The organism is Mariniflexile sp. (assembly GCF_041583155.1).
In the GTDB taxonomy this organism is placed as follows: Bacteria; Bacteroidota; Bacteroidia; order Flavobacteriales; family Flavobacteriaceae; genus Mariniflexile.
In genome coordinates this window covers 1-57671 of record NZ_JBFHGK010000011.1, presented here as the reverse complement: position 1 = coordinate 57671, position 57671 = coordinate 1, and the positions used below count along the sequence as shown (strand labels likewise).

The 57671-nt window shown below is 32.3% G+C and carries 59 protein-coding genes and 2 tRNA genes (1 of these 61 running past the window's edge); 15 read left to right on the top strand and 46 right to left on the bottom strand.

What is annotated here, in order from left to right:
- The 5 genes from ABYI63_RS06025 to bshB1 form a co-directional block, all read right to left on the bottom strand.
- A protein-coding gene (locus tag ABYI63_RS06025) for a heme NO-binding domain-containing protein (RefSeq protein WP_372754480.1) crosses the window boundary here: on the bottom strand, positions 1-259 show its 5' end (the start). 281 nt of this gene lie to the left of the window's left edge; only the first 259 of its 540 coding nucleotides appear in the window; the start codon lies at positions 257-259; its stop codon lies beyond the left edge, outside the window.
- Entirely contained in the window at positions 259-672 is a 414-nt protein-coding gene (locus ABYI63_RS06020) for a response regulator (protein WP_372754532.1), read from the bottom strand. The genes ABYI63_RS06025 and ABYI63_RS06020 overlap by 1 nt, the downstream gene beginning before the upstream one ends.
- A 169-nt stretch (positions 673-841) precedes the next feature.
- Positions 842-3430 carry a glycoside hydrolase family 2 protein gene (locus ABYI63_RS06015; protein WP_372754478.1) on the bottom strand — a complete coding sequence of 863 codons (2589 nt, stop codon included), beginning with the start codon at positions 3428-3430 and terminating at the stop codon, positions 842-844.
- A gap of 162 nt (positions 3431-3592) precedes the next feature.
- Positions 3593-3668: transfer RNA gene (locus tag ABYI63_RS06010), tRNA-His, on the bottom strand.
- 115 nt (positions 3669-3783) lie between these two features.
- Positions 3784-4500, bottom strand: a complete 717-nt coding sequence (gene bshB1 / locus ABYI63_RS06005; protein WP_372754476.1) for a bacillithiol biosynthesis deacetylase BshB1 — start codon at positions 4498-4500, stop codon at positions 3784-3786.
- Positions 4501-4970: 470 nt separating this feature from the next.
- Between bshB1 and pckA the strand changes: the two genes are divergently transcribed.
- Positions 4971-6602: a phosphoenolpyruvate carboxykinase (ATP) gene (pckA, locus tag ABYI63_RS06000; protein WP_372754474.1), complete on the top strand. Its 1632-nt coding sequence runs from the start codon at positions 4971-4973 to the stop codon at positions 6600-6602.
- 140 nt (positions 6603-6742) lie between these two features.
- Here pckA and ABYI63_RS05995 read toward each other — a convergent pair whose 3' ends face one another.
- From ABYI63_RS05995 to ABYI63_RS05900, 20 genes are all read right to left on the bottom strand, one after another.
- Positions 6743-7687, bottom strand: coding sequence for a TIGR01212 family radical SAM protein (locus ABYI63_RS05995; protein WP_372754472.1), 945 nt, complete (start codon positions 7685-7687; stop codon positions 6743-6745).
- Positions 7688-7760: 73 nt separating this feature from the next.
- Entirely contained in the window at positions 7761-9065 is a 1305-nt protein-coding gene (locus ABYI63_RS05990) for a deoxyribodipyrimidine photo-lyase (protein ID WP_372754470.1), read from the bottom strand.
- A 49-nt stretch (positions 9066-9114) separates the two neighbouring features.
- On the bottom strand, positions 9115-9573 hold the full coding sequence (locus ABYI63_RS05985; RefSeq protein WP_372754468.1) for a cell division inhibitor: 459 nt from the start codon (positions 9571-9573) through the stop codon (positions 9115-9117).
- Between the two features lies 1 nt (position 9574).
- Entirely contained in the window at positions 9575-10036 is a 462-nt protein-coding gene (locus ABYI63_RS05980) for a TspO/MBR family protein (protein ID WP_372754466.1), read from the bottom strand.
- Entirely contained in the window at positions 10033-10209 is a 177-nt protein-coding gene (locus tag ABYI63_RS05975) for a Lacal_2735 family protein (protein WP_372754464.1), read from the bottom strand. Before ABYI63_RS05975 ends, ABYI63_RS05980 begins: the two co-directional genes overlap by 4 nt.
- A gap of 5 nt (positions 10210-10214) precedes the next feature.
- The gene (locus tag ABYI63_RS05970) at positions 10215-10727 is read right to left on the bottom strand and encodes a glutathione peroxidase (RefSeq protein WP_372754530.1); all 513 of its coding nucleotides are present in this window, start codon (positions 10725-10727) and stop codon (positions 10215-10217) included.
- A gap of 32 nt (positions 10728-10759) precedes the next feature.
- The gene (locus ABYI63_RS05965; RefSeq protein ID WP_372754462.1) at positions 10760-11443 is read right to left on the bottom strand and encodes an SDR family NAD(P)-dependent oxidoreductase; all 684 of its coding nucleotides are present in this window, start codon (positions 11441-11443) and stop codon (positions 10760-10762) included.
- A gap of 5 nt (positions 11444-11448) precedes the next feature.
- Positions 11449-11679, bottom strand: a complete 231-nt coding sequence (locus ABYI63_RS05960; protein ID WP_372754460.1) for a hypothetical protein — start codon at positions 11677-11679, stop codon at positions 11449-11451.
- Between the two features lie 3 nt (positions 11680-11682).
- Positions 11683-12378, bottom strand: a complete 696-nt coding sequence (gene folE / locus ABYI63_RS05955; protein WP_372754458.1) for a GTP cyclohydrolase I FolE — start codon at positions 12376-12378, stop codon at positions 11683-11685.
- A gap of 54 nt (positions 12379-12432) precedes the next feature.
- Complete coding sequence (locus tag ABYI63_RS05950; RefSeq protein WP_372754456.1) at positions 12433-12708, bottom strand: TIGR03643 family protein; 276 nt, start codon at positions 12706-12708, stop codon at positions 12433-12435.
- The gene (locus tag ABYI63_RS05945; protein ID WP_372754454.1) at positions 12705-13133 is read right to left on the bottom strand and encodes a hypothetical protein; all 429 of its coding nucleotides are present in this window, start codon (positions 13131-13133) and stop codon (positions 12705-12707) included. Before ABYI63_RS05945 ends, ABYI63_RS05950 begins: the two co-directional genes overlap by 4 nt.
- A gap of 96 nt (positions 13134-13229) precedes the next feature.
- Positions 13230-14711: a deoxyribodipyrimidine photo-lyase/cryptochrome family protein gene (locus tag ABYI63_RS05940; RefSeq protein ID WP_372754452.1), complete on the bottom strand. Its 1482-nt coding sequence runs from the start codon at positions 14709-14711 to the stop codon at positions 13230-13232.
- Positions 14701-16233: a cryptochrome/photolyase family protein gene (locus tag ABYI63_RS05935; protein ID WP_372754450.1), complete on the bottom strand. Its 1533-nt coding sequence runs from the start codon at positions 16231-16233 to the stop codon at positions 14701-14703. Before ABYI63_RS05935 ends, ABYI63_RS05940 begins: the two co-directional genes overlap by 11 nt.
- Complete coding sequence (locus ABYI63_RS05930; protein WP_372754448.1) at positions 16230-17543, bottom strand: DASH family cryptochrome; 1314 nt, start codon at positions 17541-17543, stop codon at positions 16230-16232. Before ABYI63_RS05930 ends, ABYI63_RS05935 begins: the two co-directional genes overlap by 4 nt.
- On the bottom strand, positions 17513-17608 hold the full coding sequence (locus ABYI63_RS05925) for a DUF2256 domain-containing protein (protein ID WP_372754528.1): 96 nt from the start codon (positions 17606-17608) through the stop codon (positions 17513-17515). Before ABYI63_RS05925 ends, ABYI63_RS05930 begins: the two co-directional genes overlap by 31 nt.
- 41 nt (positions 17609-17649) lie before the next feature.
- Positions 17650-19074: an SDR family oxidoreductase gene (locus ABYI63_RS05920; RefSeq protein ID WP_372754446.1), complete on the bottom strand. Its 1425-nt coding sequence runs from the start codon at positions 19072-19074 to the stop codon at positions 17650-17652.
- 86 nt (positions 19075-19160) lie between these two features.
- Positions 19161-19796: a flavin reductase family protein gene (locus tag ABYI63_RS05915; protein ID WP_372754444.1), complete on the bottom strand. Its 636-nt coding sequence runs from the start codon at positions 19794-19796 to the stop codon at positions 19161-19163.
- On the bottom strand, positions 19796-21106 hold the full coding sequence (locus ABYI63_RS05910) for an ABC1 kinase family protein (RefSeq protein ID WP_372754442.1): 1311 nt from the start codon (positions 21104-21106) through the stop codon (positions 19796-19798). The genes ABYI63_RS05915 and ABYI63_RS05910 overlap by 1 nt, the downstream gene beginning before the upstream one ends.
- A gap of 6 nt (positions 21107-21112) precedes the next feature.
- Complete coding sequence (locus ABYI63_RS05905) at positions 21113-21769, bottom strand: TetR family transcriptional regulator C-terminal domain-containing protein (RefSeq protein WP_372754440.1); 657 nt, start codon at positions 21767-21769, stop codon at positions 21113-21115.
- A gap of 123 nt (positions 21770-21892) precedes the next feature.
- On the bottom strand, positions 21893-22792 hold the full coding sequence (locus tag ABYI63_RS05900) for an alpha/beta hydrolase (protein WP_372754438.1): 900 nt from the start codon (positions 22790-22792) through the stop codon (positions 21893-21895).
- 173 nt (positions 22793-22965) lie between these two features.
- On the opposite strand from ABYI63_RS05900, the gene ABYI63_RS05895 reads away from it, so the two are divergent.
- Entirely contained in the window at positions 22966-23817 is an 852-nt protein-coding gene (locus ABYI63_RS05895) for a DUF2911 domain-containing protein (RefSeq protein ID WP_372754436.1), read from the top strand.
- Positions 23818-23878: 61 nt separating this feature from the next.
- On the opposite strand, the gene ABYI63_RS05890 is transcribed toward ABYI63_RS05895, so the two are convergent.
- Both ABYI63_RS05890 and ABYI63_RS05885 read right to left on the bottom strand, forming a co-directional pair.
- A complete protein-coding gene (locus tag ABYI63_RS05890) occupies positions 23879-24079 on the bottom strand; it encodes a helix-turn-helix transcriptional regulator (RefSeq protein WP_372754434.1) in 201 nt (66 codons plus the stop codon).
- A complete protein-coding gene (locus tag ABYI63_RS05885; RefSeq protein ID WP_372754432.1) occupies positions 24069-24494 on the bottom strand; it encodes a hypothetical protein in 426 nt (141 codons plus the stop codon). Before ABYI63_RS05885 ends, ABYI63_RS05890 begins: the two co-directional genes overlap by 11 nt.
- A 226-nt stretch (positions 24495-24720) precedes the next feature.
- Between ABYI63_RS05885 and ABYI63_RS05880 the strand changes: the two genes are divergently transcribed.
- Both ABYI63_RS05880 and ABYI63_RS05875 read left to right on the top strand, forming a co-directional pair.
- Positions 24721-26652 carry a helix-turn-helix domain-containing protein gene (locus ABYI63_RS05880; RefSeq protein WP_372754430.1) on the top strand — a complete coding sequence of 644 codons (1932 nt, stop codon included), beginning with the start codon at positions 24721-24723 and terminating at the stop codon, positions 26650-26652.
- A 207-nt stretch (positions 26653-26859) separates the two neighbouring features.
- Positions 26860-27444, top strand: coding sequence for a hypothetical protein (locus ABYI63_RS05875; protein WP_372754428.1), 585 nt, complete (start codon positions 26860-26862; stop codon positions 27442-27444).
- 75 nt (positions 27445-27519) lie between these two features.
- Here the strand turns inward: ABYI63_RS05875 and ABYI63_RS05870 are convergent, their stop codons facing one another.
- From ABYI63_RS05870 to ABYI63_RS05825, 10 genes are all read right to left on the bottom strand, one after another.
- Positions 27520-28503 (bottom strand): Gfo/Idh/MocA family protein, encoded by a 984-nt coding sequence (locus tag ABYI63_RS05870; RefSeq protein ID WP_372754426.1) that lies wholly within the window; start codon positions 28501-28503, stop codon positions 27520-27522.
- On the bottom strand, positions 28484-30190 hold the full coding sequence (locus tag ABYI63_RS05865; protein WP_372754424.1) for a sodium:solute symporter: 1707 nt from the start codon (positions 30188-30190) through the stop codon (positions 28484-28486). The genes ABYI63_RS05870 and ABYI63_RS05865 overlap by 20 nt, the downstream gene beginning before the upstream one ends.
- A gap of 114 nt (positions 30191-30304) precedes the next feature.
- Positions 30305-32827 (bottom strand): PIG-L family deacetylase, encoded by a 2523-nt coding sequence (locus tag ABYI63_RS05860; protein WP_372754422.1) that lies wholly within the window; start codon positions 32825-32827, stop codon positions 30305-30307.
- 92 nt (positions 32828-32919) lie between these two features.
- A complete protein-coding gene (locus ABYI63_RS05855; protein ID WP_372754420.1) occupies positions 32920-33387 on the bottom strand; it encodes a hypothetical protein in 468 nt (155 codons plus the stop codon).
- A 114-nt stretch (positions 33388-33501) separates the two neighbouring features.
- Positions 33502-34569: a magnesium/cobalt transporter CorA gene (gene corA, locus ABYI63_RS05850; RefSeq protein ID WP_372754418.1), complete on the bottom strand. Its 1068-nt coding sequence runs from the start codon at positions 34567-34569 to the stop codon at positions 33502-33504.
- A gap of 20 nt (positions 34570-34589) precedes the next feature.
- Entirely contained in the window at positions 34590-35117 is a 528-nt protein-coding gene (locus ABYI63_RS05845; protein WP_372754416.1) for a mechanosensitive ion channel domain-containing protein, read from the bottom strand.
- 49 nt (positions 35118-35166) lie between these two features.
- Positions 35167-35772 carry a Maf-like protein gene (locus ABYI63_RS05840; RefSeq protein WP_372754414.1) on the bottom strand — a complete coding sequence of 202 codons (606 nt, stop codon included), beginning with the start codon at positions 35770-35772 and terminating at the stop codon, positions 35167-35169.
- Positions 35772-36683 carry a geranylgeranylglycerol-phosphate geranylgeranyltransferase gene (locus ABYI63_RS05835; protein WP_372754412.1) on the bottom strand — a complete coding sequence of 304 codons (912 nt, stop codon included), beginning with the start codon at positions 36681-36683 and terminating at the stop codon, positions 35772-35774. The genes ABYI63_RS05840 and ABYI63_RS05835 overlap by 1 nt, the downstream gene beginning before the upstream one ends.
- Positions 36684-36759: 76 nt before the next feature.
- Positions 36760-37269, bottom strand: a complete 510-nt coding sequence (locus ABYI63_RS05830) for a KdsC family phosphatase (RefSeq protein WP_372754410.1) — start codon at positions 37267-37269, stop codon at positions 36760-36762.
- Positions 37250-38017 (bottom strand): Rossmann-like and DUF2520 domain-containing protein, encoded by a 768-nt coding sequence (locus ABYI63_RS05825; protein ID WP_372754408.1) that lies wholly within the window; start codon positions 38015-38017, stop codon positions 37250-37252. Before ABYI63_RS05825 ends, ABYI63_RS05830 begins: the two co-directional genes overlap by 20 nt.
- Positions 38018-38178: 161 nt before the next feature.
- Between ABYI63_RS05825 and ABYI63_RS05820 the strand changes: the two genes are divergently transcribed.
- The 3 genes from ABYI63_RS05820 to ABYI63_RS05810 all read left to right on the top strand — a co-directional run bounded on the left by ABYI63_RS05820 (position 38179) and on the right by ABYI63_RS05810 (position 42137).
- The gene (locus tag ABYI63_RS05820; RefSeq protein WP_372754406.1) at positions 38179-38562 is read left to right on the top strand and encodes a group III truncated hemoglobin; all 384 of its coding nucleotides are present in this window, start codon (positions 38179-38181) and stop codon (positions 38560-38562) included.
- A 219-nt stretch (positions 38563-38781) separates the two neighbouring features.
- Positions 38782-41970, top strand: a complete 3189-nt coding sequence (ccsA, locus tag ABYI63_RS05815) for a cytochrome c biogenesis protein CcsA (protein WP_372754404.1) — start codon at positions 38782-38784, stop codon at positions 41968-41970.
- 8 nt (positions 41971-41978) lie between these two features.
- Positions 41979-42137, top strand: coding sequence for a hypothetical protein (locus ABYI63_RS05810; protein WP_372754402.1), 159 nt, complete (start codon positions 41979-41981; stop codon positions 42135-42137).
- A 90-nt stretch (positions 42138-42227) separates the two neighbouring features.
- Here ABYI63_RS05810 and ABYI63_RS05805 read toward each other — a convergent pair whose 3' ends face one another.
- Together ABYI63_RS05805 and ABYI63_RS05800 are read right to left on the bottom strand one after the other, a co-directional pair.
- Complete coding sequence (locus ABYI63_RS05805; protein WP_372754400.1) at positions 42228-42773, bottom strand: hypothetical protein; 546 nt, start codon at positions 42771-42773, stop codon at positions 42228-42230.
- Between the two features lie 205 nt (positions 42774-42978).
- On the bottom strand, positions 42979-43566 hold the full coding sequence (locus ABYI63_RS05800) for a hypothetical protein (RefSeq protein WP_372754398.1): 588 nt from the start codon (positions 43564-43566) through the stop codon (positions 42979-42981).
- Positions 43567-44064: 498 nt separating this feature from the next.
- Here ABYI63_RS05800 and ABYI63_RS05795 point away from each other — a divergent pair, with 498 nt between their 5' ends.
- Positions 44065-46140, top strand: a complete 2076-nt coding sequence (locus ABYI63_RS05795; protein WP_372754396.1) for a tetratricopeptide repeat protein — start codon at positions 44065-44067, stop codon at positions 46138-46140.
- Between the two features lies 1 nt (position 46141).
- Positions 46142-46879 (top strand): LytR/AlgR family response regulator transcription factor, encoded by a 738-nt coding sequence (locus ABYI63_RS05790; RefSeq protein ID WP_372754394.1) that lies wholly within the window; start codon positions 46142-46144, stop codon positions 46877-46879.
- On the opposite strand, the gene ABYI63_RS05785 is transcribed toward ABYI63_RS05790, so the two are convergent.
- The 4 genes from ABYI63_RS05785 to ABYI63_RS05770 form a co-directional block, all read right to left on the bottom strand.
- Entirely contained in the window at positions 46876-47538 is a 663-nt protein-coding gene (locus ABYI63_RS05785; RefSeq protein WP_372754392.1) for an HAD family hydrolase, read from the bottom strand. The genes ABYI63_RS05790 and ABYI63_RS05785 overlap by 4 nt on opposite strands.
- A gap of 163 nt (positions 47539-47701) precedes the next feature.
- Positions 47702-49012 carry a UDP-N-acetylglucosamine 1-carboxyvinyltransferase gene (gene murA / locus ABYI63_RS05780; protein ID WP_372754390.1) on the bottom strand — a complete coding sequence of 437 codons (1311 nt, stop codon included), beginning with the start codon at positions 49010-49012 and terminating at the stop codon, positions 47702-47704.
- Between the two features lie 6 nt (positions 49013-49018).
- A complete protein-coding gene (locus ABYI63_RS05775) occupies positions 49019-49678 on the bottom strand; it encodes a DUF4290 domain-containing protein (RefSeq protein ID WP_372754388.1) in 660 nt (219 codons plus the stop codon).
- Between the two features lie 64 nt (positions 49679-49742).
- The gene (locus ABYI63_RS05770; protein WP_372754386.1) at positions 49743-50036 is read right to left on the bottom strand and encodes a DUF493 domain-containing protein; all 294 of its coding nucleotides are present in this window, start codon (positions 50034-50036) and stop codon (positions 49743-49745) included.
- 388 nt (positions 50037-50424) lie between these two features.
- On the opposite strand from ABYI63_RS05770, the gene ABYI63_RS05765 reads away from it, so the two are divergent.
- From ABYI63_RS05765 to ABYI63_RS05745, 5 genes are all read left to right on the top strand, one after another.
- Complete coding sequence (locus ABYI63_RS05765; RefSeq protein ID WP_372754384.1) at positions 50425-50964, top strand: AAA family ATPase; 540 nt, start codon at positions 50425-50427, stop codon at positions 50962-50964.
- On the top strand, positions 50965-52869 hold the full coding sequence (locus ABYI63_RS05760; RefSeq protein WP_372754382.1) for an ATP-dependent DNA helicase RecQ: 1905 nt from the start codon (positions 50965-50967) through the stop codon (positions 52867-52869). It begins immediately after the preceding gene.
- Between the two features lie 56 nt (positions 52870-52925).
- Positions 52926-53873 (top strand): methionyl-tRNA formyltransferase, encoded by a 948-nt coding sequence (gene fmt, locus ABYI63_RS05755; protein WP_372754380.1) that lies wholly within the window; start codon positions 52926-52928, stop codon positions 53871-53873.
- Between the two features lie 187 nt (positions 53874-54060).
- Positions 54061-54333, top strand: a complete 273-nt coding sequence (locus ABYI63_RS05750) for an HU family DNA-binding protein (RefSeq protein ID WP_372754378.1) — start codon at positions 54061-54063, stop codon at positions 54331-54333.
- A 121-nt stretch (positions 54334-54454) separates the two neighbouring features.
- Positions 54455-55015 carry a YqgE/AlgH family protein gene (locus ABYI63_RS05745; RefSeq protein WP_372754376.1) on the top strand — a complete coding sequence of 187 codons (561 nt, stop codon included), beginning with the start codon at positions 54455-54457 and terminating at the stop codon, positions 55013-55015.
- Here the strand turns inward: ABYI63_RS05745 and ABYI63_RS05740 are convergent.
- Together ABYI63_RS05740 and ABYI63_RS05735 are read right to left on the bottom strand one after the other, a co-directional pair.
- Complete coding sequence (locus ABYI63_RS05740) at positions 55012-55854, bottom strand: aminotransferase class IV (protein ID WP_372754374.1); 843 nt, start codon at positions 55852-55854, stop codon at positions 55012-55014. The genes ABYI63_RS05745 and ABYI63_RS05740 overlap by 4 nt on opposite strands.
- 65 nt (positions 55855-55919) lie before the next feature.
- Positions 55920-56309 (bottom strand): START-like domain-containing protein, encoded by a 390-nt coding sequence (locus ABYI63_RS05735; protein WP_372754372.1) that lies wholly within the window; start codon positions 56307-56309, stop codon positions 55920-55922.
- Positions 56310-56440: 131 nt separating this feature from the next.
- On the opposite strand from ABYI63_RS05735, the gene ABYI63_RS05730 reads away from it, so the two are divergent.
- Positions 56441-56514 (top strand) — tRNA-Met (locus ABYI63_RS05730).
- Positions 56515-56659: 145 nt separating this feature from the next.
- On the opposite strand, the gene ABYI63_RS05725 is transcribed toward ABYI63_RS05730, so the two are convergent.
- A complete protein-coding gene (locus ABYI63_RS05725; RefSeq protein ID WP_372754370.1) occupies positions 56660-57637 on the bottom strand; it encodes a D-cysteine desulfhydrase family protein in 978 nt (325 codons plus the stop codon).
- Positions 57638-57671 lie beyond the last annotated feature (34 nt).

The window sequence follows — 57671 nt, the reverse complement described above, 5'->3', positions numbered from 1 at the left end:
CAAATAGCCCTGGATAGCTAGTTTCTAAAACATTAAAAAAATGTTCAGCGTAAACTAATAAAAGTTCATCTATTGATATATTTGTGTTTTCACTAAGATGTTGAAGTAGCTGAAGCATTTCTGAAAATTTATAAGTGCCAACAGACGTATAAATACCTTCCGATTCTAAATTGGATTCATTAATGATTTTGTCAACCATTTCTAACCCAAATTTATCTTCAACTAAATCCAAAAATTCAGTAAAAACTATACCTTTCATTATATTTTTTTTAATTCGTTTATACTCCAATATGCCAAAAGTGTTTCAATTTTTGAAACATAGTCTTCATATTTTAATGGTTTTAATACGTAACCAGCAATTCCTATTTTATAACATTCTAATAAATCCTTTTGATTACTAGATGTTGTTAAAATGATGGTTGGTATGTATCTTAAAACTTCATCCTTTTTAAGAATAGTTAAAAATTCGATACCATTAATTTTTGGCATATTTAAATCTAATAAAATTATGTCAGGTAAATCATCTTTTTTTTCTAAAATTTTTAGGGCTTCTTCACCATTATTAGCTTCTACAATTTTATGATTGAGTTTAAGAGATGAAACTGCTCTATTTAATTTCATAATTTCAATCATATCATCCTCTATAAGCAATATTTTCAAAACGTTTGTCATCATACCCTAATTTTAAGTGAATCACAAAAATAGTTATACTTTATACTCATTTTGATTCACAATCGCCAACAAGGTACTTAGTGTAGATGAATGGTAGATAAGTGTAGTTTAATGGTTTTTTTAATTATTTCACGCTTAAACCAAGTTGAAAGTATAAGTTTACAACGATTTAGTAAGAATCAAAAAGCGACATGATTTCTATAGTTTCCAGAATGTTGTTTTCATATTTATTCCCTTCCAAATCAAAATAAATTCGATATTTTTTGAAGGGTAACATATTAAAATAATTATTAGAAAACTTGCCATGAACAGACGTACTTATCCGAACATCTTTGGCAAACACATTAGAAGATAGCTCGATAATAAACCTGCCTTCTTCTTCTTTTGAAATACTGTACTTGAAGGTTGGTTTTGTTAATTCTAACAGTTTTTCGGTTTCGAAAAGATAAATATTTTCATCAATAACCTCATTATTTTCACCAATTAATTCAGAGACGATTAAGGCGTTTGATCTTTTGTTTTTGGGAATAATTTTATCCCATTCTGTACTAAAATAAACCGTACTTGAATTTAATTTTATATCTATTTCCTTTTCGAATGAGTTTAATAATTCACCGTTAAAATTCAATAATTTCAATTTTAAATTAGCTTTTCGGTCTGCCAATTCATCTGAAACAATATGAAGTTCCAACTGGTTTTTACTTACATAAAACATGGATTTAATTGCTTTATAAAATTCCTTCACTTTAAAATGTGAGGCTTTCCAGTTTCCAAAATAATCGATGGTAGACCAAGATGCTACGGGCCAACAATCATTAATTTGCCAATACAAAGACCCCATACAATAAGGCATATTTCTTCGGTGGGCTTCAATAGCTGTTTGCATGCCTTTGGCCTGTAATAACTGACTTACGTATAAAAATGACTGAAAATCTTTTGGTTTACGGTACATGGAATCCATATAATATTCAATATTTATATTCCCAATAATGGATCGCTGATGCGATTGCATAACCTCAGAATAAATATCCCAATCCGATTCAATAGTATATTTTTTAACCGATTCAAATTCTGGAAAAGATTGGAACCCGTATTCAGACATAAATCTTGGAATGTATTCGTTAAAGGTTGAAAAAGCTTCCTTTTGCCCCCAAACTCTCCAATAATGATAATCGCCCGATGTTAAAGTGGCATCTTCCCCTAATTTAGACATTGGTGATGAAGCCCAATAAAACGTATCTGCATCTAACTCTTTAACTATATCTGGTAAAATTTCATGAAATACATCTGTATAAGCTTTCCAAACTTTAGCTACAATTTCCGGACCTTGGTTATTATACAGATCATTTATCCAACCCCAATTTTTCCAACCTACTAAATTCTCGTTATTGCCGCACCAAAGGGCTAAACTAGTATGATTTCGCAATCTTTTAATATTATATACGGCCTCTTGTTTAACGTTTTCTAAAAACGCTTCGTCTCCGGGATACATGGCACATGAAAACATAAAATCCTGCCAAACTAAAATGCCGTTTTTATCACATAAATCATAAAAAATTTCCTTTTCATAAATTCCGCCTCCCCAAACTCTTATCATATTAAAGTTGGCATCCACCATATCTTTTACAATCTGCTCATAATCAGCAATAGTAACCCTATTTAAAAATACGTCTTGTGGAATGTAATTGGCACCCTTCATAAAAACTGGAAACCCATTTAATTTAAAATAGAAACTTTCTCCAACACTATCCTTTTCTTGAACCAACTCAAGGGTTTTCAAACCAATATTTTTGGAATTTAAAGCAAGAATCTTTGCTCCTTTTTTTAATTCAAAAGTAAATTGATACAATTTTTGATTGCCCAATCCATTTGTCCACCAAAACTCTGGGTTCTCAATTTTTATTGGAATTTCTATTTTGTTACTACCTTTTTTTAAATCCAATTTATGTTTTACAGAATTTACAGAATCAATTTTGATATTTATTAAAGCTTTAAAATCGTGAGTAGCTTCTATCTCCAAAATGGCTATCAAATGCGCCCTATTATTGCTAATCTCAGTTTGTTTAACATAAACATCTGAAAAAGCAGCTTTATTCCAAGCATTTAGTTCAATGTCTTGCCAAATTCCACTAGACACCAACCTTGGTCCCCAATCCCAGCCAAAATGATAACCTGCCTTTCTACTAAAAACAGCCACTTGCTTCTCACCTAATCCGCCATTTTCGGATTGATCGTTTACTGCATTTGGTAATTTATAACCTAAAGCATCACGTTTATCCAAACCTAAACGAATAGGAGAATTCAAAACAATTTTCAAGCTATTACTACCTGATTTTAATAAAGGCTTGACTTTTAGATTATAACCCCTAAACATGTTTTCCGTTATCAAAATCAAAGAATCATTAATATAAATATTGGCGTAGGTATCTAAGCCTTTAAACTCTAATTCAATATTATCTTTTTTTAAAACCCTGTCTTTAATATTAAAATTTGTAGCATATACCCAATCCTTTTTATCTATCCATTGCTGTTTTTTTTCGTTCAACCTGTAAAACGGATCTTCAATAATACCATTGGCAATTAAATCGGTATGAACAGATCCTGGCACATTAGCTTTGAGCCACAATGTGTCTTCTACAGATTTAAATTGCCAATTTGAATCAATTTGCTTAGAAACGTAATTGAACGGGCTCTTACAAGAAGAAAAGCATAATATTAAAACAATGAGTTTTAAATAGGTATTTTTATTATCAAACATGATTTGATTAATGTATTAAAAAAGCGAATTCTTATGAAAAATAATAAAAATTAGCAGCCAAAAAGGAAATGTTACTATGTTTATTTTTTTAGATTTTCGGGTTATAACAAACTTAAATCCACAAAAAAAGCCTTTCAATAATTTGAAAGGCTTTTACTTTTTGGGTGGAAGACCGGGCTCGAACCGGCGACCCTTGGTACCACAAACCAATGCTCTAACCAACTGAGCTACAACCACCATGTAGCAGGCATTATTAATGCGAGTGCAAATGTAATTGATTTCAATCGTATCTACAAAGACTTTTTTGAAAATTTTTAGTTATTTTTTTCAAATAAAATATAACTAACTGAAAACTAAATTAAATCAGACAAACTATTTACCGCTACGTACCGCTCTACATTAAAACCCTCTGCATACTCCACACCTATTAAACGTCCTAAATCTCTAGCACGATACGCAATACTATCGGTAAAATTTTTGCTAGAAATAGGGGTTTCTGGTTCTTTACTATTTGCGTCATAAAACTGCGTTTTATATGCTAAAACTGCTTTCATTTTTACATCTAAATAATCTGAAACATCAACTACAAAGTCTGGCTCTAAAATTTTCCATTGAATATAATGGTAGACTAGTTTTGGACGATAAGCTGTCTGTTTTTGTCCATTTAATTCTGTTTCTATTTTTATTAAACCACTTAAAAAACAGGAATCGCTAACTAATTTACTACCTTTTCCATGGTCTATATGCCTGTCGTCAATGGCATTACAAATAACAATATCGGGTTGGTATTTCCTAATAACTTTAATAATTTCTAATTGATGCGTTTTATCATTTACAAAAAAACCATCAGCAAATTTTAAATTTTCTCTTACTAATACTCCTAAAATGCTTGCTGCTTCTGCCGCTTCCGATGCTCTTGTTTCTGCGGTACCACGGGTTCCCAATTCACCAGCAGTTAAATCTATAATACCAACTTTTTTACCATTGGCAATTTCTTTAGCCAAAGTAGCTCCACAACCTAATTCAACATCATCAGGATGCGCTCCTATGGCAAGTATATCTAATTTCATATGTTCTTATTAAATTATTTAAATAGCACTTTTAATAACTATTAAGAGCACTAATATCATTAATTTTCAATGTTTCAAGACTAAATTAAATACAATTCTCAATAATTTAATAGAAATCTAATTATTAAAAATCATATCCAACTTTTAACAGTATTATAATCAAATTTTTATCAAAAAAACTGAATATAATTTAAAAATGCTTGTTTTTTATTCGCATGACTTTTGTCATAATTTAAGCCGTTTAATTGTAATAAATTTATAACAAACAAAAAAATCAACACGTTTCAAATAAGTGTACAAATTTACAAAAACTAACTGTAGTTTAAAACTGTAATGAAGTTGCCGCACTTAATCTAAACTGGTTCCTTGATATTGTTTAAAACTAATTTTGTTAACAATAAAAGATAAATATATACAATATCACTTAATCTAATTCTGTAAGAGTGATATGTGCTTTAAAATTTAATAAAATGAAAGATTCTGCAATACTTACCGCCAACACAGGGTTAGAACGCTACGGATTAGAGAATGTAAAAGTTTACTGGAATTTAACTCCTAAAGCTTTACAGCAAATCACCATAAAAAATAATATGGGCAGGGAGACTTTAAACGGCACCTTAGCTATTAATACAGGTAAATTCACTGGGCGTTCTCCACAAGATCGTTTTATCGTAAAAGATGATTATACTAAAGATAAGATATGGTGGGGAAAAGTAAACAAACCTATTTCTCCAGAAAACTTCGACAAGCTTGAAAAGGAATTGAAAAAATATCTTTCAGGAAAAGAAATTTATGCAAGAGATGGCTACGTATGTGCTGCACCAGAATACCGAACCAATATTAGAACTATAACCGAACTACCATGGTCTAGTCTTTTTGTTTACAATATGTTTTTAAGACCTAGCGAAAAGGAACTTGAGAATTTTAAAGAAGAATGGCTGGTACTTTGTGCGCCTGGTTATGTGTGTCCAGACCCTGAAGCGAATGGCATTCGACAAGGGAATTTCTCTATCATTAACTTCACTAAAAAAGTCGTAATTATTGGAGGTTCGGCATACACGGGAGAAATTAAAAAAGGTGTGTTTTCTGCTTTAAATTTAATTTTACCAATAGAAAAAAACGTGTTACCAATGCACTGTTCTGCTAATGTTGGTGAAGTAGGTGACACAGCTATCTTTTTCGGTTTATCTGGAACAGGAAAAACAACACTATCTGCAGATCCTGATAGAAAACTAATTGGAGACGATGAACATGGTTGGACTGCAGACAATACCATATTTAATTTTGAAGGCGGTTGCTACGCCAAAGTAATTGACCTAAGCGAAGAAAAAGAACCAGACATTTTTAGAGCTGTTAGGCCTGGAGCTTTATTAGAGAATGTTGTATTTAAGCCAAATGGCGAAGTAAATTATTTAGATGGTAGTATTACCCAAAATACACGTGTTAGCTATCCTATCCACCATATCGATAACATCCAAGAAACTCTTTATGCAAAAAATCCTAAAAACATATTTTTCCTAACCTGCGATGCATTTGGCGTTTTACCTCCGGTTTCTAAATTAACTCCCGGACAAGCTGCTTATCATTTTATATCTGGTTATACCGCAAAAGTTGCTGGAACAGAAGCTGGTATTACAGAACCCGTACCTTCATTTTCTGCATGTTTTGGAGAGCCATTTATGCCCTTACACCCTACCGTATACGGCGAAATGTTAAGTAAAAAAATGCAAGATGCAGGCGTAAACGTTTGGTTAATAAATACGGGCTGGAGTGCTGGACCCTATGGTGTAGGCTCTAGAATAAAATTAAAATATACAAGAACCATGATTACCTCCATTCTTAAAGGCGGATTAGATGGTGTAGATTTTGAGCAAAACCCCATATTTGGACTTTTTATGCCTAAATATTGCCCAGGAGTCCCCACAGAAATATTAGACCCTATGAACACTTGGTTGCAAAAAGGTTTATACATAGGAAAAGCCATTCAACTCGCACATTCCTTTCATTTGAATTTTGAAAAATATGCCAATGAAGCTTCTCAACAAATTATGGAAGGAGGCCCATTGATAGATGAACATCACCATTTAGAAGAACATATTTAATAGCAATAAATTTTCTTCAAAGGAATCCTTAGGGGTTCCTTTTTTTTTATCCATACTAGGCAACGAATTATAATAACAACAGTAACAATTAGCCTATATTTAATATTAACAAATTGATTAAAAACCCATTAGTGTCTCAATTAATAATTTGAAGCTTTCAAATAAAACTTACCTTGCCACGTGTTTTTTTGAGTAAGAAGCTTATCTATTTTATCTACAATTTCAAAATTTTTAAGTCCGTTCCATTTCGGAGCAATTAAGAGATCTTGCGGTGCTTCACTAACAAAACGTTCAATAATAATATCGGGACGCAGCAGACCAATAAATTCTGAAATGAATTCGATGTAATTTTCAGCCGTAAATAAATTGAATTGTTCAGGTGAAGTTTTAAATTGATGTGCCATTATCGATTTTTTCACAATCTGTAAATGATGAAGTTTTAATGTGGTAATGGGCAGTTTTGAAATTTCGATAGCGTGATTAAGCAATTCTTCTTTTGATTCATTTGGTAAACCTATTATTAAATGCGCTCCTAAATGAAAACCTTTGTTTTCACACAATTTATAGGCTGCAATTGTATCTTCGAAGCTGTGGCATCTATTTACATCAATCAATGTTTTATTAAGCGTACTCTCAACACCAAATTCTAAAGAAATATAGTATTGCTTAGATAAAAAGGACAAATAATCTATAATCTCTTCAGAAATACAATCGGGTCGGGTGCCTATTACGAGTCCGATGACGTTTTCCACACTTAAGGCTTCTTCATACATTTTTTTTAGAGAATCTAAATCTGAATATGTATTGGTATATGCCTGAAAATACGCAAAGTATTTTTGAGTTTTATACTTTTTAGAAAACCGCAGAATACCTTCTTCTAATTGTTGTTTGATACTTTTGGTAGGTACACAATAATCAGGGTTAAAGGTGTCATTATTACAGTAAGTACAACCGCCAAAGCCTTTAGAACCGTCTCTGTTAGGACACGAAAAACCAATATCCAATGTTATTTTTTGAACTCGATTTCCGAAAGTGGATTTAATAAATGAAGAATAATCTAAATAACGTTTCCCTGTAATTAGCATATAAAAAAGTTGAATGCAAAATTACTAAAAAACGAGACAAAGCTTATTCGATTTTTCTGTTTTTACAGCCTGTTTAATTCAAAGCTTCTTTGTAAACTTGCAAACAACGTTCTCTTGCAAATTTATGATCGACTATAGGTGTAGGATAGGTTAATTCTTGAAAATCAGGAACCCAATATTTAATATAATCCAGATTTTTATCGAACTTTTCAATTTGTGTGGTAGGGTTAAATATCCTAAAATACGGAGCCGCATCTACCCCACTTCCGGCTACCCATTGCCAGTTACCTACATTGCTCGACAATTCATAATCATGTAGTTTTTCGGCAAAATAAGCTTCGCCCCAACGCCAATCTATAAGTAGGTGTTTACATAAAAAACTCCCAACAAGCATACGAACACGGTTGTGCATGAAGCCTGTTTCATTTAGTTGCCGCATGCCTGCATCTACTAAAGGATAACCTGTATTCCCTTCACACCAAAGTTTGAATTCTGCCTGATTATTTCTCCAAACAATTCTATCATATTTGGGTTTAAAACTATTAGTAACGGTATGTGGAAAATGCCATAGAATCTGCATAAAAAACTCACGCCAAATGAGTTCTTGCCAAAATATCTCGTTTTTTTCGGCTATAGCCCTTTGAATCATTTTGCGGATACTTACTGTACCAAATCGCAAATGCGGGCCTAACTTTGAGGTAGCATCTTTTGCCGGAAAATTTCGTGTAGCTTCGTAATTCTGAATTAATTCTGAAGATACATCAAATGCTTCAATTTTTTGAGTGGACTTTTCAAAACCAATAGTTTCTAGATCTAAATTAGGTAACTGTGTGTCCTTAATAAAACTTTCAAAAAGACTTTCTGTATTATAAATCTCGAGTTTTTCTGTATTAAATTTAGCTTTCCAAGACTTCATATACGGTGTGTACACCACATACGGCGTGCCATCACTCTTAACAACTTCATCTTTTTCAAAAATAACCTGATCTTTAAAAGTTTTAAATTCTATATCTTGGTCATTAAGAAACGATTGAATTTCTAGATCTCGTGCATTAGCATACGGCTCATAATCATGGTTTGTGTAAACCGAATTAATAACATAATCCTTTACAAGCTTCTTATAAACTTCTAGCGGTTTGCCATAATACATAGCCAAACTACTTTCACAGCCTTCTTCTAGAGTTTTTCTAATGTTCTGTAAATTCTGGTAAATGAAATTAACGCGTGCATCATTCTTAGGAAGTTTTTCTAAAATTTCTGTATCAAAAATAAAAATGGGCAATACAGGATATTCACTATTCAAAGCCTCATAAAGCCCTTTATTGTCATCTAACCTTAAATCGCGTCTAAACCAAAATATGTTTACTGTTTGCTTCATAATATCAAAAGGTCTTGAAATGAGACCACTATTAAACCAATCGATTTATTTAGTATTTACCAAATAACGCTTCTAACTTTTGGGTTCTGTAATTAAATATTTCTTCCAACTTTGGCTTTACTAAAATAGGATGTATTAGCGAGCCTAAGAAGCCAAAAGGTAATTTATAATCGATAATATCTTCCATTTCTACGCCGCCTTCAATTTCCTTTATAAAATGCTTATGATACCAAAGCGCATATGGTCCAAATCGTTGCTCATCTACAAAATAATGCTTATCAATTACATGTGTAATTTCAGTAACCCATTTGGTTTTAATACCTAAAACAGGCGTTACAATATATTGTATAATTTGACCCGCAAACATCGGTTTATCGGCTCCCGACAAAATATGAAATCCCATATAATCTGGCGTAATTGTTTTAAGGTTTCTAGGATCTGATAAAAAATCCCAAGCCTGATTAATTGATATAGGCAAGTTTTGTTTTTTATGTAAAGTATAAATCATTTTAATTATAAAGTAAAATATAAAGATTTAAGGAGCATGCAATGCAAAGCCATAGGAAATAAGGCAATATCAACAGCGTTTTAAATTTTAATTGTTTCGCATAATTGTACATTAGAATGGTAACTATACTCGTAAGTCCTAAAATAACTACTAAGCCAAAAGTTACTAAATGCTGATTGAAAAAGATAAAATTCCAACTCACATTTAAAATAAACTGCACTATAAAAAGCATGATTACTTTCGTATTTGGTAATGCCGAATACAAATAGGCCATATAAACCGAAAAACATAGCATTATAGTGCTCCAAGCTGCCCCGAAAACCCACCCTGGCGGTGTCCAAGGCGCTTTATTTAATTGCATATACCAATCGGTTTGCGGACCATTATTCATTAATAACGTCCCTATAACTAAAGCACCAAAATTGATAACTAAAAATACCCCTATTAGCTTAGCTAGTTTCATCTACGGTTTTTTAATTGGTCAATTTTTGGTAATAACGCCTGTGCCATCGCAAATTTCTCATCGCTAAGTCTTCTATTTACAGAAGACAATTCATGCCATTCTTGCATTAACTTCTTAAAACGGGCTTCTAATATTTCAATTTCTGATTTTTTCTTTTTAAAAAAATTAAACATAGCTCTTATTTTAAATTATTAGTTATTTTACTGTTTAAAGGATTTGTAATTGAATAATAGTAGTCTATTAACTCACCATTTTTTCCAACCAAATATTTTTGAAAATTCCATTTCACAGTGGAGTTGGTATTACCATTTTTGGACTGCTTCGTTAACCATTGGTATAGTGGATGTTGGTTAGCGCCTTTAACATCAATTTTTTCGGTCATTAAAAAAGTAACACCGTAATTTTGCTTGCAGAACGTTTCTATTTCTTTGAAGGTTCCTGGTTCTTGTGCACCAAACTGATTACAAGGCACACCAACAACCATGAGCTTATCTTTATGTAAATCATATAGTTTTTGAAGCTCTTCATACTGCTTGGTAAAACCACATTTTGAAGCCACATTAACAAATAAAATGTACTTATTTTTATAATCTGAAAGATCTATAGGTTCACCGGTTAAGCTATTTATTTTTATGGAATAAATAGATTCCGAAGGACTGGTTTTAGGTGAAGAACTAAATATTGAAAACATACAAAAAGATATAACTATTAGTTTCATTTATTCTAAATTTTAAAGGATACAATACCGCAGTCCATCTGAAAAATTTGACCTGAGATTGATGCAGCTTTTTCTGACATTAAAAATACGCTCATTTCTGCAACTTCTTCTGGATTTAGGAATTTTTTAAGAGGATGACGCTCCGTAATTGCTTCAATCATCTTATCATTTCGCAGTAATTTTGAAGCCAACTCTGTGTTTGTAACCGTTGGTGCAATGGCATTAATCCTAATAGTTGGAGCCAACTCTGCTCCTAAAGATTTTACCAAACCTTCAACTCCAGATTTTGCTGTTGCAATACTGGCATGATAAGGCATCCCTAATTTTGCCGCAACGGTACTAAACAACACAATAGAGGGCTTACTCGCTTTTTTAAGCGCATCTAAATACTTTTGTATTGCTTTAACTGCACCAAGCACATTAATCTCAAAATCTTCGCGGAATTCATCCAAACTGAGTCTTGAAAACGGTTTTAAATTAATGCTCCCTGGGCAATAAATTAAACCATCTACACTATTAATTTCGGGAAGGTCATCCTTTAGAATATCACAATTAAAATGTGTTAAATTAGGATGTGATATATCTGGTGCCGACCTGCTAAGGTTGATTATTTTATGTGTTTCTATTAATTTTTCAACAATAGCTTTGCCAATACCTTTACTACCCCCTATGACTACGATGGTTTTCATTTTAATTAAACATTTGCGATTAAACTTTTACCTTGTAATCGTTTTTCTACTTTTCGTTTTATGGCTGTTAATCGTTTCATAATATCCATAATTTGCTCATCTTTTTTGCGTTTATAAATTTCATTTAAAGCCAGGATTAATGACTTTGCTTTTCTGGAAATTTCTATTCTATCGCTTGTTGAAAGTGATTTGAATTTTGTTTGTTCAAATTCCAATGCTTCGGTTATAATATCCATAATTTAATCTTTTAAATAATTTTGTAATTCTACTATTTTTGATGGGGTATTAAATTGTCCCCCATAATATGACGTAACCGTTGCAGACGATTCATCTTTAATGCCCCGAGACGAAACACATAAATGTTTTGCATCAATAATAACAGCAACATCTTCGGTTCCTAAAATTTGCTTTAAATCTTCAGCAATCTGATTTGTTAAACGCTCTTGAACTTGCGGACGTTTAGAATAATACTGTACTAGTCTGTTTAGTTTAGATAGGCCAATTACTTTACCCGATGAAATATAAGCCACGTGAGCCTTACCATAAATTGGCACAAAATGATGTTCGCAATTAGAGTAAAAAGAAATATTCTTTTCTACCAACATTTGGTTATACTGATACTTATTATCAAACAATGCAATTTTAGGTTTGTTTTTAGGGTTTAATCCCGAAAAAATTTCATCAATATACATTTTTGCAACACGTTCTGGGGTACCTTTTAAGGAGTCATCGGTTAAATCTAAACCCATTACATCCATAATTTCTTCAAACAATAAGGCTATTCTTTGTTTCTTTTCAGAATCGGATAACTTAAATGCATCCTTCTTCATAGGTGTTTCTAAACCTGTGTATAAATGATCGTCTCCAATATCCTGATGAGAAAAGCCATTAAGCTTATGACCATTTTTTTTGTGTACTAAAGTTTCTGTATTCATAGTGTCTTTTTTTTGTGCTGTCTTTATGTACTCATCTCATAAAGCAAAGCAACGTTATCGTTTTGATATTGAGTTGTGTGTTATCTGTTTTTGCCTTGAACATTTGAAACGACCTTTTTCAAAGGATCTTAATTTTTCATGTTTTGTTTTACGTCCTTGAACGCGTTTTCTCCACATTTTGAAACTACTCAGTTTCATTTCACGTCGCATTAATTCAATAATTTCTTGCTCCTTTATGCCGAATTGAAACGTAATGGCTTCAAAAGGTGTGCGGTCTTCCCACGCCATTTCTATAATACGATCTATGTCTGTTTCTGTATGACTAATCATGACGGATAAAAATTATGTTGAGAATCGTATTTAACTTTCTCATCCAACATCTTAGTGAAAAAGGCTTTATTTTCTTTAAAATTTATATTATTCTTAAAATGAACAAACTGGCCTTGTGCATGAATGCTGCAACCGTTTGTTTTATAAATGACTAATTGATAATACGGAATAACCCAAGTGAAATTTTTCAAACCTTTATTAATTCTAATTAAAATACCGATTGGTCGTAGCTCAATGTTAGCATAAGTAATATCTGAAACTGTATTAATGTAATGTTCCATTTTGGCACTTACAGTATCAATAATCAACCGTTTGGAACCTATCCCTCCCATTTTTAGTGCTCGTAACAAGCCAAAAGGTTTACCAACTAAATCATTAATTAGCTCCTCTTGCTTTTTATTTTTATAGGTGCTATTCAAAACCATAGGTGAAAGATACTAAAAAATATTTTTGTTTAACTATTTTATTTAAAAATTAAACAAATATTAACAACTCAAAATTTTTTTGTTAGTCGTTATACCTTAATGAAGATTACTTTTTGGCAAGGTATGTTTCCCTAAAATCCGTTTAGATTCCTTTTTTACCATACTATTATCTTTTAAATTCCACAGTACATCACTTGCTTTTTTGCGTGTATCTTCAAGATTCACAATAGGTTTAGGATAATCGACCCCAAATTTAAAACCATAGAAAATTTGTTCCATTTCGGTCATTAAATAAGGTTCATGTACAAATTGATTTTCCAATTTATCTAATTCAGGAACCCATTTTTTTATAAAGACACCATCAGGATCATACTCATAACTGTTTTTAATGGGATTATAAATACGAAGGATATTAACGCCCGTTTCACCTGCTTGCATTTGTAATTGCGGAAAATGAATACCTGGTTCAAAATCTAAAAACATTTGAGACAAATAGGTTGTAGCCTCTTGCCATGGTTGCCAAAGGTTATGAGTAAAAAACGAGACCACTAATGCCCGCATTCTAAAATTAAGATACCCTGTTTCATTTAAACAGCGCATACAAGCATCAACTAATGGAAAGCCCGTTTGTCCATTTTTCCATGCATTTTGGTATTCTTCAGAAATACTTTTTTTTAATTTATGAAATCCTTTATTAATACTTGCAGATTCCATAGTGTGTTCCATTTCAAACTTTTGAACAAAATGACTTTGCCATCGCAGTCTAGACATAAAAGCTTCCAAGGATTTCTTGTTTTTCGATGTTTCTTTTAAATGATATGCTTTATGATACACTTCTCTTATTGATAAGTTCCCCCAAGCTAAATACGGTGATAAACGGCTACAACTTGTTCGTGATAACTCTGGTTTAGAAAGGTGGCTTATATAATTTAAGTAGCGCTTTTCAAAAAAAGAATCTAGGTATTTTAAGCCCGTCGTTCTTCCTCCTTTTTGAAATGGGGATTTTAAATTAGTTTCCAAGCTTGGAACTGTAAACCATGTTTCTAATTCCACGATAGACTTTAAATTAAGTAACTGATTTTCATTAGGTTCAAATTTAAGAGGCTCATTTTCAAAAAAAGCATTACAATTTTCAATCCAAGTTTCTCGGTTGCTCAACCCTCGCTGTACACCATTGTTTATATTTTCTTTCCAAGTGATAAAATTATTTCTGCAAAATCGCTGAAAATTTTTATCTCTGTTATAAGTTGTTAAAACACCTGTTTCCTGATGCGAAAAAATACACCTAATCCGGTAAGAAGAAAGCAACTGATTAATTGCTGGAATGATATCTGAATTGATAATCAAAACTTTTGAATTATAAGCGGCAAGCTGCATATTCAAATCTACCAGCGATTGTTTGATGAAATCCCAATGACGCTTACTATAATGCGGATCATTTAGTAAAATGCTTTCAAAAACATATAATAAAAGCACCTGCTCTCCAGAGGCTAATGCATTATGTATAGCTTCGTTATCTTCTAATCGCAAATCTCTTTTTAACCAAACAATGTGTAATAAAGGCTTATCAGTATTCATCTTGATGCTGTATAATATGTTGAGCTCTTGTTTTTATATTCTGTAAATCGGTGCTTTTCATTTTATCTAATACGCTATACATCATACGCATTCTAAAATTACCTTCTAAATATTGTCGTTTTTCGTCTAAAAAATTCCAGTACAAACTATTAAAAGGGCAGGCATCTTTTTCTGTTTTCTTATTTTTATTATAATAACATTCATTACAGTAGTTCCCCATTTTATGAATGTATGCAGCAGAAGACACGTAAGGTTTTGTTGCAATTTTTCCACCATCTGCATATTGGCTCATCCCTCGGGTATTAGGCAGTTGCACCCATTCTATAGCATCAACATAAATACCTAAATACCAAGCATCCACTTCATTTGGGTGGGTTTGAGTTAACAAAGCATAGTTACCAGCAACCATTAATCGTTGTATGTGATGCGCATAGCCATTCTCTAAACTATTAGTAATGGTCTGTTTTAGGCAATTCATTTTAGTTTTACCCGTCCAAAAAAAATTAGGTAGCTTATTAAAATTTTCTAAAACATTTATTTTATTATAGTTTGGCATAAACGCCCAATACATACCTCGCATATATTCTCTCCAACCAATAATTTGGCGAATGAAACCTTCAACTTGCGAAATATGAATATTTTTCTCGTGTATACGGTAATAATTTATAACCGTTTTAACCACGTCTTTAGGTGAAATTAATTTTATATTTACGGCAAAAGACAATCTGGAATGAAACAGATATACTTCATCAGTATGCATAGCATCTTGGTAATCTCCAAAATGAATTAATAAGTTTTCACAGAAAAATTTGAGTTGTTCTAGGGCCTGTTGCCGTGTAATAGGATACAAAAAGGTATTTGTATTGAACACTCCTACCGTTTTAATAACTGCTTGTTTAATGTCTATTACAACTTCTGAGACGTCATTATTAAAAAATTTAAATGCCGGAATACTCACATCCTCTTTCCATGCATTTCGGTTGCTTTTATCGTAATTCCATTTACCTCCTTCAGGTTGGTTAGCAATCATTAATACATCATGTTTTTTACGCATATCTCGGTAAAAATTTTCCATGAGATAAATTTTCTTTCCTTTAAAAAACGTTTCTAGATCATGCCTTTTGGTATAAAAATGTTCACTATCGTAAACTTGGTTACTAATTGAAATTGATTTACAAAAACGACTTAATTGCTCATCCAATCGATACTCATCGGGTAGTTGATATTCAAATCGCTCTATTTGATTATTTTTTATAATTTGATTTAAATTATCATTAAGGTTTTGCTTATTTTCTTTGTCATTAATTTTGAAATAAATAACCCGATGTCCATTAATTTCTAATTCTTTTGAAAAAACTCGCATAGCCGCAAAAAACCCAATTACTTTTTGAATATGGTGCACGACATAATCGGTTTCTTGACGCATTTCGAACATACAGTACACCACATTATCATTAGTTTGCTTAAACCATGAGTGCTTAATATTTAATTGATCGCCAAGTATAAGTCGTAAGGTTTTCATTCAAATAATTTGTTTTGTAACCACACGTTTTGATATTTGGAAGCAGCATCATAACGTTCTGCTTGTAATTTTATATTGAATTTTCTATCCCTAGGATCATTACCAACACCCGAAACATACATCCAGTTTCCGTAATTACTATGTACGTCGTAATCTAGCAACATCGATTCAAAATAAGCTGCCCCAATACGCCAATCAAGCTCAAGCGCTTTAGCAAAAAATGAGGCCACATTTTGGCGACCTCTGTTGCTCATCCATCCCGTTTTTCTTAATTCAATCATATTAGCATTTACAAAAGGTTCAGTAGTAGTTCCAGCTATCCAGTTCTTTATAAGTTTCTCGTCATCATTCCAATCATATGTTTTTTTCAAAATACCACCAATTTTAAAAATATTGTTTTGGTGTTTTAAGGAGATATATTTAAAATAATCTCTCCATATCAGTTCAAAAACAAGCCAATAAGTCGATTCATTTTTAAAATATTCTTGCTCAAATCGTTTTACCTCCCAATAAATAGTGCGTACAGATAAACTACCATTTGCCAGCCATGGAGAAAATTTTGAACTAAAATCTTTTCCAATTAATCCATTACGTGTTTGTTTATAAACCCCCAACTTTTTGGTTTCAAAAAAATAATAATGCAGGCGTTGCAAAGCATTACTTTCCCCTCCTTGAAATGGAAAAGCCGTGTTGGAATGTGTTTCATAATCATGAAATCCTAAATCTTTTAAAGTTGGAATTAATGTGTTTTCGGTTATGACGTTTGAGGTACCCTTGTTAATATTACTGATAACCGTCCTAACTTTTGAATTCTTTTCAAGGTGTTTTCTAAAATCTGTAAACACATCTGGAATTTCGTTTTTTGCAAGTTCAATATCCTCTGGATGAAACAAAAACTGGTCGTAGTTTTCAATAAATGAAATGGAATTTAAAAGATTTTTTTTAAGATTATCGGTTACCAAAACTTCCTCTTTTGTCCATTCTTTTTGAGTATAAACGGCATCTATATTATAATTTGAAACAATATTAGGAATACAATTTTCGGGTGTATTTTGATAAATAAGTAGCGGAATGTTTAACTTAGATAATTGCTGCTTTAAATCGGTTATCGTTTGAATTAGAAACCTAGCTCTAAATTTTTCTGTTTTTTTGAAGCCGAATTGCGTAACCCGGAAATGCCTTGGATCAAAACAATACAATGCCAAAACACTGTTATGATTTTTTAAAGCCTCAAAAATGGATGTATTGTCATGAACCCGAAGATTATTTCGAAACCAAATTAATGCCCTATTGTTTTGTTTTTGCTGCATTTTTTACTGCAATACTTTACATTATTCCAATTTTGTTCCCATTTTTTTCGCCATGAAAAAGGCAATTTACAGACAGCACATATTTTTTGAGGCAGGTGTTGTTTTTTCAATTTTCAACTAATTTATTAATCATGCCTTTAAAAATAAGCCCATGAAAAGGCAATACGCTGTACCAATATAAACGCCCCCAAAGTCCACGAGGTCTAAACGTTGCTGTTTGTTTTAAAAAGCCATCTTCAATTTTAAACTCCAACCAAGCTTCACCAGGTAATTTCATTTCAGCATACAACAACAGCTTTTTTTCTTTCCTATCGCTAAAAATAACGCGCCAAAAATCTAAAGCATCACCCGCATTTAAATCTGAAATATGTGTTCTTCCTCGTCGTAAACCAATGCCTCCAACCAACTTATCTAAATAACCTCTAAGCTTCCATAAAATATTACCATAATACCAACCAGTAGAACCTCCTATGGACCAAATTTTATTAATAGTTTTCTCCTCATTTATAATTGGTCTTTTTTTAAAATCTTTAAAACACCCATATTTTGGAACATTAATATATTTGTGAAGACTATTTTTTAGGCGTCCACTACTAACCATGGAATCTTTCCAGCTAGAAACGATACTATTTTGCTCAATTTTCTCGAAGGCTAACGCTACTGCTTCTTTGTAAGTTATGGGCTTAATGTTTAGAATTGTGTTGATATCACTTGGTTTTCCAACAATTTCCACACCCATGCTATCTACTAGGGTTGAAGCCAATTTATAAGAGGTAGAGGTTACAAAATAAAGCCAATACGACGATAATTTTGGCGTCATTACCGGAACTGTTAAAACAAAGCGCTTTAACCCCCTTATTTCGGCAAATTCTAATAACATTTGTTTGTAGGTTAAAATTTCCGGACCAAAAATATCAAAGCTTTTATTATAAAGTTGCTCGTTCCCTTTGGCTTTGGAGAGGAATGCCAGCACATCTCGCACGGCTAATGGTTGTGTTTTTGTGTTCAACCATTTGGGCGCAATCATTACAGGTAATTTCTCAACTAAATCGCGAATAATTTCAAATGAAGAACTTCCAGAACCAACTATAATTCCTGCCTTAAAAACCGTTAATGCATATTTTTTTGATGCCAATAAATCTTCAACATTTTTTCTGGATTGCAAATGTTTGGATAGGTTTTCTTCATTGGTAATTCCACTTAAATAGATAGTTTGCTTCAGTTCTGTTTTTTCAAAATACGTCCTGAAATTTTCTGCACATTGGGCTTCCAGCGACTCAAAATCTTTGGATGAGTTGGACATGGAATGAATCAGATAATAAGCCACATCAATATCCGATGGGATATTTATTAAAGTTTCCGGTTTTAAAAAATCGGCTTCAACTATGCTAATATGCTTATCATCCAAATAGGTTTTGTCTGCTCTTAAAGCATCTCTTACAGCACAAACTACATGATGTCCTTCATTTAATAAAATAGGAATTAACCGTTTGCCAATATAGCCTGTAGCGCCTGTAACAAGAATTTTCATGTGTATTTAATTTTTATTTTGAACACATGCTGCACGCTAACACTCTTTTCCTTAGAATCGAATTTTAGTTGATGCCTTACATGAGTTTACATGTTGGATTGCACTATTTTTTTGGGTCTTTGATATTGCAATCTTGTCTTAAATTTAGGAATTAAATAACCATCTAACCCATTAATAGACACAACATTTGCTTTTGAAAGGTTTACAAATCCATCTTGCTCCAACAATTCATCTTCAATATACAAATCCTTAATAGCTCCAATGAGCAAAATGGTACCATTAGCCTGTATTGGGTATTCTTCCACATAATTCATAGCCATTTGTACCGGCGAATTTTTCACAAAAGGTGCATAAAAATCATTTCTGTAATCTTCTTCTAGAGCAGTAACATCAAACTCCGAAACATTAGAATCGTATTTCGCTGACGTATGATGCGCATCGTCCACGATCGCTTCATGTATGTGATTGATGGTAAAAAAACCAGTCTCCTTAATATTGTCATAGGTATTTCGAATTACAGTAGTAGGCCTTAAAAAGAAACCAAACAATGCTGGATCGGAACCTATGTGCGTTACAGAACTAAAAATAGCCACATTAGATTTCCCTTTAGCCGATTTTGTACCAATTAAATTAGCAGATTTAAATCCGGAACAACTATTTATGAGATTGATTTTGTATAAATGCTCTAATTGTTGGATAGCGTTTAAACTGAAATGTGGCATTATAAATTTTTGAAATTATTGATTTTTATATCTTTTGCTTTTAAATCGAACATTAAATTATAGAGACCAAAAAAGGTACGGTTCATATAAATAAAATGTTTGGAACCACGGTTACCATTCATTTTACGCAGTTCGGTGCTTTTTGAATATCGCTGACCTAACTCGGCAATTTTTCCAAAGAAATCGCTATCAGAAAAATCAAATGTTTCTACCTGAAACGGTTGTGTAAATAAACTTAACAACTCATGAAACATCTCGGTAAAAAAGGCTAATTCTTCTTTAGAATCGTCTTCTCGTAAAATCTCCAATTCATATAATTTAGATTTGAAATAGCTTGCATTGGAAAGGTTTTTGGGTTCAGCCAATTCAAAATAAGGCTTATAAAAATCATTTGGAATGGTTTTCATACAACCAAAATCAAGGGCTATTAATTCGCCTTTTTTCGAAACCAGAAAATTACCAGGATGCGGATCGGCATGTACCTTTTTTAGGTTATGAATTTGAAACATATAGAAGTCCCAAAGCGCTTGCCCTAATTTATTGGCCGTGTCCTGATTGGTGTTATAAGCGGCGAATTCTGAAAGATGTTCGCCATGCATATAATCCATCGTAATAATGCGTTCGGAAGATAACTCCTCATAGTATTGCGGAAACAATAGGTTAGAAATGTGAGCGCATGCAGAAGCAACTTCCTTACTTTGCTTCATTTCTAACACATAATTTGTTTCCTCAATTAACTTTCCTTCAACTTCTTTAAAGTATTTATCCGAGTTCTTACCCTTAATATTGAACATTTTCATAGCTATGGGTTTTACCAAAGCTAAATCGGACGCAATACTTTGTGCAACTCCTGGGTATTGGATTTTCACAGCAAGTTTTTTCCCATCTTTTTCTGCAATATGTACCTGACCGATACTTGCAGCATTAACAGAAGTTGCGTTGAAGGAATCGTATAATTCATTTGGCAGTTTACCAAAATAATTTTTAAATGTTTTTAGCACTAGTGGTGCTGATAATGGTGGTACCGAAAATTGGGATAATGAAAACTTTTCTACATAAGCCTGCGGCATAATGCTCTTTTCCATGCTTAACATTTGAGCCACTTTTAGAGCGCTTCCTTTAAGTTGTTTTAGGCCATCATAAATATCTTCAGCATTGTTTTCATTCAGTTTAGAACGTGCTTCATCTTCGGTTTTTGTTAATTTATCTCCATAATATTTCAAATAGTTAACACCAACCTTTGCACCAGTTGAAACTAATTTTGAAGCACGCTGTATTTTTGAAACAGGAATAGAATCGATTGTTTTCATATTAATTTAGTTCATGTGTATTTTTTCTTTGAAAATGAATTTCCCAAAGTCAATAACACTTTTTAAAGGCGCAATGTTTAATACATCAAAACTTGTATTTACCGATTTTTCTATAAAAATATCAGTCTTTTCAAAAGAGGCCGAAGTGTCTTCTAACCAGAATTTTAAAGTAAGTAGTAATTGCACCCAAGCGGATTCTTGAATGGCTTTGTTTTGAATTTTTTCAAGCTGCTCTTGTTTGATGTCGATGGTTTCAATTCCCAAGTCTTTAATATAATTGGTGAAACCAGATTTTAGTTCAGATAATATCGACAAGCCTTTCAAGCTGTTTTTGTGTTTTTCTAGCACATACACAACATAACTCCTATTTGCCGTTAAATTTTCAAAAAAAGTGAAATAGAAACTAAGCAGTTTATTTCTAGCATCAAAAGACAAATAATCGTCACTAGCATGTAAAGCGGAAAGTGTATTTGTTAAAAACGTTTTGAAAATATGTTTTTCAATAGCATCAAACGATCCAAAAAACTCGTAGAATTTGGCCTCTTCGAAATTATTGGATTTTGCGAACACATAAACCGAATTTGGATTGGCATTATGTTCCAAAACATAATCCATGTATAATGATATGATGTCGCTTTCTGAAATTGTATTCTTTTTTGCCATAACGAATGTTTATACAGCAAATATACAAAATGTTTAACGTTTTTCAATTTTAATTAAACAAAATTTAACAAGCCACGATAGCTTCACCCTAAAATTAGCTTGCTAAACATTTAGAAAAATAGCTTATTGCGTAACCTTGGCTTGGTAAAATTTCTTATTAAAGACCGTGTTATTAATAAACACGAAACCTTGATAAAAATCTTCTATGGGTAAATTAAAGATATCGTGCCCTCGATTTAAATAACTATGAAGCAAAAAACTACAATTTAATGATTCTAATTTTTCAGAAATAACTTTAGAACCGCTTAATAACATAAAACCAGGAGCCGTAGGCATGCACGATTGGTGCGAGCTCGTACCATAAGGAACCACCTTATCATTAACCCCGTGGTATAACACCGTTGGAATGGCATTTTCTTTTACAATCATTTCTGGTTTAAATACAGCTCCCGATAACGAGATGATTCCTGCTGGCTTAATATCCTTGTAGAAGTCTTTATTCTTAACAACTAAATCTCTATTGTAAACTACATTCAACACTGTTTCCGCTCCTGCGCTAGCACCACTTAAAATTATTTTAGTGTCATCAATTAAAAAATTATTTTTTCGTTTTACAATAAATAACAAGGCATTCAGCAGATCTTCGGCAGCATTATTAAATGCTTTTTGCTTATCACTTGCCAAATAACTGCAATTAATGGGTTTATTTTTCACCAATCTATAATCAATAGAAGCTACAACAAATCCTTTTCTAGCAATATTTTCAGCTAAATAAATGGAAGCACCATCATTACGCTCTCCTGAAGTAAAACCACCACCATGTACTATCACAAACAGCGCTCTATTAAGTATCGAATCTTTAACCGGTTGATAAAGGTCTAATTTTAAAGTATCTTTATCCTTTATAGAATAATTATAGGTCTTAACGGCTACGTTTTCAAAAACTCTATCCACATATCTTGTTTGTGAAACAGTTATAAACGAGGCAAATAAGAAAAGAACGGTAATTGCTTTTTTAATCATTTTGAAATATAAAGGTATTATTGAGGCTATAATTTTTGGCTAAAATAAGTCTTAAAAATGATAATGGAAACTCCGACATCATATAAGTTTAATTTAAGCTTTTGTTAACATTTTAGGGTTTCCTATTGATTAATTTTATATATTATAATTTAAACTATAAAACAAACTGAAAAATGAAAAAACTACTATTAATCGTTTTAGCAATAACAGCAACTTTTTCTGTTAATGCCCAAATTGTAACACCACAACCTAGTCCGTTTAGTAAATTAGAACAAAAAGTTGGACTAACACAGATAACTCTAGAATACTCGAGACCATCAATGAGAGATCGCGTTATTTTTGGAGATTTAGTACCTTATGGAAAACTTTGGCGTTTAGGAGCTAATGCCAATACAAAAATAACTTTTAGCACCGATGTTAGTATAGGTGGTAATGAGGTAAAAGCTGGTACCTATGCAATTTTTGCTACACCTAACGAAACTTCATGGAACGTTGTTTTTTATAGTGATGCCACAAATAACGGACTTCCTAAAGTGTGGGACGACTCAAAAGTTGTAGCCATGGTAAATACAAAGGTGTATCCAGTTTCTGAAAAAATTGAAACGTTCACCATCACTTTTGATGATTTAACCAATAGCTCTGCTGTTTTAGGCATTCTATGGGAAAATTTATATGTTGGAGTACAAATAGACGTTCCTACCGATAATATGGTACTTACTAACATTAATGATGTAATGAACGGCACCCCTACTTCTAACGATTATTATGCTGCTGCAGTTTACTATCTACAAGAAGGTAAAGATATTTCTCAGGCAAAAATTTGGATTGACAAGGCTATAACCATGGCTGGCGATAAAGTAGCCTTTTGGCAACTTAGACAACAATCGCTAATTTACGCTAAAGCGGGTGATAAGAAAGGGGCTATTGCGGCCGCTAAAAAATCTTTAGCTGCTGCAGAAAAAGCGGGAAATTCAGATTATGTAAAAATGAACAAGGACTCTCTAAAAGAATGGGGAAATTTATAGAATTAGAATTCTAGAATAATATATGTAATTAAGAGCTACTTTTTTGGGTAGCTCTTTTTTTTTAATCGTCTTCTTCCAAAAAGAAAATTTCTTCTACTGGTAATTTAAAAAGCTTTGCAATTTTTAATGATAATACTGTTGATGGTACATATTTATTTTTCTCCATAGCGTTAATGGTCTGTCTGCTTACCCCAATACTATCGGCCAAGTCTGCCTGGGTGTAATTATGGATGGCTCGTTGTACTTTTAAATTATTCTTCATCGCTACTCGATTTCATTTTTAAAAAATTAAAGCGCACAATAAAGAAAATTAATGGCGTAAACATATTATACACCAACACAGTAAAAAAGTTACCTTCATATAAAAATAATACAGTAAAAAACAGAATGATATAATTTAGAATGATAGCCCACACTAATGATTCATGTCTTAGTTTATGAATAAATTCATCTTCTACCTTTTCCTTTGAAAAGCCCACAATTAGCCCACCAATTATAATTAGGACAGAGATAACTTCATCCAGATATTCAAAACCTAAATTGTTAATAATGTCAATATCAAAAATATTTTCCGGCGAATCGTAAATTTGAAGAAATATGCCTGAAATAATTCCTGATAAAAAAAAGACCCATCCAATCGTTTTATACTTGTTTGGTAATAAATAACTCGATTTCATAAATGTGAGCTTAAAAGTGAATTATTTAACCAAAGTAAAACAAACTTTACATATAGACAAGTGTTTTTTACTAATAAAAATTATTATTAATTAACATTTCCAATCTTAAACTTGTTTTATACCATTGGATACCTTGTTTTTTATGCTCAATTGTTCTTTAATTTTCTTAACTTAGTAGTTAATCTATTGTCTCCCTATACCTTATAAAAAGTTATGGCAGTAAAAAATGACCAGCAACCCATCCATAGAACAAGAATTTCTTGTTAAACTAAACAATCTTATAGAGCTTAATCTTGAGAATGAAAAGTTTACTGTGGCCGAATTGGCAGCTTCCTTAGGAAAGAGCAGATCACAATTACACCGAAAACTTCATGCCATTACAGGTAAATCTACTAGCCAATTTATAAGAGAGTTTCGTTTAAAAAAAGCTATGGAAATGCTTCAAAACAATGAAGCAACGGCTTCTGAAATAGCCTATAAAGTCGGTTTTGGAAGTCCGAGTTATTTTAGCACTTGCTTTCATGATTACTATGGATACCCACCTGGTGAAGTCAAATTCAGAAATCCCTCGAAAAGTTTAAGTAATATTTACAATTTTTCACCAAAACAGAACTCAGACACAATTATTATAAAGAAAAGAATCTATAACCTAAGAACTTATATTATAGGCGCCTTAGCATTAATGTTATTCGTTAGTTTTGCCTATTATAAATATGCTTATCCGATTCATGACAACTTAAACATTACGGAAGAAGCAAGTAATACAATAACCTCCATTGCAGTATTACCATTTAAAAATATAAGTGGAAATAATGATGATGAGGCTTTTTGTGATGGAATGACCACAGCCATTATTTCAAGACTTTCAAAAATAAAAAGTATCAAAAAGGTTATTTCACATACCTCGATGATGCATTATAAAAATAGTAAAATGACCATGCCTGAAATAGCCGATAATCTTAATGTGCATTACATTTTAGAATCTAGTTTCCAGAAATCTGCAAATAATATAAAAATCAATTTACAGCTAATAGACGGACCTTCAGATAAACTTTTTTGGTCATCGGAATACGAAGGCAAATCCGATTCAATATTTAAAATACAGGCGCTTGTTGCTGAAATGGTGGCTAAACAATTGGATGCCGATATTACACAAGAGGAACAAAAGCAAATTGAAAAACCTTTAACTAATAACACAGAAGCTTATAAAAATTACTTAATTGGAAAACGAATTTTTTCAAGTTGGACCTCAAAAAGTCATGTTGCCTCCCGAAGATATTTTGAAAAAGCCATACAATTAGATTCCTCCTTTGCCGAAGCCTATTATAATGTTGGTCTAACCTATAGTTTGATGGGAATTTGGGGCGGTAATATTACCAAAAAAGAAGCCAATACATTATCTAAACCATATTTTGATAAAGCGCTTCAGCTATGTCCAGATAATTACGAATTGTTAAAATATTTAGCTTATGATGCTAGTTTTGATTGGAATTTTAAAAAATCCGAGACCCTATTTAAAAAATTAGACGATTTGGGGGATAAATACGTTAGCGATGGGTTTTATTTCATCATGGGAAATTCTGAAAAAATTGTTACAAATTATTTTGAAATTCTTGAAGAACAATCTATGGATGAGAATTATAGTAATATTAATTGGAGAAGTTTACCTTATGCCTTGTTCTATAAAGGTGAAATAGAAGAATCGAAACATTTAATGAACATTGGTTTGAAACTTCATCCAAGCTATGATGCCTTGTATGATCATTTTGGAAACCTCTACCTTGCAATGGAAGATTATGAAACGGCACAGAATATTCTGGAAACGGGTCTGTTAATCTCAGAAAAAAGACATGCCTCGATGGTAATTCATTTAGCTGTGGTTTATCATAATCAAGGGAATCATGAAAAGTCGCAAGACTTATTAAATGAAGTTATTCTAAGAGCAAATAGTGGTGAACCTGAAATTAATGTTTTTGTTGCTCATTATTATGCTCGTATAGGCAACCACGATGAAGCCTTTAAATGGCTTAACATAGCATTTAAAAAACATGAAGTAGATCTTATTTGGCTAAAAGCAGACCCAAACTTACTGCAACTTAAAGACGATTATAGATACAAACTACTTTGTAAAAAAGTCGGATTCTTAAATTTAAAATAATACACTCAAACTCCTACAACAACACTTCTTTATTCGGAAATCACTTACTATAAGCATAAAATGCAACATCATTTAAAGACTTTAAATAATAATTAAAACTCTTAAATTCATTGATTAAACAATTCACAACATGACCGTTAAGTATTGCATTGTTTAAAACTTCACCTTTGTTTCAACAAAATTCATTAACCATTAAAACTTTAAGTCATGAAAAATTTATTAGTTGGTTTATTATTATTTGGCCTAACCACCCAAGGATTTTCACAACAAAAACAAGACAAAATCCAAGCTGTGAAGCTACAGGATGTCGTAATTACTCAAAATGTAACTAAGAATGCAATAGATGAGCCTGTGATTAATCTTAATTATGTATATCTAGACAAAGTGAACGATGAAACTACAGCATATGACGTAAAATTGTTGGAAGCCATGGCATCTAGATACGACGTTAAGAACTCTCCGAACTATGATGGCGTGCAGGAAACCTATCAAACTATATTTAGAGGCGACAAGGGCTACATTATAGCTACTTATGATAATGAAAGCAAAATTTTAAAAACTAAAGAACGCTACACCGATATTAAAATTCCTAAAAAAATGGTCAATTCTATTTTAATGAAATATCCTAAAAGTCATTTTTTAAAGGTAGTACACAATGTAAATTATAGCCAAATAAAAGGTGTAAAGAAAACATATAAAATTCGAATTTTAAATAATAATGAAACAAAAAATTTAAAAATCACTTCAAAAGGAAATAATGACAACGCTTACACAATGAGCTTAGAAAAATAAAATTAACCTATGTATTATTTTTGAAAAACCCTGCAGTTTATGTGGGGTTTATTTTTTAGAAGCTTTAAGTGCATTTTAATACTCCAGTCCAATGATGTCTCTAACATTATCAAGAGTTTTAATGAGGTTTTTACTAAACTCAAAAGTCATAACATCACTTTCCGTTTTACCCTCTCTAATTAACTGATTGAAATGGATGGTTTCATAATTATAACCAATAGTATTATATCCAAAATCTTTAACTTCTTCTTTGCCATCAGAAATTAAAGTGACGGTTGAAGGGCAATGAAATTGTGTGTTAATTTTCACAGTGCCTTTTTCACAATAAAAAATGGCTTCAGTAGGTAGTACCTCCACCAATGAACTTTTTAAATGAGCTGTTACACCACCTTCATAATTAAAAACCATATTACAAGTTGAGTCCGCACCATTTTCAAAAAAAGTGGCCGAGGCATCCATTTTATTGGGCAAACCTAAAGTAGATAATGTTGTAAAAATTGGGTAAATACCAATATCTAACAAACTACCGCCACCCAAGGCTTTGTTAAACAACCTTGCTTTTGTATTGTACAAACGCTCAAAACCAAAATCACTCTCTATTTTTAATATACTACCATAAGTTTTTTTATTCAAAATTTCTAAAACATACTGGTAATGCGGTAAAAAATAGGTCCACAGCGCTTCCATTAAAAGGACATTCTTCTCTTTAGCTTTTGCTATCATTTCCTCAACTTCTTGGGCGTTCATAGCAAAGGGTTTTTCACCTAATACAGCAATGCCTTTTTCTAAACACATGATGGCATTATCCTTATGTAAAGCATGCGGTGTTGCAATGTAAACAGCATCAATTTCTGGATCGTTGGCCAATGCTTCGTAACTATTATAAGCCTTTCTAGCATTGTGTTTATCAGCAAAATAATCAGCTTTTTCTTGGTCTCTGGATGCCACTGCATGAAGTTCAGCATCTTGAATGGTAGCTAAATCTGTAGCAAATTTGTTAGCAATAGAGCCCAAACCAATGATGCCCCATTTTATGGTTTTAAGTGGTGATTCTGTCATTTTCATCATTTAATTGGAGTAAGCATGATATGGTAATTACAATAGCACAGCCCACAAAGTTTAGCCATAGAAATGGCAAATTAATTATTTCGTATTCATTAAGGAAGAACAAGGCTATTACTATAAATTGAGTTATAATAGCAGCAATAAACACAGCTTGTCCTTTCACAAATTTAAAGAAAAAAGCGAGCAAAAATATGCCCAAAACATTGCCGTAAAAAATAGATCCTATAATATTAACTAACTGAATTAAATTTTCGGCAAGATTGGCAACACAAGCAACACCTATAGCTATGATACCCCATGCAAACGTAAACCATTTAGATGCTTTCACCATATGTTCTTCAGATTTTTCGCTGGTATTTCGCTTATACAAATCGATAGTTGTAGTAGATCCTAAAGCGTTTAACTCACTTGACGTGCTAGACATAGCTGCACTTAAAATAACAGCGAGTAACAACCCTATTAAGCCGCGAGGTAAATTATTAAGAATGAAGTGAATAAACACGTAATCTTTATCATTACTTTCTACTTTAATATTTTTGTTTTTAGCGGCTTTATCAATTAGCAGTTTTGCTTCATTCCTAATAGAATCGTTGGTTTTATTTGCTTTTGAAATATAGCTTGAAGCTTCAAAAGAATCTGAGTTTACAAATGTGTTAATATAAGCTTGTTTGCTATTGAAAACGACTTGTTGTTCTTTCTGAAGTGATTTATAATCTTCTGAAAATTCGGAATCTAAAACAACTGCCGTTGCTGTTGGATTAAAATTTATAGGCGCTTCATTAAACTGATAAAAAACAAATACCATCACACCTACTAACAGTATAAAAAACTGCATAGGCACTTTTAAAAGGCCGTTAAAAATTAATCCTAACTGCATTTCTTTTACTGATTTTCCTGATAAATACCGTTGCACCTGACTTTGGTCGGTCCCAAAATAAGATAACATTAAAAAGGTACCTCCAATAAAACCACTCCAAACTGTATAACGATTATTTAAATCGAATGAGAAATCTAAGATTTCCATTTTACCACTAGCACCTGCAATGCTTAAAGCCTTAGTAAAGGTTATGTCTTGCGGAAGCTTATCAACAATTAAAAAGAAAGCGATAAGCATGCCTATAAAAATAACAACCATTTGGTGCTTTTGTGTTACGTTTACAGCACGAGTACCTCCAGAAACCGTATAAATAATAACTAAAACACCTATTAATATATTTAGGGTTAACAGGTCCCAACCCAATACCACCGATAAAATAATAGCAGGAGCAAAAATGGTAATTCCTGCGGCTAAACCACGTTGAATTAAAAATAAAATAGCCGTTAAGGTTCTGGTTTTTAAATCGAAACGTTTTTCTAAAAACTCGTAAGCCGTGTATACATTTAACCGGTGGTACAAAGGAATAAACACCATACAAATAACCACCATTGCAATGGGTAGCCCAAAGTAGAATTGCACAAAGCCCATACCATCATTAAACGCCTGTCCGGGTGTTGATAGAAATGTAATGGCACTTGCTTGTGTTGCCATAACGGATAACCCGATGGTCCACCATTTTGAAGTATTCCCTCCTTTTAAATAATCCTGTACATTCTGGCTACCTCTTGTTTGCCAGGTACCATATATTACAATTGCCAATAAGGTTGCAATTAACACTGCCCAATCTATCCAGTTTAATTGCATATTAAAATGTTTGCATGATTAGGTAAAACGCAATAATATAAACCACATTAGCGATTAAAACAATGGAGTACAGCTTTAACCAAGGTTGTTTTGTTTGTTTTTCATCACTCATAGCTAGTTATTTAGTTTTGTGTTTGGTTTTAAATCTTCTTTCCCAATGGAAAGCATATTTGCAAATAATCGGTAAGCTCCCGAAACCCCTTCAGGGAATTCTCTAAAAAAGCTAAGTCCTGTGTATATGTAATACCCTTTTCCGTGTTTTGCTACTAATAAACTACCATCTTTAGCAGGTTCATTCAAATCGTTCATAGAGAGAATTGGTGTAAACTCACTCCCCCACTCGCTAGGAAAATATAATCCACGTTCTTGCGTCCAACCCTCAAAATCCTGTTGGGTAATTTTATTCGGATAATTTAAAAGTGGATGGTTTCCATTTAAAAATCGAACTTCCGCGTTTTCATCTGTAACCCTGTCATTAGATAGTTTCAACTTATAGGGGGCTAGGTTGTTTGTTTTCAAACCTCTGCTTGTATTGTATTGAACTATCATATTTCCACCTTTAGCAACAAAATCAAATAGTATTTGTTGTTTAAATTCAATATTCTCCAAAGTGTTATAAGCTCGAATACCCACTACAACAGCATCAAACTGGTTTAAGGATTCTGCACTTATATCTTCTAATTTTATCGTTTTTACTTGATAACCAATCTGTTGTAAACTTTCTGGAACAACATCACCAGCACCTGCTATATAACCAATATTTTCACCTTTCTTTTTAATATTTAATCTTACAATTTTACTTTCGCTTGGCAATAAAACGGTTTGAAATGGTATGTGTTCGTAGCTAATTTCAATAAGTTCTTTTGTGTATTCGGAATCGTTTACATGAACAATTGGGTTTATATACCCTTCACTCTGATTCTTAGGAGGGATAACCGTGAAGGTTAATTGCTGATCTTCTCCCTTGTGAGCAATGCTTACCTTTTGCTTTTCAGGAAAAACATGCCAATCTTTTGGATGATTAACAGATACGAATCCCTCTAAATTATCGCGTCCAGCTTTCACAATTACGGTAATATCTCGTTGTTTATCATTGTTGAAAATAATTACTTTTTCAGAAATTTTTGCCGAAACTTCCGGAATAACCTCAAACGGACGATACAATTCCCCTTTATCTGGTTTTGAATAACGATAAACCACTGGTTTACTTATGCTAAACGGTATATTATTTATTCTCAGGTTGAAGTTTACAACTACATTTCTAGGTGTTTCTGGTTTGCCTATGTAATCTCTATTTTCTACTTCATACATACCTAAAGTTCCCTTTTTATTTAGCCAATAAGGTGAGGTATAAGGTTCTTTAGAGCCAATGGCATACGCAGTTTCAAAACTTTTAGAATCATTATTTTTCAGTTCTAACTCTTTTAAAACTGTTTTTCCGTCCCCTTGGGTAATGCTTTCCAAAACTATATTTTGACTACTTCTATTTAAGGTTTCTATGGTTATTTTTACCGATTGATTTAATGTAGATGAAGGTGAATTTGCCACTGCTTCTAAATATAAGCCTGCACTCATTTCAATTATAGCTGTTAGCTCCTTTGTTTTTTGAGTTTTCCAGTGTAAATCGTCTATAGCCTGAATTAATTTATAAGCTTCTAAGAGCTCTGGAATATGCACAGACGGATCTTTAAAATTGAAGTTTCTTTCAACTTCATACAAGATATTTCCAATGGCTTTTCCTCCTTTTACACGATTCCAAGAAGTATCAATTCCCTCGAAAATATTATTAGATGTAAGTGCATCTCCTTTTAAAAACTCAACATATTCATGCTGTGTGCCTCTTTGGGCTAAACGACCAAAACCTTGACATAAATGTTGACTACTAGCCAAAGCCGCTATTTCGTTATTGGACATGCCTTTTAGTGGATAATAAGTGCCAATATCAAAACTAATTCTATTGTCCTTATTGGCTTTATCAAATTCTTCTTGATTTCGATAAAACCAAGAATTTGTATTGAAAAACAATCGTTTTGGTTTCCAAATACCAGCCTTCTGTATGGATTCAGGAAAAGCCTTTTTATCGGCTGCCAAATCAAAAGCTTCATAACTTAGCATAGCAGAACTAGTATGATGTCCGTGGGTTGTTCCAGGCGTTCTATGGTCAAATCGATTAATAATTATGTCCGGCTTAAACGTTCTGATGGCTAAAACAATATCACTCAATACCTTTTTTTTGTCCCAAATATTTAGAGTTTCATCTGGGTCTTTAGAGAATCCGAAATCGTTAGCACGGGTAAATAATTGTTCGCCACCATCAATACGACGTGCAGCCAACAATTCTTGCGTTCGTATTACCCCCAAAAGCTCTCTAATTTCTGGCCCTATGAGATTTTGACCGCCATCACCACGTGTTAGCGACAAGTAGGCTGTACGTGCCTTTATTTGATTTGCCATATATGCAATCAGGCGGGTATTCTCATCGTCTGGATGCGCAGCAATATATAAAACTGAACCTAAAAAATTAAGTTTTTGAACGGATTCAAAAATTTCTGAGGATGAAGGTTTTGTAGGTTTTTGGGCTTGTGATATTGAAAATAGTAGAAAATAAAATATAAAAGAAAGTAAAAATTTACGCATGTTTACATAGTTAACTTCAGCCAAATATAAAAAACTAACCAGCAAAAGTGCTGGTTTTAGTTTTTATTTAACGGTTTTGTAAACTGGTGCTTCTAAATTCTTTTAAGTTCTTTTTTCTCTGGTTCAGCTGGGATAATGCTTTTAAAATTTTGATTTAAAAACAGTTGTTGTATGGAGTCCATACGTTTCATCATGTTTCTAATTTGCTCGTCCTGATTAATAAATCCTTTGTAGAAAAAGTCGTTAGAATTCAAACCTCCTGTAATAGAATCCGGTGTAAAAAAATCATCAAAAAAGGAATCATTAAAAAAGGAATGTTTATTAAAATGCTTTTGAAACTTCATTTTTAAACTATCAGATATTTTTCCGTTGGAAGAATAACTGTATGAATATATGGAATCGTATCGCTTTAAATTGCCATATTCATCATACTCCTTGTTTACCTGAACATTCTCATTGGGCTTCAATGTATCGGAAGTTGTATCGGACTTTTGTTTATTCTGTGCATTGCAGCTATAAAAAACCAGAAAAAAAATTGGAATAAATTTAAGTGCTTTCATAATAGATACATTTTAAATTAAACAAATTCATTTGCTTAATAATTTCAAAAAATATACCATTTGTATTTCAAGATAACCGTTATAAAAAAAATGTCAAATTGACATTTTTTACTTCTAAAGCCACTTCTTACGCTTAAAATAAAAGAGCATTCCTAAAAACAGCACTATCATTACACCCCATAAAACGAAATAAGAATACTTATAATGGAGTTCTGGAATGTAATCGAAATTCATTCCATAAATACCTGCAATGAAAGTTAAGGGAATGAAAATAGAGGCCATGATGGTTAATACTTTCATGACTTCATTCATTTTATTGCTAATACTGGTCATGTACATTTCCATCAAACTCCAAATCATTTCACGGTAAATATCGATATTTTCAGAAACTTGAATTAAATGGTCGTAAATATCACGGTAAAAGGTTTGCGTTTTCTTTAGAATAAGCGGACCCTCGTGTTTTTCAATGCGACTAATAACTTCACGAAGGGGAAAAATAGCCCGTCGTACTTTTAAAATTTCTCGTTTTAGTTCTTGAATATCTCTATTAATTGTATTGCTTACCTGCCCCGAGAAAATAGCATCCTCGTAATCCTCAATTTTTTCACCCAAAGTTTCAATAATGGTGAAGTAATGATCTACAATAGCATCCAGTAAAATATACAATAAATAATCGGCTTGCATACCTCTCGCTCTACCTTTACCTTGCCTAATACGCTCTCTAACAGCATCAAAAACATCACCTTCAGCTTCTTGAAAGGACAAAACATACCCTTTTCCTAACACAAAACTAATTTGTTCAGAAACTATACTATTATCCTTTTCAATGTATAGCATTTTAACTACCACAAATAAATAATCATCGTATTCATCAATCTTTGGCCGTTGAGAAATACTTACCAAATCCTCTAAAACAAGTGGATGTAAATTGTAATGATTACCTAGTTTTTCAATGTCTCCAACATGGTTTAAACCATTAACATTTATCCAAGTTACAGAATCTAAACTTTTAAAATGGAAAGCTTCCTCTATGGTTGCTAGCTCTTTTTCAATGCATTTTTCAAGGTTATAGTCAAAAACCTCTATGAATAATTTCTTAGAAGATTTGTTACCTGTATAAATGACACTTCCAGGTGGTTTTCCTAGTTTCTTATGATGCTTTTTAACCCTATTTTTCGCCATCCTTAAATATATGGAAAAATTTAAATAAAATCTGTCCCATCATCAATCGCATCTTTTTGAATTAGCGTTACCGCCTTTTGCAACATGAGATTATTTGGGTAGGTTACAAGGTTTCCATTATCCAAACGCAAATGCAATTGAAAGGCTCCAATATCTTCAATAATAGCCTGAAGCGGAAAATCCTTATCGTGTATTTCTATCTTATCCCCTACTTTATACGGAAATGAAAAAAACATGATAATACCTGAAGTCACGTTACTTAAAATGGACCAGATAGCAAACAAACCAATACCAATTACCGCAAAAACAGATGAAAAGATAACGGCTAAATCTTGAAGTCGTGTTCCAAAAATATACGCTTCCAACAATGCTCCTATTAAGAACAATGTAATAGTTACATATCTTCGAATTAACCTAATTCTAGCTTCATTTATATCGTTTTTTCTAGCAATTTTAGTGATTGTGAAATTGGTAATATGTCGTATTATTAACAGTGCTAATATGACTACACTTGTGGAAATAAGTTCGCTTTTTAAGTTTAAAAACATAAAAAATAAATTTAATTTAAGTAGTAAAGATAAGGATACTGTTTAAAAACTATAGTTCATTTTGGTTAACATTAACGATGTCCGATAATGTTTTATAAACTATATGTGTTGGCAACCCCATAACGTTAAAATAAGACCCTTCAATTTTGGTTACCCCTATTATACCAATCCATTCCTGTATACCATAAGCACCAGCTTTATCAAAGGGTTTACATGTTTTGATATAATAATGAATTTCTTCATCTGACAAGGCCTTAAAAGTTACTTTGGTTACCGCATTTAAGGTTTTTTCAAAAGTTTTAGTGGTAAAACAAACCGATGTAATAACTTCATGTGTTGTGTTACTCATGGATTTTATCATCTGAAAAGCTTCTATGTCATTTCTAGGCTTGCCTAAAGCCTGTTTATTATGCCATACAATTGTGTCACTAGTAATAAGAATATCGTTGTCTTTTAATTCGTTTTTAAATGGTAAAGCTTTTAACTGCGCCAAATAATCACTGATTTCGAAATGAGTTAATCGTGGTGGATATTCTTCAACAATGGGCTTTAAACGAATTTCAAAATTTAATCCTAACGTTTCAAAAAACGCTTGTCTTCTAGGGGAACCTGAAGCTAAAATGAGATTATAATTTTTTAATTTTTCGTGTAACATTATAATAAAACGTACTTGTATAAAAGTAAAGAAAACATTCCGAAAAGCATCACTAATTTAAGCACATTGCTAATATGATGAAAATCTTTTTTAGATTTCGCACTAAAAATTTTTATACACGTGTAAAGTAGTGGCCCAATAACAAAAATTAAAAAATAAAGAACGGCAATTTGGTTTTTGTATAGAGAATCTATTACGTAATACACAATAAAAAGTAAACAAAGAATACTTAAAACAAATAATACGTTTGTTGCACGACTTTTACCAATTGCGATGGGCAAGGTATTCATACCTGCTTTATAATCGCCATTAATATCTTCAATGTCTTTTGCTATTTCCCGAAGTAAATTTATAGAAAATGCAAACAATGCATAATCAAAAATTATTTTAAATAAGGTTAATTGCGTTAACCGATTCAAGCTTGTAATACTTGGAAGTAACTCAAAAATACCAACAATAATTAGGGATAGTGCCACTAAAATAGAAATAACCACATTACCTATTACAAGTGTTTGCTTTAAGTAACTAGCATACACATATAACAACACTGAAATGATTACAAACAAGGAAAAAAAGGCATTTTTACCTACTAAATACGACACATAGTACCCAATACCAACACCAATAACATTGAAAATAATAAATAAATTATAAGCCGTTTTCTCCGATACAAATGTTCCTATAATGATACGATCTGGTTTGTTTACAAAATCCGTTTCAACGTCATAAACATCATTAATGATATTTCCTGCTGCTGCAATACATAGTGTCGCTGAAATTAAAAGTGTAATTCCGAAGATATCTAAACTAGTTTGAACTCCAAACGGTTCTAACAACGCATATTTAATAAGTAATTGCACCAAGGCAATCATAACTAAATTTTTCCAACGAATGAGGTTTAAAAAGTTCAATAAGTTTAAAGTTTTAGAGTTACTAAAATTTGGTAATTACTTAACTAAAAAAGTACATTAGGCACTTTGATTTAGATTAAAGTGCCCATTTTCCTTGAACTTTCAGCACCTGTTCAATTACATCTCTAGCAGCGCCTTCACCTCCTTTTTTATGTGAAATGTATTTTGAAATGCCTTTAATTTCTTGAATAGCATCCTGCGGACAAGTTGGTAAGCCTACAACTTTCATTACAGGAAAATCGGGAACATCATCCCCCATATAAAGCACATGTTCTGGTTTGATATTGTTTGTATTTAAATATTCCTCTAACCGAACTATTTTATCATAAGCCCCTAGGTATACATTTTTTATTCCTAAACTTTCTAAACGCAACTTTACACCTTCATTGGTACCTGCAGAAATTATAGCCACATTATAACCAGCATTTACTGCAAATTTTAAAGCAAATCCATCTTTTACATTCATGCCTCTAAGCAACTCGCCTGTAGTAGTTACTAAAACGTTGCAATCTGTTAATACACCATCCACATCAAAAATAAATGTGGTTATATCATTCATCAGTTCTTTATAGCTTTTTTCTTCCATGTGTTCGTTGTATAGAGGTTGTTAATAGGTTGTAAATATCAGTATGATGCTGATCTTTCAATAATTTTAAATGCCTTTTTAAGGTTTTTTTATCATTACGTTTCGCAGGGCCCGTTTGTGCCATATAGGGCGAAATTTCCTGAACTTTATTTGCAGTTTCCAAGATAAGTGGTTTTAATAAATCAAACTCTGCACCTTCACTTTCTGTAATTTCATGAGCTATTCTGTATAGCTGATTAGTGAAATTATTAACAAAAACAGCCGCTAAATGTAACACCTTACGTTGGTCGGTATTTACTTTTTTAGTAGGACTCCCTATAGATTTAGCCAAATTTTTTAAAACATGATAATCTTTACTTTCAAGGGCTTCAATACAAATAGGAACATTGGCAAAATTTAAATCTGCAGCTTTACTAAAAGTTTGTAATGGGTACAAAACACCACGTTGATGCTTCTGGTCTATATCATACACCCCTACACTTCCCGAGGTATGTACAACCAATCGGTTTTCAAAAGGAAGTTGAGAGGATAACCCTTTTACAGCATCATCACTAACTGCTAATAGATAAACATCGGCTTCCTTAAGTTGTGCCAAATCATCTGTTATTAAAACATCATTTTTATACGTTTTTAAAGCGTCTAAATTTCTATTATACCATTGCACTACAGAAACCTTATCTGTTTTGCTAATCGCCTTATATAAATGGGTGGCTACATTGCCAGCACCTAAAATTACTACTGAAATCATATAGCAAAAGTACATAAGTTAAGTTGAATGTTAAAAGTATAAAGTTAAAAGTTAGTAATAGTTCTTGGTTGCTACAACCGACTAAAATTTGTGTCATCATTTAAATTTCAAACTAACAGGCTTTCAGTATTCACAACATAAAAAAGAGTAATTTTGTTTTTATGAAACGTGATATAAAAACCAGAGAGGATGTTTATTTACTAGTATCTTCATTTTATGTGAAAGTAAAAAAAGATGCTGTTCTTGGACCTTTTTTTAATAAGGTTATACAAGATTGGGATGCACATTTAGAAAATTTAACAACATTCTGGGAAGCTAGTTTGTTTTTAAAAACCAAATACTTAGGCAATCCACTTGAAGTGCATATTAAAGTAGATAATGAAAATAATAATAGCATTTCCGAATTACATTTTGGCTTATGGCTTAACCTTTGGTTTGAAACTATTAATGAACTTTTTGAAGGTGATTACGCCCAAAACGCTAAAGAACGCGCCCGTAAAATGGGTACTTTTTTATATTTGAAGATTTTTGAAGCACGGAAATAAGTAAATAGTTTTTGGTCTCTTTCACAGTCTTAGTCTCAGTTTACAAATTAAGAAACCTTTACTACCGTGCAACTTTGACACTTTGGTACTTTTATACTTTGAAGCTTTGGTACTTTAAGACTTAGACACTTTGAAACTCAGAAGCTTTTTCACAAACTTTAACACTTCAAAATAAACTTAAATACCTAAATTTGCCCGACCTAAAAATGGGTTCATATTATGCAAAATAAACTCGCTAAAATTCTTTTTTCAACACGTCTTACTGGTATTCTATTTATTGTATTCGCAGCCGCTATGGCAACCGGTACATTTCTAGATGCAGGACAAGATACATCGCCTACCGCTTACACACGTAATTTAATTTATAATGCATGGTGGTTTGAGGCTATTATGGTGTTTTTTGTTATTAACTTTATGGGAAATATTATAAGGTTCCAACTGCATAAAAAAGAAAAATGGTCGTCTTTAATTTTGCATTTATCCTTTATTTTTATCCTTTTAGGCGCCTTTATTACCCGATATGTAAGTTTTGAAGGCATGATGGCCATTCGTGAAGGAGCCACTGAAGACACCTTTCTTTCACAAAAAACCTATATCACCACATATATAGATGGTGATTATGAAATTGATGGCGTACCACAACGATTACCTATTGAGCGTGAAGTGGATTTTTCCGAACGTTTAGAAAACAATTTTAAAATAGAAACTAAATACAATCAACAACCAGTAACTATAGAATTAGAAAAATTCATTAAAGGTGCTGAAGAAGATATTGTGCCCGATGAAACTGGTGAAGAATATTTAAAAATAGTTGAAGCTGGCGGTGGCGGGGCTCACAATCATTTTTTAAAGGTTGGTGAAATACAAAGCATTCATAATGTATTATTTGCCTTTAATAAACCCACCGATGGCGCTATAAATATTACCTATAAAAACGATGAATTAACCATAAAATCTCCTTTTGAAGGTGAATACATGGTTATGGCTACCATGGCACAGGGGACATTGGTAAAAGACAGTTTGCAACCTTTAGTACTACGTGCCCGATATGTAATTGGCGATATGCAAATGGTTTTTCCAAAACCTGTTGTAAAGGGCGTTTTTGATATAGTTCAAAAATCGGAAATATTAAGAAATGATGAAGATGGTGTTGTACTAAAAGTATCTTCTAATGGCGAAACAAAACGCGTTGGTCTACTTGGTGGTAAAGGCATGAATAATGCATTCAAACAAGTTTCTGTAGGCGGTTTAGATTTTGCATTTAAATATGGTTCCAAAATTCTAGAACTACCGTTTTCAATAAAATTAAACGATTTTGAAGCTGAGCGTTATCCAGGAACAGAAAAAGGGTATTCTGCATATTCTAGTCAAGTAACTGTAATTGATGAAAAAGAAGGTAGCTACGATTATAAAATTTTTATGAATAATATATTAGATCATGGTGGGTACCGCTTCTTCCAATCGAGTTTTGATCCTGATGAAAAAGGCACTATCCTGTCGGTTAACCACGATTATTGGGGCTCATTAATCACTTATATAGGATACTTTTTACTTTATTTTGGCTTAATGGCTATTCTTTTTGTTAAAGGTTCCCGATTTGGAGAATTAAAAGTGATGTTAGAAAAAGTAAAAGCAAAAAAAGCTAAGTTATTAGGCGTTTTAATAGTATGTTTTGGTTTGAATTCTTTTGCTCAATCGCATTCGGATAATGATGGTCACGACCATAATACCAAGCCAACAAAAGCTCAAATAGATTCTATTTTAAAAGCGAACATTACGCCTAAAGATCATGCCAATGCTTTCGGACATATGGTAATTCAAGATTTAAGCGGACGTATGATGCCTGTTAACACCTATGCTTCTGAAATGCTTCGTAAATTAAGCAAACAAGATGAGTATGAAGGTTTTGATGCTAATCAGGTATTTTTATCTATGCAAGAAAGCCCAATGCTTTGGTATAATGTGCCTATTATTTATTTAGCTTATAAAAAAGCGGATACGATCCGACACCTTATTGGGGCAGATTCTAAAGAAAAATATGTTACACTTGCCGATTTTTTTACAGAAAGAGGTGAATATAAGTTAACGCCTTTTTTAGATGAGGCTTACAAGGCATTGGCGCCTAATGGGTATCAAAAGGAAATTAAAGAAGCCGACCAACGTGTTAATTTATTGTACAATACCATTGAAGGGGCTTCACTAAAAATATTCCCGATTCCAAACGATGAAAACAATAAATGGATTTCGGCTAATGAATATAATCAAGGTACTTATCAGGTACAAGACTCTCTTTATGGAAACTTCATAAGAAATGGTTTTAAAATGTATTTATACACTTTAAATACCGCCAAACAGACGGGCGATTATTCTGAAGCCACAAAACTATTGGAAGCCTTCAAAAAGACCCAAAATCAATTTGGATCGGAAGTGATGTTAAGTGATGATAAAATTAAAACCGAAGTCCTTTACAACAAATACGATATTTTTAAAAAGCTATTCAGTTGGTATTTATATGCAGGTAGTTTATTATTTGTATTGTTAATAGTACAAATATTTAAAGAAAAGAATAAACCGTTAAATATTTCAATAACCGTATTCAAATTTATTATTCTTGGGTTGTTTATTTTGCACACCTTAGGTTTACTAGTCCGTTGGTACATTTCTGGTCATGCGCCATGGAGTGATGCCTACGAATCTATGATTTATGTTGCTTGGGCTACCATGTTTTTTGGTTTAGCCTTCGGCAGAAAAAGTGATTTAACTATTGCATCAACAGCCTTTGTAACTGCTATGTTACTCATGATTGCACATTGGAATTGGATGGACCCTGCAATTGCTAACCTGCAACCGGTTTTAAATAGTTATTGGTTAATGATTCACGTGGCCGTTATTGTAGCAAGTTATGGTCCGTTTACCTTAGGTATGATTTTGGGCGTTGTTTCCTTATTTTTAATGATTTTCACTACCGAAAAGAACAAGGTTAAAATGGATTTAAACATTAAAGAGCTTACCATTATTAATGAAATGTCGTTAACCGTTGGTTTAGTAATGCTTACCATAGGTAACTTTTTAGGAGGTATGTGGGCTAATGAAAGTTGGGGGCGCTACTGGGGTTGGGACCCAAAAGAAACTTGGGCGCTTATAAGTATTATGGTTTATGCTTTTGTAATCCATATGCGATTAATTCCAGGACTACGCAGCCGATGGTTTTATAATTTGATGTCTATCATCGCCTTATCAAGTATTATATTCACATATTTTGGAGTTAATTTTTACTTATCTGGCTTACATTCTTACCAATCGGGTCAACAAATTGCTAGTTTCAACGCAATCGCCATCGCCCTTGGTATCATCGCTTTACTAGGATTTTTTGCATACCGTGGTTTTAAGAAACATCATAAAAAGTGATAAGTATTATGGCGAAAACTGGTAGAGATAAAAACACTAAAAATAAGGCGAAACATTCCAAATTAATGAATCAAAAAATTAATAAGAAAAAGGAAGAAGCCAAACTTAGAAAAGAGCGCCTAAAAGCTATTATCACCAAGGCAAATGAAGCCAAAGACGAGCAGTAATTTTTTTGCTATATTCAATAAAAAAAGTATTATTACTAACCATAATAATACTTTTTAAAACACTTAACTAAAAGGACTAACTTTTTAAATTTATTTATTAATTTTTAGTTTAAACTTTCCATTTTCTATTGTTTTGGCTATCGTATTATAATCATTATTAGTAACTAAAATACCACTAAATACTCCCGCAGCATATTCCGAAGTTATTTCAGTTAATGTAATTCTGGCATTAGAAACGTTACTGATATTTGGTGCCGCTGAAGTATAACCAACTTCCGAAATACTATAAGTTATGGTAGCTCCCGATAAATATTTACCTGGAATAAATGCCTCTGTATAGGTTTTTCCTGAAGTAATTTCTACAGTATCATACATATACAATAAAATGGCCTCACCAGAGTTCGTTCCATTACTTTGCCCGTTAGCACCAACCACTCCCGCTCCATAAATTCCGTTTGCTAATAACCCATAATTATCAAAGGATAACACATCTTTGCAAGTAACTGCCTCTCCGTTAACTTCAAAGGTGATAAAATAATCACTTACTTGATTTTCATCAGGTTCATTGCCTTCACTTGAACAAGAAACAATGCCTATTAATGCAATGAAGATGAATACTCGTTTTAAAGCTTTCATATAACATTAATTTTAAAATTAACAAATTCACAATATTTACCTTCAAAATTAGCTTCACAATCCACAATAATCAATTGACACTTATTTTTTGCTCAACTTCAATTATTTTATGTGATTTAAAAACATATTAATTTTAGGCTTAATTGAAGGATAGAATTAATAACAATTAAAAACACAAAGCATTTTTTTTCACATTTTTAATAAACTACCATGATTCAACACTGGTTATTTTAGAATTGGATTTAATTTTTGCCTTGCCTTTCTTCACTGAAACAAAAAAATAAACCACATAACCTAACACCAAAATAAAAAGTCCCGGATATTTAAAACAAATAATTATTAAAACAATTATTGATAAACACCCTAAATATTTATTTCCAATAGGGTTTACGCAACTAGAGGCTATCCTATTTAGAGCCGGATTATTAAAAAAAGTAGTTTGTGTTGTATGATTGATAATGGCGTAATAACTACCCGTTTCTTTACCTTCAGGAATCCCCCACAAAGCAGTAATAATATTAGTTGGCCTACATGCAATGTTAAAATCTTGCAATTGTAATGCGCGCTCATTACCTTCTTTATCTATTAAAAAAATGTTATCATGCGTTATGGTTGTTGAAGTAACTGAAACTGGCGCACTAGCTCCTGTACCTCTATAAGTACCGCCACCACCACCGCCTCCACTTACTTTAGTTTCTAGATGCTTTTGCGCTTCAGCAACCTTTCCTGTAAACTTATAAATTGTTAAGCTTTTGGACCCTATTTGTATTTTAGAATGTACTTCTGCAGGCATAATTTAAGAGAATAAAGAATTAAATTAATCAATTTTTTTGTCATTTATAAAATTTCATTAGTTTTCAATAATGAGTTAATACATCATCTAATTCCTAATAAATGGTTAATAAAATTTTCAATAATGGAGTATTTTTTATAATACTATAACGAAAACATTCCGACAAAATCCATAATGTAACAATTTAAAAAAGACATATTTTTAATACATGTTTTATTTTAAACTTGCGCTAATGTTGGTATAAACTGTTAACACCACAACATTGAATCTCGTTGTAACAAATGCAACCGTACAACAAATGATGCTGCTGTATTTAATAATAAACCTACATACACAATAAAAATACATTCACAACCTGCGATTAACAATACTTATCTATTATTTGCTTTTTTTCAATTATTTTTTGCAGCTTAAAAATATTTATATTGAAAAAAATACTAATTTTAGCTTTACCTCCTGTCATTGAATGAATTAATAGCAAATTTAAAATTTATGATCATGAGGAAATTTCTAACAACTCTATACTCCATAATACTAACATGTAGTGTTTATTCGCAGCAAAATAAAATTGATTCCTTAACTCACCTACTTCAAAAGCATAAAGAAGAAGATTCTATTAGGTTAAAATTACTTAATAATTTGTCTAATTACTATGAATCGTCTGACGCCCATCAAGGTTTAATTATATCAAACCAAGCCATTGCCCTGGCCCATAAACTTGGACAAAAAGACCACTTAGCGCAAGCCTATTTAAACAAAGCATATAATTATATTGCTGTAGGAAAGGATTCTTTAGCTTTAAAATTATATTACAAATCCATGGCCATTTATACTTCAAATAACAAGATAGAAGGCAATGCTACTGCTTTATATGGGATTGCCAGAGTGTATCAAAATTGGTCCGATTACAACAAAGCCATCAAGTTTTATAACAAAGCATATATCCTATTTGATTCTGTTGGAAACACAAAAAATAAGGCTGCTATGTTAAACGGAATTGGAATTTGCCAAATGTATTCTAGTAACTACCCTAAAGCCTTAGAATCTTATATAAAAGCTTTAAACATTTATGAAAAAGAGAAATTAAACAAGACATTAGATTATGCTAACGTTTTAACAAATATCGGCCTTATTTATAACCGGATGGAACATAAACTTCATCAGGCATTAGAGTTTTTCAATAAGGCCTTAATAATAAACAAAGAGAAAGACTATCAAATAGGTATTGCAAATATCTTATCAAATATGGCCAACACGCATGATAATTTAAATCAACCCGAAAAGGCCATTGAATTACAAAAGGAAGCCTTTGAAATGTATGAAAAGATTGGCAACAAACTAGGAATGGCTAATGCCTTAACCAACATAGGCATTGCCTACACATCGATACCAGATTACGAAAAAACAATTTTATACTTACAGAAAACATTACCTATTTATGAAGAATTAGGTAATAAAAACAACTTATCTCTAGTAAAATATTACTTAGGTGAAGCTTATTTAAACTTGCCTAGTACCAAAAGTAATTTGAAAAAAGCTGAAAAAGATTTAATTCAAGCTAGCATAATAGCAAAGGAAACAGGAAATTTAGAAATAGAGAAAGAAACATATTTTATGCTATCAAAATTACATGCTAAAAAAGGAGATTATAAAAGTGCCTTTGAAATAAATGAATTAGCAGTAATCTTGAAAGACAGTTTAAATTCTCAAAACTTAAAAGACGAGATTGTTAGATTGGAAGTTAAATATGATTATGACAAAAAAGCCGCTATCACCAAAACAGAGCATGAAAGTAAGCAAGCACTAGCTAAAGCCGAGATTAACAGACAAAAATTAATAAAGAAAGGAGCTATTTTTGGCGGAAGCACCTTATTCGTTTTATCCTTTTTAGGTATATTGCTTTACATTAGAAAACGAGATGCCGAAGAACAACGCCAAAAGGCAGAACTTAATGCTAAGGTTTCGGAAACCGAATTAAAAGCACTCCGGGCTCAAATGAATCCACATTTCATTTTTAATGCCCTAAACTCGATTAACGATTTCATTTCTAAAAACGATGCCGTATCCGCTAGTAAATACCTAACTAAGTTTGCTAAAATAATGCGTCAAATCCTTGAGAATTCTAATCAAAAAGAAATAACATTAACGGAAGACCTGAATTTAATTGAAGCCTACATTCAAATTGAGGCCCTACGTTTAAACCACAAATTCACATATACTATTAGCATAGATCCAGCCATTGACACCGATAACACCTTAATTCCCCCTCTTATTTTACAGCCTTTTATAGAAAATAGTATTTGGCATGGCATTTCAAAAAAAGAGAGTGTTGGGCATATTCATATTTCTTTAAAAAAAGAAGATACTATGTTAGTCTGTATTGTAGAAGATGATGGCTTAGGAAATCATGCATCGGTTATAAATAAAAACCAAAAGTCTCTAGGACAAAACATTACCAAAACGAGAATAGATATAATAAACAAAACCAAACGAACCAATGGTTCTGTTTCCAACATCCCAAAAGAACAGGGGTTTTGTGTGGAGATAAAACTGCCATTTCAATTAGCTTATTAATATGATAAAAGCCATAATTATAGATGATGAACAGCATTGCATAAATGCCATAAAGCTATTAGCAAAATCTGTTAATAATTTAGAAATTATAAATGCCTATACTTCGGTAGATGAGGCTGTAGAAGCTATTGAATGGCACCAGCCTGATTTAGTGTTTTTAGATGTACAAATTCATGATAAAACTGGTTTTGATTTTTTGAAAATGATGAAGTCCATTACTTTTGAAGTAATATTTACCACAGCACATGAAGAGTTTGCTGTTCAGGCTTTCAAATTTAGTGCAATTGATTATTTATTGAAACCAATTGAAGAAGAAGATTTTATGTTGGCTATTGCGAAATCACAAGAGAAATTAGCTATAAAAGACTTCTCAAAAAAAGTAAACACGCTGTTAAATAATATTTCAAAGCAAGATGGCAGTAAAAAAATAACCATTCCAACAGCCGATGGTCTCGAGTTTTTGGAAGTTTCAAATATTATAAGATGTGAAGCAGACATTAATTATACGACCATTTTCACTACCGACCGAAAAAAAATTCTGGTTTCAAAAACCTTAAAATCTTTCGAATCCCTATTATCCAATTGCAATTTTTTTAGAATACATAACTCGCATTTAATTAATTTAGACTTCGTTAAAAAATACACGAAAGGCAAAGGTGGTTATGTAACACTTAGTGACAACACTGTCATTGAAGTTTCTTCACGAAAAAAAGAGGCGTTTTTAAAAGCTATATGTTAACTTAATAATGCACCTTTAACTTTTTCATAAGTAATTTCATTAAAATCCTTTATAACCAAATCGGCTTTTGTATAATCCTGATTTTTAGAGTGAAAACTATCAAAGCCCACACAAAATACACCGGCACCTTTTGCAGCTTCAATTCCATTTGTTGAATCTTCTATTACAATACATTCATTTGCTGTATAACCCGATGCCTTAACAGCATTAATAAAAATTTCCGGATGTGGTTTGGACTCTTTTAAATCTGCACCGCTTAATTTAGCAATAAAGTATTGGTTTAAATCAAAACGATCAAAAATTTGATTAATACTGCTCATTGCAGCCGATGAGCCTAAAACCAACTTCAATCCATTACTATGGTAATCTTTTATTAAATCTTCTACACCATCAATAAGTGCTAAATCGGAATTAGTTTCAAAAAATCGTTTATAATGCTTTCGTTTTAAAGACACTAAATATTCTGGTGTTTCACTTAGCTCAAAAACATCGCACAACCGTTTGCAAATATTAAGTGTTGATTGTCCTGTAAATGATTCATAGAGTTCATTGGAAACAGTAATGTTAACCTCGTCGAACATATCATGATACGCTTTATGATGCATGGGTTCACTATCAATAATAACCCCATCCATATCAAAAATAACCGCTTTAAGCATTTCTTTTTTTTGCGAAGATAAAAGATTATAACAAAACAGCCTAAAATCTTGTTTTATGGAATCATAAAAAAACCGTTTTAAAAATGCTAACTATCAAAATATAAAAATCAAAAAAGCCTTCTAGAAAACTTCTAAAAGGCTTTTATTATATTTAGTAAAATTTCTATTCTACTCTTTCAATTTTAGCACCAATGGCACGTAAACGCTCATCTATACGCTCGTAACCTCTATCAATTTGCTCTATATTTTGAATGGTTGATGTCCCTTTTGCTGATAAAGCCGCAATTAATAATGAAACCCCTGCACGAATATCAGGTGATGTCATGGTTGTTGCTTTTAAAGTCGATTTATAATCGTGACCAATAACAGTTGCTCGGTGTGGATCGCATAAAATAATTTTAGCACCCATATCTATCAATTTGTCCACGAAGAATAAACGGCTTTCAAACATTTTTTGGTGTATTAAAACACTACCTCTTGCTTGGGTTGCTACTACCAAAATAATACTCAATAAATCGGGGGTAAACCCTGGCCAAGGCGCATCGGCAATGGTTAAAATAGAACCATCAATAAAACTTTGAATTTCATAACCATCGGTATGTGCAGGAATATGTATATCATCTCCGCGTCTTTCAACCGTAATACCTAATTTTCTAAACGTGGCTGGGATAATTCCTAAATCGTCCCACGACACATTGGTAATGGTAAGTTCACTTTTAGTCATAGCAGCCAATCCAATCCAACTACCAATTTCAATCATGTCTGGCAGCATGGTATGTTCGGTTCCACCTAAACTATCAACACCATCAATAATAAGCATATTAGATCCTACACCACTTATCTTGGCTCCCATTCTATTCAACATTTTACATAATTGCTGTAAGTATGGCTCGCAAGCAGCGTTATAAATGGTGGTACGTCCTTCTGCTAAAACAGCAGCCATAACAATATTGGCTGTTCCAGTAACCGAGGCTTCTTCTAAAAGCATATAAGCCCCTTTTAATTTATCTGCTTCAACACCGTAAAACTGTTCCTCTTTACTATATCTAAATTTAGCGCCTAAATTAATTAAGCCTTCAAAATGAGTATCTAACCTGCGTCTACCTATTTTATCACCTCCTGGTTTAGGTATGTACCCTTTTCCAAAGCGTGCCAACATAGGTCCAACTATCATGATTGACCCACGCAACCCACGGCCATCAACCTTAAATTCATCAGATTCTAAATATTTTAAATTAACATCATCAGCCTTAAATGTGTAAGAACCATGTGCTAATTTTTCTACTTTTACCCCTAACTTTTTAAGTAAGCTAATTAGTTTATTAACATCAACAATGTCTGGGATGTTATGAATTGTAACTAATTCTGGTGTTAACAAAACTGCGCATAAAATTTGTAGCGCTTCATTTTTGGCACCCTGTGGCTTTATACTACCCTTTAATTGGTGTCCGCCTTCAATTTTAAATGTACTCATAATATCTTAGAAGCGTTTTCTTTTATGACCTGATGTGTTTTTTTTATGATGTCCGCCTTTTTTACCTGAACTACTATTAGAGTATTTTGTTTTAGTTCGCAGTAAACTAGTAGCATCCGATAAATCTTCGTCCGTATTTTTTAAATTAATTTTTCCTCCCGATAATTCGAATAAATGACCATAAATCACTTCATCTTCCACCGTATCTTTATTCCAATTTAAAAAACACTTTTTCATGTGGTTAGCAATTGTGAAAATAAGGGCTTCTTTTAGTTCTCCTTCTTCCCAAGTATTTGCCACATCTATCATCGTTTTAATATTGTTTCCGTAAAAACGATATTTTGGAAAATTTTGTGGGTAACTTAATGGCTCTGGACGTTCTTCCAATAATTCCTTTGTTGGCTTTTCGTACGATGAATCTACATCCAACTCAAAATTAGACATGATAAAAAGCTGATCCCAAAGTTTATGCTGAAAATCCGGAACGTCTCTTAAATGTGGTTGCATATTTCCCATAACAGAAATAATAGCTTTGGCCACCTTATTACGTTCTTCTTTTGTTTCGCGGGTTTTAGCGTAATTAATCATTTTCTGCATATGGCGTCCATATTCAGGTATAATTAAATGTTCACGCTCTGTGTTGTATTCTAATTCGTCTATTGTCAAAATAATTGTGTAGAGTTAATGATTTGGCATGTAGTTGTATGCTAGTGCAAATTACAAAAAAAAACTAAAGACTTATAACGCCTTCTACCTTTTCTGCAACTTCTTTGTATTTTTCTATAACAGATTCCGGCGTTTTCATTATCAAATTAATGGAAACACTGGTATATTTTCCGTTTTTGGACTCGGTAGTATTAATAACGGCTCCCATATTGTCAAAAATAACTTCTATTTTCCCAATATTACCAGCATCTGTTATAATTATAAACTTATATAAATATTCCGACGGCCAACTAGCCGTCTCATATAATTGTGTTCTTAATTTTTTATAAAATTCTTCCGAATTTGGAGCTGTACTCATAGTATTCTAATATGCTGCAAATATACAGTTAATTTCTATTTTTCCATCACAATAAAAATTTGGGTGTTACCACAAGGGTCGGGCTATGCGCTACAAGTCCTCGCTCGTGCCTCGCTGCGGGCTTTCCGCTGCTATCCCTAACACGAAACATTCAGTTCTTTTAATTAAATAAATAAAAATGAAAACAAACTAACCTACTAGCGTATCTGCAACCTTCAAAAAACTGTTTCCAATTGCTAACCAAAAGTGATTTCATTTAAAATTTCTTATCTGCAACTTTAAACTCAACCATTTTGCAACATTAATCAACCGCATAATAACTAATTTTTAATTATTCATTGTTAATTATCAATAATCAATCATTAATTTTACGGCTAAATTTTCACTTTTGAACTCAAAAAAGATAGTTATTACTGGAGGTCCGGGCACCGGAAAATCCACATTAATAAACCATTTAATTAAAAACGGACATACTTGCCTTGAAGAAATTTCACGTCAAGTTACCTTAGATGCTCAAAAAAAAGGAACAAGTCAATTGTTTTTAACCGAGCCTTTGCTATTTAGCGAATTACTTTTAAAAGGTAGGATTCGGCAATTTGAACAATCAAACTATTTAAAATCAGACTTCATTTTTTTCGACAGAGGAGTTCCAGATGTACTAGCGTACATGAATTATATTGGAGACACCTATCCACAATATTTTATAGATGCTTGCAAAAAAGCTGTTTACGATACTGTTTTTATTTTAAAACCATGGAAAGAAATTTATGTAAGTGATAATGAACGCTATGAGAGTTTTAAACAAGCCGAGGAAATTCACGATCATTTATTAAGCACCTATCAGCATTACAATTATAACTTAATAGATGTGCCTTTTGGAACCATTGAGTACCGAACCAATTTCATTTTAAATGCTTTAAAGCAATAAATGGAACAACCAATAAACATATTAGAACGCTACTGGAACCACACCGAATTTCGTCCAGAACAGGAAGCCATCATCAATGCTGTAATAGCTGGTGAAGATACTTTTGTATTATTACCCACTGGCGGTGGCAAATCAATATGTTTTCAAATTCCTGCATTGGTAAAAGATGGCATTTGTATCGTAATTTCGCCCTTAATTGCTTTAATGAAAGACCAAGTACAGCAGTTAAATGACAAAGGTATTAAAGCTATGGCACTTACAAGCGGAATTACTTACAGTCAACTAGATACACTTTTAGACAACTGTATTTATGGCAATTACAAGTTTTTATACCTCTCACCAGAACGTTTACAACAAGAATTAGTACAAGAACGCATTAGGCATATGAATGTGAACTTAATTGCTGTTGATGAAGCCCATTGTATTTCGCAATGGGGTAGCGATTTTAGACCTGCTTATAAAAACATTGCACTTTTACGCCAATTGCAGCCCACCACTAATGTTGTAGCACTTACCGCTTCAGCAAAACCAGAAGTGGTAAACGATATAATAAAAGAACTGGATTTTATTAAGCCTAAAATTTTTAAACAATCGTTTTTTAGACCAAACTTAGGCTACATGGTATACCATGAAAATGATAAATACTACCGTATAGAAACCATTTTAAAAAAATATAAAGAATCCTCAATTATTTATGTTCGGAACAGAAAACTTACCTTGGACGTTTCAACCTATTTAAATTCAAAAAAAATAACGGCAACCCATTATCATGGCGGTTTAACAAATACAGAAAAAGAAAACAACATGACCTTATGGCTGCAAAACAATAAGCAAGTTATGGTGGCCACCAATGCCTTTGGTATGGGTATAGACAAACCGGATGTTAAAACGGTTATTCACTTAAATTTACCTGAAAGCATTGAAAGTTATTTTCAAGAAGCTGGTAGAGTTGGTCGTAATGGAGAAAAAGCTTTTGCTGTTATATTGAAAAATAACACCGACAAAGATGCGGTTAAAGCTCAGTTTTTAAGCGTTTTACCTACCGTCGATTTTGTAAAACAAGTGTACAGAAAATTGTGTAACTATTTTCAAATTTCTTATGGTGAAGGAGAATATGAAACTTTCGATTTCGATTTTAATTCTTTCTGTAAAACCTATAATTTCAATACGGTTTTAGCTTATAATGCTTTACTTCTACTGGATAGAAATAGTATAATTACGCTTTCAAAGCAGTTTAAAAACAAGGTATCCGCACAATTTATAATATCTACTGCTAACCTTTTTAGTTATTTAGAAAATCATGCTAATTTCAATTTAATTGTGAAATCGATTCTACGTATGTATGGTGGAATTTTTGATCATGATACTAAAATTGATTTATCTAAAATTGCCGAAAAAGCATCAACTACAGAAGGTAATATTACACAAGTACTCCAAAAACTGGAAAGTGACGAGGTTATTACCTTACACTTAGCAAAAACCGATGCTCAGGTTACTTTTATAGAACCTCGAGAAGATGATAAAACCATAAACCGAATTGCATCTATTATTGAACAACAAAACGAACTAAAACAGCAACAAGTAAAAGCCATGTTGGAGTATATTGAAAACGAATCGGTATGCAAAAGTGTGCAACTTCTCTCCTATTTTGGTGAAAAAGATGCCAAACCATGCGGTATTTGCTCTGTTTGTACAGGAACAAAAAAAACAATAAAACCCCAAGATCTAAACGTTTTAAGAAAGCAAATAATAGAATTGTTAGAAAATGGTGAACAATCATCCAGAAATATGACAATTGCTTTAAATTGTTCGGAAACAGATTTAAAAACTGTTTTAAAATTGCTTTTAGAGCATCAAATTATTTCCATAACACCAGCAAACACATATAAACTAAGTCATTTATAAAAGAACAGCTTTAAAATTTGTCCTTCTATTTATAAAATACATAAACACCAAAAGAGATGAGAGATTTAAAAATCATTTTTATGGGTACGCCCGATTTTGCAGTAGCCACATTAAAAAAACTAGTTGAAGCTAATTATAATATTGTTGGTGTAATAACCGCCCCGGACAAACCTGCAGGACGCGGACAAAAACTCAACGAGAGTGCTGTTAAACAATATGCTGTTTCGCAAAACTTAAATGTGTTACAACCTACAAATTTAAAAAACGAAGATTTTTTAAATGAATTGAAAGCACTTAACGCCAACCTCCAAATTGTAGTAGCATTTAGAATGTTACCAAAAGTGGTATGGCAAATGCCAAAATATGGCACCTTTAATTTACACGCTTCACTGTTACCAAATTATCGTGGAGCTGCTCCCATTAATTGGGCTATAATTAATGGTGAAACTAAAACAGGTGTTTCTACCTTTTTCATAGACGAAAAAATTGATACGGGCGACATGATTCTACAAGAAAGCATTGCTATAAATCCTGAAGAAAATGCAGGAAGTTTACACGATACCCTAATGGGTATTGGTAGCCAATTGGTTTTAAAAACAGTTGAATTAATACAAAACGACTCTGTAAAAACAATACCACAAAACGAATCTTCGGACATTAAAACAGCATACAAACTTAATAGAGATAACTGTAAAATAAATTGGAATGAATCTTTGGATACTGTTTATAACCTGATTCGTGGTTTAAGTCCCTATCCAGCTGCTTGGGCGGTTTTAAAAAACGGCGAAGACACTTTGGATATTAAAATTTACAAAGCAGACAAGGAACTCATTCCACATTCGAAGGATGTAGGAACGGTTGTTGCAACAAAAAAAGAACTAAAAGTAGCCGTAAAAAATGGCTACATTATAATAAAGGAACTTAAACTTCCAGGGAAGCGTACTATGGATGTAAAATCACTGCTAAATGGTTATAATTTTGAAAGTAATGCGAAAATGATGTAAAGCCTTGATAATGTTCAAAATGCCTATTATCGACAAAAAACATGACATTTGTCAACAAACGTATTAAGTTATCAACAATACCGCATATTTAAAGGGTTATTTCTTGCAAGATTACATTATCCGCATAAATTTGTAATAGGATTTAACAAGTTGTTTAACCAATTTACTAATAATTAAATATTACATTATGAACAAAACAGATTTAATTGATGCTATGGCAGAGCATGCTGGAATTACTAAAGCTGCTGCTAAAAAAGCATTAGAATGTGCACTTATTGAAATTGAAGGTGCTTTACAAAAAGGTAACCGCGTTTCTTTAGTAGGATTTGGATCTTGGTCAGTTTCTAAAAGAGCAGCAAGAGAAGGTAGAAACCCTCAAACAGGAGATACAATAAAAATTAAAGCTAAAAAGGTAGTAAAGTTTAAAGCAGGTGCTGATTTATCAAACGCTATAAACTAAGTAACCACCTCATTTAAAAGATATAAGCCTTCAAAAAATTGAAGGCTTTTTTTATATTTTGTCAAAACAGTTGCATTTTTAATAAATAAATATTAGATTTAGTTACTAATTCCTATATGATATGGTAACTATTACACCAAAAAAAGGCAATTTGTTAATCGCGGAACCAACAATAATTGGCGATATTTCTTTCAACCGCTCCATTATTTTGTTAGCAGACCATTCTTCCGAAGGATCTATCGGTTTTATTCTTAACAAACCTTTAAATTACACTATTAACGATTTAGTACCAGAAGTAGAAGCTAACTTTAAGGTTTACAACGGAGGCCCTGTTGAACAAGACAATTTGTATTTTATTCACAAGATTCCGGACTTAATACCAAATAGCATTGAAATTTCTTTAGGTATTTATTGGGGTGGAGATTTCAATAATGTTGCTGAACTCATTGCCCAAGGAACCATTAGTGAAAGTGATATTAAGTTCTTTTTAGGTTATTCAGGATGGGACGCAAACCAATTAGAGAATGAATTAAAATTAAATTCATGGGTTGTTACTGAAAACATTTATAAAAATGCAATCATCGAAAAGAACTATGAAACCTTTTGGAAAGAAAAAATGCTGGAGTTTGGGGATAATTATAGCATTTGGAGTAACGCACCAGAAAACCCTAATTACAATTAACTAAGCCTTATTTTTATATTCAATTTTTGAAGTATTACTTTTGAAACTTCGGTATTAAACACTTTTTTCCGATATTTTGTTATTGGTTGAATTCCAACGATAACGTTTGTAATAAAAATTTCATCCGCTTTTTGAAGTTCAAAAGGAGAAACAGAATCTTCTACTAGTTCGTATTCTGAAATTGTTTTAATAGCATCGATAATCTGTTTACGCATAACCCCTTTCAAACAACCATCGCTAATTGGTGGCGTTTTAATAGTGTTTCCTTTTATAACAAAAATATTTCCATTTAACGCTTCAACAACTTGTTTATTTGTATTTAAAAGCAAACAATTATTTAAGTTATTTTCTCTAGCATAAATACTTGCAACTACATTGAGAATCTTATTGTTTGTTTTTAACGTTGACAATAAACTTGGTGAGACGTAGTTATCTTTATACAAATCAACTTCATAAAAACTATCTTGGAACACGTAAAAATCATCCTCAATTTGTTTTACTGAAATTAAATAACCTACATCATTGGTTGTTGGTGCATACAATCCGCCTTCATTTCTATGAATAACCAACTTAACTCTAGCAGAAACATCATTTAAATTATTAGCAGTTAGTGTTTTTTGAATTTCTTCTTCTAGAAAATCCATTGTAAAATTCATTGGAATTTCCATTCGCAAAATTCGCATAGAAGCCATTAATCTGAAATAATGATCTTCCCAAAACAATAATTTACCGTGTGATGCTTTTATGGTTTCAAAAAGCGCGTCGCCATAAGCATAGCCTCTATTTTGAATTGATACCAATTGAGTTTGTTCTGTAATAGTTCCGTTGAAATTAGTCATAAAAAATCCCGTTCACTTTAATTTAGAAAACGGGACAAATATAATTTAAATATCTTGGTTTAAGATTAAGCTGAGCCCAATACTTGCTTTAAACTGGAAATTTGGTTTTCCCACAACATTTTAGATTCTTCCACTTCATCTTCTTCGGCAAAATCGGTTATCAAAAGAGAAACGTCTTTAGTAATTTCATCTACTTGAATTTTAATCTCGAAATAGGAAGTTTGATCATCGTCATCATTTAGCCATCTAAATTTAATGCGTTCACCAGTTTTCTTACTTACTAATTTCGCTTTTTCTTCACTATCATCCCAAATAAAAGTAAATAATTCACCTCTAGAATTCACATTATCAGAAAACCACTCCGACAAACCAGAAGGCGTTGAAATGTATTGATATATTAATTGAGGCGATGCCTGTATAGTGAATTCTATTTCAAACTTGATTTTCTCTTCCATAAATACTATAAAAATTTTAAGTTCCCAATATATACATAAATTGATAAGTAGCGTAATTATTTTTAATAATAATTTATGCAAGTTATATTTGCAAACACCGATAATGTTTTTATATTTGCAGCCTCAAATTAGGCGAGGTAGCTCAGTTGGTTAGAGCGTCGGATTCATAACCCGGAGGTCGGGGGATCGTGCCCCCCTCTCGCTACAAGGTAAACAAAGGAAAACCCAAGGATTTAATTCTTGGGTTTTTTATTTAGGTACAACATAGGTACAACAAATGGCTCTTTTTTACACTAGTATCACAAACAATCTCAAATAGTACCAAATTCTATTAAACTCTTATTATTTTCTTACATTAACTCTTTAGAATAACAAAAATTAGCTGGCAAACCTCCCGTATGCCAAAAAAGAACATTGGATTTTTTTTTAATTTTATTTCTTTTAAGATGGTCTAACATGCCATAAAATGCCCTTCCTGTATAAACAGGATCCAGTAAAACACCTTCACTATGGGCCAATTCTTTGATTGCATGTTTCTCGTTTGAAGTTACAATACCATATCCTTGGGAATCATAACCTCTAATTAGCGTTGCATCATTAATTGAATATGATTTTTGAATACCTAAAGCTTTTTGACCCTCAAACAATAGCTCAAGTACCGCTTCATCCAATGTTATATCTCCATAACCCAATTTATCAATGCTTATGGGCATTAGTTTTATATCAAGTCCAAATAAATCAACTCCAAGTTTGAGTCCTGCTTGCGTTCCACCAGAACTAGATGCAAAGAATATATAATCCATTTTCAACTTCATGGTGAATAATTGCTCTTTAAATTCCTTAACGGCATCCACAAACCCATAAGCACCAATTAAATTTGAACCACCATACGGAACAACATAAACCTTTTTATTCTGTGACTCTAATTCAGCTTTAATTGACTCTAAGTATTCTCCTTTTCTATTATCTCCAGTAAAGTCTATGTTTGCACCCAATAAATGTGAAAGCAAAAGATTTCCATTATAATTGATTGGTTTTTCTCCGCCTAACAATAAATTGCATTGTAACCCTACCTTAGCACAAGCAGCTGCCGTTTGCCTGCAATGGTTTGATTGTTGTGCTCCAGCGGTAAGGATCGTGTCGTACCCTTTATCCAGTGCATCATATATAAAATACTGAAGTTTCCTTACCTTATTCCCTCCTGATGCTAACCCTGAATTATCATCACGTTTAATAAATAAATTATAGTCAGGGTATTTTTTTGACAAGTTTTCCATTGCCTCTAGTGGTGTTGGAAAAAAACCTAAAGTGAATTTTCTGTTCAGCATTTTTAATTATTTTTCTTTATATGACTAATATAAT

Excerpts from the sequence above, each read along its gene's own strand:
- ABYI63_RS06020 (WP_372754532.1), bottom strand. The coding sequence starts at position 672 with ATGACAAACGTTTTGAAAATATTGCTTATAGAGGATGATATGATTGAA.
- ABYI63_RS06015 (WP_372754478.1), bottom strand. The coding sequence starts at position 3,430 with ATGTTTGATAATAAAAATACCTATTTAAAACTCATTGTTTTAATATTA.
- bshB1 (WP_372754476.1), bottom strand. The coding sequence starts at position 4,500 with ATGAAATTAGATATACTTGCCATAGGAGCGCATCCTGATGATGTTGAA.
- pckA (WP_372754474.1), top strand. The coding sequence starts at position 4,971 with ATGAAAGATTCTGCAATACTTACCGCCAACACAGGGTTAGAACGCTAC.
- ABYI63_RS05995 (WP_372754472.1), bottom strand. The coding sequence starts at position 7,687 with ATGCTAATTACAGGGAAACGTTATTTAGATTATTCTTCATTTATTAAA.
- ABYI63_RS05990 (WP_372754470.1), bottom strand. The coding sequence starts at position 9,065 with ATGAAGCAAACAGTAAACATATTTTGGTTTAGACGCGATTTAAGGTTA.
- ABYI63_RS05985 (WP_372754468.1), bottom strand. The coding sequence starts at position 9,573 with ATGATTTATACTTTACATAAAAAACAAAACTTGCCTATATCAATTAAT.
- ABYI63_RS05980 (WP_372754466.1), bottom strand. The coding sequence starts at position 10,036 with ATGAAACTAGCTAAGCTAATAGGGGTATTTTTAGTTATCAATTTTGGT.
- ABYI63_RS05975 (WP_372754464.1), bottom strand. The coding sequence starts at position 10,209 with ATGTTTAATTTTTTTAAAAAGAAAAAATCAGAAATTGAAATATTAGAA.
- ABYI63_RS05970 (WP_372754530.1), bottom strand. The coding sequence starts at position 10,727 with ATGTTTTCAATATTTAGTTCTTCACCTAAAACCAGTCCTTCGGAATCT.
- ABYI63_RS05965 (WP_372754462.1), bottom strand. The coding sequence starts at position 11,443 with ATGAAAACCATCGTAGTCATAGGGGGTAGTAAAGGTATTGGCAAAGCT.
- ABYI63_RS05960 (WP_372754460.1), bottom strand. The coding sequence starts at position 11,679 with ATGGATATTATAACCGAAGCATTGGAATTTGAACAAACAAAATTCAAA.
- folE (WP_372754458.1), bottom strand. The coding sequence starts at position 12,378 with ATGAATACAGAAACTTTAGTACACAAAAAAAATGGTCATAAGCTTAAT.
- ABYI63_RS05950 (WP_372754456.1), bottom strand. The coding sequence starts at position 12,708 with ATGATTAGTCATACAGAAACAGACATAGATCGTATTATAGAAATGGCG.
- ABYI63_RS05945 (WP_372754454.1), bottom strand. The coding sequence starts at position 13,133 with ATGGTTTTGAATAGCACCTATAAAAATAAAAAGCAAGAGGAGCTAATT.
- ABYI63_RS05940 (WP_372754452.1), bottom strand. The coding sequence starts at position 14,711 with ATGAATACTGATAAGCCTTTATTACACATTGTTTGGTTAAAAAGAGAT.
- ABYI63_RS05935 (WP_372754450.1), bottom strand. The coding sequence starts at position 16,233 with ATGAAAACCTTACGACTTATACTTGGCGATCAATTAAATATTAAGCAC.
- ABYI63_RS05930 (WP_372754448.1), bottom strand. The coding sequence starts at position 17,543 with ATGCAGCAAAAACAAAACAATAGGGCATTAATTTGGTTTCGAAATAAT.
- ABYI63_RS05920 (WP_372754446.1), bottom strand. The coding sequence starts at position 19,074 with ATGAAAATTCTTGTTACAGGCGCTACAGGCTATATTGGCAAACGGTTA.
- ABYI63_RS05915 (WP_372754444.1), bottom strand. The coding sequence starts at position 19,796 with ATGCCACATTTCAGTTTAAACGCTATCCAACAATTAGAGCATTTATAC.
- ABYI63_RS05910 (WP_372754442.1), bottom strand. The coding sequence starts at position 21,106 with ATGAAAACAATCGATTCTATTCCTGTTTCAAAAATACAGCGTGCTTCA.
- ABYI63_RS05905 (WP_372754440.1), bottom strand. The coding sequence starts at position 21,769 with ATGGCAAAAAAGAATACAATTTCAGAAAGCGACATCATATCATTATAC.
- ABYI63_RS05900 (WP_372754438.1), bottom strand. The coding sequence starts at position 22,792 with ATGATTAAAAAAGCAATTACCGTTCTTTTCTTATTTGCCTCGTTTATA.
- ABYI63_RS05895 (WP_372754436.1), top strand. The coding sequence starts at position 22,966 with ATGAAAAAACTACTATTAATCGTTTTAGCAATAACAGCAACTTTTTCT.
- ABYI63_RS05890 (WP_372754434.1), bottom strand. The coding sequence starts at position 24,079 with ATGAAGAATAATTTAAAAGTACAACGAGCCATCCATAATTACACCCAG.
- ABYI63_RS05885 (WP_372754432.1), bottom strand. The coding sequence starts at position 24,494 with ATGAAATCGAGTTATTTATTACCAAACAAGTATAAAACGATTGGATGG.
- ABYI63_RS05880 (WP_372754430.1), top strand. The coding sequence starts at position 24,721 with ATGACCAGCAACCCATCCATAGAACAAGAATTTCTTGTTAAACTAAAC.
- ABYI63_RS05875 (WP_372754428.1), top strand. The coding sequence starts at position 26,860 with ATGAAAAATTTATTAGTTGGTTTATTATTATTTGGCCTAACCACCCAA.
- ABYI63_RS05870 (WP_372754426.1), bottom strand. The coding sequence starts at position 28,503 with ATGACAGAATCACCACTTAAAACCATAAAATGGGGCATCATTGGTTTG.
- ABYI63_RS05865 (WP_372754424.1), bottom strand. The coding sequence starts at position 30,190 with ATGCAATTAAACTGGATAGATTGGGCAGTGTTAATTGCAACCTTATTG.
- ABYI63_RS05860 (WP_372754422.1), bottom strand. The coding sequence starts at position 32,827 with ATGCGTAAATTTTTACTTTCTTTTATATTTTATTTTCTACTATTTTCA.
- ABYI63_RS05855 (WP_372754420.1), bottom strand. The coding sequence starts at position 33,387 with ATGAAAGCACTTAAATTTATTCCAATTTTTTTTCTGGTTTTTTATAGC.
- corA (WP_372754418.1), bottom strand. The coding sequence starts at position 34,569 with ATGGCGAAAAATAGGGTTAAAAAGCATCATAAGAAACTAGGAAAACCA.
- ABYI63_RS05845 (WP_372754416.1), bottom strand. The coding sequence starts at position 35,117 with ATGTTTTTAAACTTAAAAAGCGAACTTATTTCCACAAGTGTAGTCATA.
- ABYI63_RS05840 (WP_372754414.1), bottom strand. The coding sequence starts at position 35,772 with ATGTTACACGAAAAATTAAAAAATTATAATCTCATTTTAGCTTCAGGT.
- ABYI63_RS05830 (WP_372754410.1), bottom strand. The coding sequence starts at position 37,269 with ATGGAAGAAAAAAGCTATAAAGAACTGATGAATGATATAACCACATTT.
- ABYI63_RS05825 (WP_372754408.1), bottom strand. The coding sequence starts at position 38,017 with ATGATTTCAGTAGTAATTTTAGGTGCTGGCAATGTAGCCACCCATTTA.
- ABYI63_RS05820 (WP_372754406.1), top strand. The coding sequence starts at position 38,179 with ATGAAACGTGATATAAAAACCAGAGAGGATGTTTATTTACTAGTATCT.
- ccsA (WP_372754404.1), top strand. The coding sequence starts at position 38,782 with ATGCAAAATAAACTCGCTAAAATTCTTTTTTCAACACGTCTTACTGGT.
- ABYI63_RS05810 (WP_372754402.1), top strand. The coding sequence starts at position 41,979 with ATGGCGAAAACTGGTAGAGATAAAAACACTAAAAATAAGGCGAAACAT.
- ABYI63_RS05805 (WP_372754400.1), bottom strand. The coding sequence starts at position 42,773 with ATGAAAGCTTTAAAACGAGTATTCATCTTCATTGCATTAATAGGCATT.
- ABYI63_RS05800 (WP_372754398.1), bottom strand. The coding sequence starts at position 43,566 with ATGCCTGCAGAAGTACATTCTAAAATACAAATAGGGTCCAAAAGCTTA.
- ABYI63_RS05795 (WP_372754396.1), top strand. The coding sequence starts at position 44,065 with ATGAGGAAATTTCTAACAACTCTATACTCCATAATACTAACATGTAGT.
- ABYI63_RS05790 (WP_372754394.1), top strand. The coding sequence starts at position 46,142 with ATGATAAAAGCCATAATTATAGATGATGAACAGCATTGCATAAATGCC.
- ABYI63_RS05785 (WP_372754392.1), bottom strand. The coding sequence starts at position 47,538 with ATGCTTAAAGCGGTTATTTTTGATATGGATGGGGTTATTATTGATAGT.
- murA (WP_372754390.1), bottom strand. The coding sequence starts at position 49,012 with ATGAGTACATTTAAAATTGAAGGCGGACACCAATTAAAGGGTAGTATA.
- ABYI63_RS05770 (WP_372754386.1), bottom strand. The coding sequence starts at position 50,036 with ATGAGTACAGCTCCAAATTCGGAAGAATTTTATAAAAAATTAAGAACA.
- ABYI63_RS05760 (WP_372754382.1), top strand. The coding sequence starts at position 50,965 with ATGGAACAACCAATAAACATATTAGAACGCTACTGGAACCACACCGAA.
- fmt (WP_372754380.1), top strand. The coding sequence starts at position 52,926 with ATGAGAGATTTAAAAATCATTTTTATGGGTACGCCCGATTTTGCAGTA.
- ABYI63_RS05750 (WP_372754378.1), top strand. The coding sequence starts at position 54,061 with ATGAACAAAACAGATTTAATTGATGCTATGGCAGAGCATGCTGGAATT.
- ABYI63_RS05745 (WP_372754376.1), top strand. The coding sequence starts at position 54,455 with ATGGTAACTATTACACCAAAAAAAGGCAATTTGTTAATCGCGGAACCA.
- ABYI63_RS05740 (WP_372754374.1), bottom strand. The coding sequence starts at position 55,854 with ATGACTAATTTCAACGGAACTATTACAGAACAAACTCAATTGGTATCA.
- ABYI63_RS05735 (WP_372754372.1), bottom strand. The coding sequence starts at position 56,309 with ATGGAAGAGAAAATCAAGTTTGAAATAGAATTCACTATACAGGCATCG.
- ABYI63_RS05725 (WP_372754370.1), bottom strand. The coding sequence starts at position 57,637 with ATGCTGAACAGAAAATTCACTTTAGGTTTTTTTCCAACACCACTAGAG.